The sequence below is a fragment of the Halosolutus sp. DAT137 genome, from assembly GCF_059736405.1.
Map to the genome: position 1 here is coordinate 392,381 of NZ_JCAQID010000001.1, position 54,951 is coordinate 447,331.

General features: G+C 64.7%; 59 protein-coding genes (2 of these 59 only partly in view). 33 read left to right on the forward strand and 26 right to left on the reverse strand.

The features are described from left to right. On the reverse strand, positions 1-700 hold the 5' portion of the coding sequence (gene thsA, locus AC6I6L_RS01975) for a thermosome subunit alpha (protein WP_497916829.1). The gene continues 845 nt to the left of window position 1, outside the view; 700 of the gene's 1,545 nt are visible here — the first part of the coding sequence; it begins with the start codon at positions 698-700; the stop codon falls past the left edge of the window. Positions 701-1,040: 340 nt separating this feature from the next. On the opposite strand from thsA, the gene AC6I6L_RS01980 reads away from it, so the two are divergent. Beyond that, positions 1,041-1,862, forward strand: coding sequence for an amidohydrolase family protein (locus tag AC6I6L_RS01980; protein ID WP_497916036.1), 822 nt, complete (start codon positions 1,041-1,043; stop codon positions 1,860-1,862). Positions 1,863-1,910: 48 nt separating this feature from the next. Here AC6I6L_RS01980 and AC6I6L_RS01985 read toward each other — a convergent pair whose 3' ends face one another. Further along, the gene (locus AC6I6L_RS01985) at positions 1,911-2,810 is read right to left on the reverse strand and encodes a glycosyltransferase family 2 protein (protein ID WP_497916037.1); all 900 of its coding nucleotides are present in this window, start codon (positions 2,808-2,810) and stop codon (positions 1,911-1,913) included. A 182-nt stretch (positions 2,811-2,992) separates the two neighbouring features. Then, positions 2,993-3,712, reverse strand: a complete 720-nt coding sequence (locus AC6I6L_RS01990) for a class I SAM-dependent methyltransferase (protein WP_497916038.1) — start codon at positions 3,710-3,712, stop codon at positions 2,993-2,995. 282 nt (positions 3,713-3,994) lie between these two features. Between AC6I6L_RS01990 and AC6I6L_RS01995 the strand changes: the two genes are divergently transcribed. Next, positions 3,995-4,276, forward strand: a complete 282-nt coding sequence (locus AC6I6L_RS01995) for an ArsR family transcriptional regulator (RefSeq protein WP_497916039.1) — start codon at positions 3,995-3,997, stop codon at positions 4,274-4,276. Positions 4,277-4,404: 128 nt separating this feature from the next. Then, a complete protein-coding gene (locus AC6I6L_RS02000; protein ID WP_497916040.1) occupies positions 4,405-5,190 on the forward strand; it encodes an MBL fold metallo-hydrolase in 786 nt (261 codons plus the stop codon). Between the two features lie 27 nt (positions 5,191-5,217). On the opposite strand, the gene AC6I6L_RS02005 is transcribed toward AC6I6L_RS02000, so the two are convergent. Then, the gene (locus tag AC6I6L_RS02005; protein WP_497916041.1) at positions 5,218-5,490 is read right to left on the reverse strand and encodes a hypothetical protein; all 273 of its coding nucleotides are present in this window, start codon (positions 5,488-5,490) and stop codon (positions 5,218-5,220) included. Positions 5,491-5,587: 97 nt separating this feature from the next. On the opposite strand from AC6I6L_RS02005, the gene AC6I6L_RS02010 reads away from it, so the two are divergent. After that, on the forward strand, positions 5,588-6,337 hold the full coding sequence (locus AC6I6L_RS02010; protein ID WP_497916042.1) for a YkgJ family cysteine cluster protein: 750 nt from the start codon (positions 5,588-5,590) through the stop codon (positions 6,335-6,337). Positions 6,338-6,529: 192 nt separating this feature from the next. Here the strand turns inward: AC6I6L_RS02010 and AC6I6L_RS02015 are convergent, their stop codons facing one another. Further along, positions 6,530-6,934 carry a TRAM domain-containing protein gene (locus AC6I6L_RS02015; RefSeq protein ID WP_497916043.1) on the reverse strand — a complete coding sequence of 135 codons (405 nt, stop codon included), beginning with the start codon at positions 6,932-6,934 and terminating at the stop codon, positions 6,530-6,532. Positions 6,935-7,115: 181 nt separating this feature from the next. Beyond that, complete coding sequence (locus tag AC6I6L_RS02020) at positions 7,116-8,843, reverse strand: radical SAM protein (protein WP_497916044.1); 1,728 nt, start codon at positions 8,841-8,843, stop codon at positions 7,116-7,118. A 116-nt stretch (positions 8,844-8,959) separates the two neighbouring features. On the opposite strand from AC6I6L_RS02020, the gene AC6I6L_RS02025 reads away from it, so the two are divergent. Together AC6I6L_RS02025 and AC6I6L_RS02030 are read left to right on the forward strand one after the other, a co-directional pair. Next, a complete protein-coding gene (locus AC6I6L_RS02025; RefSeq protein WP_497916045.1) occupies positions 8,960-9,118 on the forward strand; it encodes a DUF7559 family protein in 159 nt (52 codons plus the stop codon). 169 nt (positions 9,119-9,287) lie between these two features. Continuing rightward, positions 9,288-9,806 carry an Hsp20/alpha crystallin family protein gene (locus AC6I6L_RS02030; protein ID WP_497916046.1) on the forward strand — a complete coding sequence of 173 codons (519 nt, stop codon included), beginning with the start codon at positions 9,288-9,290 and terminating at the stop codon, positions 9,804-9,806. Positions 9,807-9,821: 15 nt separating this feature from the next. Here the strand turns inward: AC6I6L_RS02030 and AC6I6L_RS02035 are convergent, their stop codons facing one another. The 4 genes from AC6I6L_RS02035 to AC6I6L_RS02050 form a co-directional block, all read right to left on the reverse strand. Continuing rightward, the gene (locus AC6I6L_RS02035) at positions 9,822-11,033 is read right to left on the reverse strand and encodes an NAD(P)/FAD-dependent oxidoreductase (RefSeq protein ID WP_497916047.1); all 1,212 of its coding nucleotides are present in this window, start codon (positions 11,031-11,033) and stop codon (positions 9,822-9,824) included. Between the two features lie 174 nt (positions 11,034-11,207). Next, positions 11,208-11,801, reverse strand: coding sequence for an NUDIX hydrolase (locus AC6I6L_RS02040; protein WP_497916048.1), 594 nt, complete (start codon positions 11,799-11,801; stop codon positions 11,208-11,210). 4 nt (positions 11,802-11,805) lie between these two features. Continuing rightward, a complete protein-coding gene (locus AC6I6L_RS02045; protein WP_497916049.1) occupies positions 11,806-12,315 on the reverse strand; it encodes a DUF7109 family protein in 510 nt (169 codons plus the stop codon). 106 nt (positions 12,316-12,421) lie between these two features. Continuing rightward, entirely contained in the window at positions 12,422-13,564 is a 1,143-nt protein-coding gene (locus tag AC6I6L_RS02050; protein ID WP_497916050.1) for a glycosyltransferase family protein, read from the reverse strand. A 153-nt stretch (positions 13,565-13,717) separates the two neighbouring features. Here AC6I6L_RS02050 and AC6I6L_RS02055 point away from each other — a divergent pair, with 153 nt between their 5' ends. Then, positions 13,718-13,888, forward strand: a complete 171-nt coding sequence (locus tag AC6I6L_RS02055; protein ID WP_497916051.1) for an HVO_0758 family zinc finger protein — start codon at positions 13,718-13,720, stop codon at positions 13,886-13,888. A 62-nt stretch (positions 13,889-13,950) separates the two neighbouring features. Here AC6I6L_RS02055 and AC6I6L_RS02060 read toward each other — a convergent pair whose 3' ends face one another. From AC6I6L_RS02060 to AC6I6L_RS02070, 3 genes are all read right to left on the reverse strand, one after another. Further along, positions 13,951-15,141: a DHH family phosphoesterase gene (locus AC6I6L_RS02060; RefSeq protein WP_497916052.1), complete on the reverse strand. Its 1,191-nt coding sequence runs from the start codon at positions 15,139-15,141 to the stop codon at positions 13,951-13,953. Positions 15,142-15,212: 71 nt separating this feature from the next. Then, positions 15,213-16,094, reverse strand: a complete 882-nt coding sequence (locus tag AC6I6L_RS02065) for an SDR family oxidoreductase (protein ID WP_497916053.1) — start codon at positions 16,092-16,094, stop codon at positions 15,213-15,215. Between the two features lie 143 nt (positions 16,095-16,237). Further along, positions 16,238-16,663, reverse strand: a complete 426-nt coding sequence (locus AC6I6L_RS02070) for a DUF5791 family protein (protein ID WP_497916054.1) — start codon at positions 16,661-16,663, stop codon at positions 16,238-16,240. Positions 16,664-16,839: 176 nt separating this feature from the next. Here AC6I6L_RS02070 and AC6I6L_RS02075 point away from each other — a divergent pair, with 176 nt between their 5' ends. From AC6I6L_RS02075 to AC6I6L_RS02100, 6 genes are all read left to right on the forward strand, one after another. Next, positions 16,840-17,922 (forward strand): tubulin/FtsZ family protein, encoded by a 1,083-nt coding sequence (locus tag AC6I6L_RS02075; protein WP_497916055.1) that lies wholly within the window; start codon positions 16,840-16,842, stop codon positions 17,920-17,922. Between the two features lie 356 nt (positions 17,923-18,278). Beyond that, positions 18,279-19,160, forward strand: a complete 882-nt coding sequence (locus tag AC6I6L_RS02080; protein ID WP_497916056.1) for a coiled-coil protein — start codon at positions 18,279-18,281, stop codon at positions 19,158-19,160. Positions 19,161-19,525: 365 nt separating this feature from the next. Beyond that, positions 19,526-20,815: a carboxylate--amine ligase gene (locus tag AC6I6L_RS02085; protein WP_497916057.1), complete on the forward strand. Its 1,290-nt coding sequence runs from the start codon at positions 19,526-19,528 to the stop codon at positions 20,813-20,815. Positions 20,816-20,906: 91 nt separating this feature from the next. After that, positions 20,907-21,914 (forward strand): signal peptide peptidase SppA, encoded by a 1,008-nt coding sequence (sppA, locus tag AC6I6L_RS02090; protein WP_497916058.1) that lies wholly within the window; start codon positions 20,907-20,909, stop codon positions 21,912-21,914. 43 nt (positions 21,915-21,957) lie between these two features. Further along, positions 21,958-23,379, forward strand: a complete 1,422-nt coding sequence (locus AC6I6L_RS02095) for a DUF373 family protein (protein WP_497916059.1) — start codon at positions 21,958-21,960, stop codon at positions 23,377-23,379. Positions 23,380-23,434: 55 nt separating this feature from the next. Next, on the forward strand, positions 23,435-24,160 hold the full coding sequence (locus tag AC6I6L_RS02100; protein ID WP_497916060.1) for a diphthine--ammonia ligase: 726 nt from the start codon (positions 23,435-23,437) through the stop codon (positions 24,158-24,160). Between the two features lie 155 nt (positions 24,161-24,315). Here AC6I6L_RS02100 and AC6I6L_RS02105 read toward each other — a convergent pair whose 3' ends face one another. Continuing rightward, complete coding sequence (locus AC6I6L_RS02105) at positions 24,316-25,035, reverse strand: hypothetical protein (RefSeq protein WP_497916061.1); 720 nt, start codon at positions 25,033-25,035, stop codon at positions 24,316-24,318. 95 nt (positions 25,036-25,130) lie between these two features. Further along, entirely contained in the window at positions 25,131-26,105 is a 975-nt protein-coding gene (locus AC6I6L_RS02110; RefSeq protein ID WP_497916062.1) for a nucleotidyltransferase family protein, read from the reverse strand. A gap of 128 nt (positions 26,106-26,233) precedes the next feature. Here AC6I6L_RS02110 and AC6I6L_RS02115 point away from each other — a divergent pair, with 128 nt between their 5' ends. From AC6I6L_RS02115 to AC6I6L_RS02125, 3 genes are read left to right on the forward strand one after another with little or no spacing between them, the layout of a single operon-like run. After that, positions 26,234-26,524 (forward strand): transcriptional regulator, encoded by a 291-nt coding sequence (locus tag AC6I6L_RS02115; RefSeq protein WP_497916063.1) that lies wholly within the window; start codon positions 26,234-26,236, stop codon positions 26,522-26,524. Then, entirely contained in the window at positions 26,521-26,784 is a 264-nt protein-coding gene (locus tag AC6I6L_RS02120; protein WP_497916064.1) for a hypothetical protein, read from the forward strand. Before AC6I6L_RS02115 ends, AC6I6L_RS02120 begins: the two co-directional genes overlap by 4 nt. Continuing rightward, positions 26,781-27,143, forward strand: coding sequence for a DUF7344 domain-containing protein (locus AC6I6L_RS02125; protein WP_497916065.1), 363 nt, complete (start codon positions 26,781-26,783; stop codon positions 27,141-27,143). Before AC6I6L_RS02120 ends, AC6I6L_RS02125 begins: the two co-directional genes overlap by 4 nt. A gap of 91 nt (positions 27,144-27,234) precedes the next feature. Here the strand turns inward: AC6I6L_RS02125 and AC6I6L_RS02130 are convergent, their stop codons facing one another. Beyond that, the gene (locus tag AC6I6L_RS02130) at positions 27,235-27,660 is read right to left on the reverse strand and encodes a Rieske (2Fe-2S) protein (protein ID WP_497916066.1); all 426 of its coding nucleotides are present in this window, start codon (positions 27,658-27,660) and stop codon (positions 27,235-27,237) included. 169 nt (positions 27,661-27,829) lie between these two features. On the opposite strand from AC6I6L_RS02130, the gene AC6I6L_RS02135 reads away from it, so the two are divergent. Both AC6I6L_RS02135 and AC6I6L_RS02140 read left to right on the forward strand, forming a co-directional pair. Further along, positions 27,830-28,936, forward strand: coding sequence for a saccharopine dehydrogenase family protein (locus tag AC6I6L_RS02135; protein ID WP_497916067.1), 1,107 nt, complete (start codon positions 27,830-27,832; stop codon positions 28,934-28,936). Positions 28,937-29,137: 201 nt separating this feature from the next. Continuing rightward, positions 29,138-29,539 (forward strand): hypothetical protein, encoded by a 402-nt coding sequence (locus tag AC6I6L_RS02140; RefSeq protein WP_497916068.1) that lies wholly within the window; start codon positions 29,138-29,140, stop codon positions 29,537-29,539. 96 nt (positions 29,540-29,635) lie between these two features. Here AC6I6L_RS02140 and AC6I6L_RS02145 read toward each other — a convergent pair whose 3' ends face one another. After that, a complete protein-coding gene (locus AC6I6L_RS02145) occupies positions 29,636-30,949 on the reverse strand; it encodes an MATE family efflux transporter (RefSeq protein WP_497916830.1) in 1,314 nt (437 codons plus the stop codon). 262 nt (positions 30,950-31,211) lie between these two features. Between AC6I6L_RS02145 and AC6I6L_RS02150 the strand changes: the two genes are divergently transcribed. Next, positions 31,212-31,397, forward strand: coding sequence for a hypothetical protein (locus AC6I6L_RS02150; protein WP_497916069.1), 186 nt, complete (start codon positions 31,212-31,214; stop codon positions 31,395-31,397). A gap of 27 nt (positions 31,398-31,424) precedes the next feature. Here the strand turns inward: AC6I6L_RS02150 and AC6I6L_RS02155 are convergent, their stop codons facing one another. The 5 genes from AC6I6L_RS02155 to AC6I6L_RS02175 form a co-directional block, all read right to left on the reverse strand. Beyond that, positions 31,425-32,297, reverse strand: a complete 873-nt coding sequence (locus AC6I6L_RS02155) for an aminotransferase class IV (RefSeq protein WP_497916070.1) — start codon at positions 32,295-32,297, stop codon at positions 31,425-31,427. A 7-nt stretch (positions 32,298-32,304) separates the two neighbouring features. Continuing rightward, positions 32,305-33,081, reverse strand: coding sequence for an anthranilate synthase component II (locus tag AC6I6L_RS02160; protein ID WP_497916071.1), 777 nt, complete (start codon positions 33,079-33,081; stop codon positions 32,305-32,307). Next, positions 33,078-34,676, reverse strand: coding sequence for an aminodeoxychorismate synthase, component I (gene pabB, locus AC6I6L_RS02165; protein WP_497916072.1), 1,599 nt, complete (start codon positions 34,674-34,676; stop codon positions 33,078-33,080). Before pabB ends, AC6I6L_RS02160 begins: the two co-directional genes overlap by 4 nt. A 103-nt stretch (positions 34,677-34,779) precedes the next feature. Beyond that, positions 34,780-35,562, reverse strand: coding sequence for a helix-hairpin-helix domain-containing protein (locus AC6I6L_RS02170; protein WP_497916073.1), 783 nt, complete (start codon positions 35,560-35,562; stop codon positions 34,780-34,782). Between the two features lie 79 nt (positions 35,563-35,641). Further along, the gene (locus tag AC6I6L_RS02175) at positions 35,642-36,442 is read right to left on the reverse strand and encodes a shikimate dehydrogenase (protein ID WP_497916831.1); all 801 of its coding nucleotides are present in this window, start codon (positions 36,440-36,442) and stop codon (positions 35,642-35,644) included. A gap of 497 nt (positions 36,443-36,939) precedes the next feature. Between AC6I6L_RS02175 and AC6I6L_RS02180 the strand changes: the two genes are divergently transcribed. The 3 genes from AC6I6L_RS02180 to ftsZ all read left to right on the forward strand — a co-directional run bounded on the left by AC6I6L_RS02180 (position 36,940) and on the right by ftsZ (position 40,955). Beyond that, complete coding sequence (locus AC6I6L_RS02180; RefSeq protein ID WP_497916074.1) at positions 36,940-37,884, forward strand: calcium/sodium antiporter; 945 nt, start codon at positions 36,940-36,942, stop codon at positions 37,882-37,884. Positions 37,885-38,261: 377 nt separating this feature from the next. Next, positions 38,262-39,635, forward strand: a complete 1,374-nt coding sequence (locus AC6I6L_RS02185; RefSeq protein WP_497916075.1) for a D-aminoacyl-tRNA deacylase — start codon at positions 38,262-38,264, stop codon at positions 39,633-39,635. Positions 39,636-39,794: 159 nt separating this feature from the next. Then, positions 39,795-40,955 carry a cell division protein FtsZ gene (ftsZ, locus tag AC6I6L_RS02190; protein WP_497916076.1) on the forward strand — a complete coding sequence of 387 codons (1,161 nt, stop codon included), beginning with the start codon at positions 39,795-39,797 and terminating at the stop codon, positions 40,953-40,955. A gap of 767 nt (positions 40,956-41,722) precedes the next feature. Here the strand turns inward: ftsZ and AC6I6L_RS02195 are convergent. Next, entirely contained in the window at positions 41,723-42,241 is a 519-nt protein-coding gene (locus tag AC6I6L_RS02195; RefSeq protein ID WP_497916077.1) for a nicotinamide-nucleotide adenylyltransferase, read from the reverse strand. A 337-nt stretch (positions 42,242-42,578) separates the two neighbouring features. Between AC6I6L_RS02195 and lonB the strand changes: the two genes are divergently transcribed. The 3 genes from lonB to AC6I6L_RS02210 are packed head-to-tail and all read left to right on the forward strand — an operon-like array spanning position 42,579 to position 46,227. Further along, positions 42,579-44,783 carry an ATP-dependent protease LonB gene (gene lonB / locus AC6I6L_RS02200; RefSeq protein WP_497916078.1) on the forward strand — a complete coding sequence of 735 codons (2,205 nt, stop codon included), beginning with the start codon at positions 42,579-42,581 and terminating at the stop codon, positions 44,781-44,783. Continuing rightward, positions 44,784-45,857 (forward strand): CPBP family intramembrane glutamic endopeptidase, encoded by a 1,074-nt coding sequence (locus tag AC6I6L_RS02205; protein ID WP_497916079.1) that lies wholly within the window; start codon positions 44,784-44,786, stop codon positions 45,855-45,857. A 25-nt stretch (positions 45,858-45,882) separates the two neighbouring features. Beyond that, positions 45,883-46,227 carry a hypothetical protein gene (locus AC6I6L_RS02210; protein WP_497916080.1) on the forward strand — a complete coding sequence of 115 codons (345 nt, stop codon included), beginning with the start codon at positions 45,883-45,885 and terminating at the stop codon, positions 46,225-46,227. A gap of 77 nt (positions 46,228-46,304) precedes the next feature. Here the strand turns inward: AC6I6L_RS02210 and AC6I6L_RS02215 are convergent, their stop codons facing one another. Beyond that, the gene (locus AC6I6L_RS02215) at positions 46,305-46,775 is read right to left on the reverse strand and encodes a methylated-DNA--[protein]-cysteine S-methyltransferase (protein ID WP_497916081.1); all 471 of its coding nucleotides are present in this window, start codon (positions 46,773-46,775) and stop codon (positions 46,305-46,307) included. 114 nt (positions 46,776-46,889) lie between these two features. Between AC6I6L_RS02215 and trpC the strand changes: the two genes are divergently transcribed. The 5 genes from trpC (at position 46,890) to AC6I6L_RS02240 (ending at position 51,603) form a co-directional block, all read left to right on the forward strand. Continuing rightward, entirely contained in the window at positions 46,890-47,708 is an 819-nt protein-coding gene (gene trpC / locus AC6I6L_RS02220; protein WP_497916082.1) for an indole-3-glycerol phosphate synthase, read from the forward strand. Then, a complete protein-coding gene (gene trpB, locus AC6I6L_RS02225) occupies positions 47,705-48,964 on the forward strand; it encodes a tryptophan synthase subunit beta (RefSeq protein ID WP_497916083.1) in 1,260 nt (419 codons plus the stop codon). Before trpC ends, trpB begins: the two co-directional genes overlap by 4 nt. After that, on the forward strand, positions 48,961-49,980 hold the full coding sequence (gene trpA, locus AC6I6L_RS02230; protein ID WP_497916084.1) for a tryptophan synthase subunit alpha: 1,020 nt from the start codon (positions 48,961-48,963) through the stop codon (positions 49,978-49,980). Before trpB ends, trpA begins: the two co-directional genes overlap by 4 nt. Positions 49,981-50,004: 24 nt before the next feature. Then, positions 50,005-50,805 carry a 2-amino-3,7-dideoxy-D-threo-hept-6-ulosonate synthase gene (locus AC6I6L_RS02235; protein ID WP_497916085.1) on the forward strand — a complete coding sequence of 267 codons (801 nt, stop codon included), beginning with the start codon at positions 50,005-50,007 and terminating at the stop codon, positions 50,803-50,805. 180 nt (positions 50,806-50,985) lie between these two features. Continuing rightward, positions 50,986-51,603, forward strand: coding sequence for a poly-gamma-glutamate hydrolase family protein (locus AC6I6L_RS02240; protein ID WP_497916086.1), 618 nt, complete (start codon positions 50,986-50,988; stop codon positions 51,601-51,603). On the opposite strand, the gene AC6I6L_RS02245 is transcribed toward AC6I6L_RS02240, so the two are convergent. After that, entirely contained in the window at positions 51,593-52,582 is a 990-nt protein-coding gene (locus AC6I6L_RS02245; RefSeq protein ID WP_497916087.1) for a phosphorylase family protein, read from the reverse strand. The genes AC6I6L_RS02240 and AC6I6L_RS02245 overlap by 11 nt on opposite strands. Positions 52,583-52,692: 110 nt before the next feature. Between AC6I6L_RS02245 and AC6I6L_RS02250 the strand changes: the two genes are divergently transcribed. Both AC6I6L_RS02250 and AC6I6L_RS02255 read left to right on the forward strand, forming a co-directional pair. Continuing rightward, positions 52,693-53,262 carry a SprT family zinc-dependent metalloprotease gene (locus AC6I6L_RS02250; RefSeq protein ID WP_497916088.1) on the forward strand — a complete coding sequence of 190 codons (570 nt, stop codon included), beginning with the start codon at positions 52,693-52,695 and terminating at the stop codon, positions 53,260-53,262. A gap of 149 nt (positions 53,263-53,411) precedes the next feature. Beyond that, positions 53,412-53,954 carry a hypothetical protein gene (locus AC6I6L_RS02255; RefSeq protein ID WP_497916089.1) on the forward strand — a complete coding sequence of 181 codons (543 nt, stop codon included), beginning with the start codon at positions 53,412-53,414 and terminating at the stop codon, positions 53,952-53,954. A 15-nt stretch (positions 53,955-53,969) separates the two neighbouring features. Here the strand turns inward: AC6I6L_RS02255 and AC6I6L_RS02260 are convergent, their stop codons facing one another. Beyond that, positions 53,970-54,641 carry an HAD family hydrolase gene (locus AC6I6L_RS02260; protein WP_497916090.1) on the reverse strand — a complete coding sequence of 224 codons (672 nt, stop codon included), beginning with the start codon at positions 54,639-54,641 and terminating at the stop codon, positions 53,970-53,972. Positions 54,642-54,812: 171 nt separating this feature from the next. Between AC6I6L_RS02260 and AC6I6L_RS02265 the strand changes: the two genes are divergently transcribed. After that, on the forward strand, positions 54,813-54,951 hold the 5' portion of the coding sequence (locus AC6I6L_RS02265) for a 3-dehydroquinate synthase II (RefSeq protein WP_497916091.1). Its footprint extends 1,058 nt past the window's final position; only the first 139 of its 1,197 coding nucleotides appear in the window; it begins with the start codon at positions 54,813-54,815; its stop codon lies off the right edge, out of view.

The window sequence follows — 54,951 nt, forward strand, 5'->3', positions numbered from 1 at the left end:
GTTCGACGTCGAGGACGGCGATCGAGGCGTCTTCGACTTCCGCGGGCATCGCGTCGTGAGCGGGCGACTCGTCGATGACGATGCCGGGGACGAGTTCGGTCGCGTTCGAGGACGCGCCGACCTGGGTGTGGACGGAGACGTTGTCCTGCTGGACGCCGTCGTCCGTCTCGACGTGGCGGACGGCCTCGACGACCGTCTCGGCGAGGGATTCGGCGGTCAGTCCGCCAGTTCCCTTGCCGGTCATGCTCGACTCAGCGACCTGTTTGAGGACCTCGTCGTCGACGTCGGCCTCGCTAACCTGGTCGTCGATCGCCTCGCGGGCGATCCGTGCCGCTTCGTGATAGCCCTCGACGATCGTCGTCGCGTGGACGTCCTGTTCGATGAGGTCCTCGGCTTCGGCAAGCAGGTTGCCGGCGACGACGGCGGCCGTCGTCGTTCCGTCACCGACTTCCTCCTCCTGGGAGTCGGCAACTTCGACGATCATCTGGGCCGCAGGGTGCTCGATATCCATCTCGTTGAGGATGGTTGCACCGTCGTTCGTGATGACGACTTCGCCGCTCGAATCGACGAGCATCTTGTCCATTCCCCGCGGACCGAGTGTCGTCCGTACGGCTTCGGCAACGGCTTTGCCGGCCATAATGTTGGACGACTGGGCGTCGCGGCCCTGCGTTCGTTGGCTATCCTCGCTCATGATGAACATAGGCTGTCCGCCCATGCGTCGCTGTTGTGCCATTGGTGTACTCACTAACAATGTCGTCAGCACTTCTATATAAAAGTTTCCCTACCGACACCGCTCCCTCTGGCGATTACGTGTGTGGGTTGTCGGCACACCTCATCGATTTCGTCGGGATCACCGACGCTCGGGCCAGCCTCGGTCCCGACCAAAACCGACACCCGGCAACGCATCCTCATCCGTCGCCGGCCCAACCAGCGCCCGGTACGATCGCGATTCGACCGGGAGCGAACTGACGGCCCGGCCACGAGACTCGTTCGCACGGATTCGATAGCACGATATGGGTCGACCGGCAATGAATTGCTGAATGCTGGAGCTGGAACACGGGTTTCGGATCGTCGACGTCTATACGCAGTTTCCCGCGACGAGAGCCGGCGACGACGCGCTCACGCCCGATCGACTGGAGCGAGAGATGCACCAGGCCGGAATCACGAAAGCCGTCGTTTTCCCGTCTGCGCGTGCGGAAACGAGCTACGTTGCGCCGAATAACGGCGTCGCCCGTCACAGCGTCGATCGCCCCTTCGTCGCCGCCGCCCGGATCAACGGCAGCCAGGGATCCGACGGGAGCGCGACGGGCCGCCTTCGAAACGCCGTCCGTCGGCGGAAAGACCACCACACGACGCCCGAAGACATCGAGAGGTACGCCTACGACGATCGGTTTCACGGGTTCGTCCTCGATCCCGCCGTCGACGGCTACCCCGACGAGGAGGTCCTCGCCGTCCTCGACGGGGTCGACATGCCGGTTCTCGTTCACGGCGGGACCGACGCCCCGCCTGCGGTGCTGGCGAACCGGCTGCTCGGTCACGATTTCCCCGTCATCGTCGCCCACTTCGGCGGCCACCCCCTCGATCGGTCGCTGATGAACGAGATGATCGACCTGTTAGACGAGTACGACGACTGCTACATCGAGACGAGTTTCGTCAGATACCGCAGAGAACTCGAACGCGCGCTGCTCGAACACCCCGATCGAGTCCTGTTCGGCAGCGGAACCCCCGCCTGTCACCCGGACGTCGCCGTCATGGAAATCCTCACGTTAGACATCTCCGAGGACAAACTCTGGCGGTGCTTCTCGAAGAACGCGTGTCGGGTAATCAAGGCGCTCAGGCCCGAGGCCGAGCGTCGTCGCTGATCCGTGCACGGATCACAAGTTACCGTCGGTACCGTCGATGGGCCACAGTCAGCGTCGATCGTAGATTCGCACGGCTCGGTCGTGGCGCGTCGAGACGCCGTTGGGGTTGCGCCGCATCGATCGATCGGCGTACCGTGCGCGGAGGCCGTCACGGAACCCGCGACCGGCGTTCCTGACGACGTCGACGCCGTCGCCCAACCAGCCCGTCGGGGTTACCTCGCCCGCAATGAGTTCGCGGACGCCGAGGATGCCGTCTCGAACGGCGCTGCCGATCGTGCGAGCAAGGACGGTCGGTCGCGGTCCGTAGTTTTTCGTGAGTCGGTACGCCAGCGATCGATAGGTGCCACTCCAGTCCGGGTCGGTGCGGCCGCCGTCGGCCCCGACGTCGGTCCGGACGGCCATCTCCGGGGTCCATGCGACGTCGAAGCCGAGGCCGGCAACGCGGTGGGCGCAGTCGCGGGCCCCGCCTGCGGTGAGATACTCATCGAAGCCGTCGAGGGCCTCGAGTGCGGTGCGGTCGAACGCAACGTTGCTCCCCTCGATGTAGGCCACGCCACGGCCGGCGACGCGGTGTGAGGGCTCCTCCTCGATGGCACCGTCGGCACCCGTGACCGGGCCGGTCACGACGTCCGCCCCGGTCTCGATCGCACCGGTCAGCGTCTCGAACCAGCCGTCGTCGACGACGTACTCGCCGCCGAGGAACGCGATCACGTCGCCCGTGGCGCTCTCGAAGCCCGCGTTCCGGGAGACGTTTGGGTTTCGTTCGGATATTTCGACGAGCACGTCGACGTCGGATCGATCGCGAATGACTCCCGTGGTTCCGTCAGAAGAGGGACCGTTGACGACGATAATCTCGGTCTCCGGCAGCGTTTGTCCCTGGAGGGCGTCGAGACAGGACAGCAACTGCTCCCGGTTGTTGAGCGTCGAGACCACGACCGAGAGCTCCATACTATGTGGTAGAATTGCCCGAGAGTAAAATAGGGAGGGGTTCACGCCGTCCGGAGTGTTCTCGTATCGGCAGTCGCTCTCCCGAGCCTCGCTCCCGGCTTCGATCGCGACGGCTGGATCACCGCTCACTATCAGGATCGGCGGAGGTGGATCACCAGCTGCCGCCGGAATCGGTCCCGGCGTTACTCCTCGGCCGATCGAACGCGCGTGTTCCAGTACGACACCGAGGCGAAGTGATCGGTGATGGGACGGCCGCCGATCGCCGTATCGAGTCGTCTGATTGGCGACGCGAGTCCGTTCGGGATCGATCGATACAGCCCGTAGGGTGCGAGGAAGTCGTCTTCGACGTCGACGAGCGTCAGGTCGGTTTTTGCCAGCAGCGTCGCGACTTCGCTCTTCGAGTAGAGCCGCGACCCCATCGGGAGCGCCCAGTTGTAGACGCTGCGGGCGCTAAACCGATTGAACGTATCGAAGACGATCTGGTCGCTCGACACCCGGCGCATCTCGCTCAAGAACGCCTCCGGATCGTCTGCAAGGTGGAAAAACCGCATCGCGATGACGGTATCGAAGTGATCGTCCGGAAACGGCAACCGTCCCGCATCACCGCGGAGGAAATCGAGCGTTCCCGCGAGCGCCGTGTTCTGGGCCTTCTGGCGGCCCTGCTGGAGCATTGCCGCCGAAATGTCGAGTCCGACGACGTCGGCTCCTCGCTCTGCGAGCATCACGGTAAATCGGCCGGTGCCACAGGCGATTTCGAGGATTGACCGATCCTCGACGGGCATGATCGCCTCGAGGACCGCCGCTTTCTCTCGACGATCGATCAGCTCTCCACCGCGGGAAAATCGTTTGTCGTCGTACTCCTCGGCGACATCGTCGGCCTGGTACCACTCCTGTCCTTTCACACTGGATGCAACTACAGTAGTCGTGGGATAAAACGATATTGGAGTCTCTTCGCGAACGATTGGTCCCAAGCGTACCGTCGATGACCGTTCTGCCACCCGACAGGCGAACGCCGAACAGCCGTCAGGACGTTCCTGAGACGGGCTATTTATAAAACAAATCGGAAGATGACGGACGAATACTCGTTATTGTGGTAATACAGCATAAGTATGCCTTATACAAACTGGATTATTCGTATCCACATATAGGGAAGCTTTACCATTGGCGGTTCCCCTGGAACAGGTATGAGCATGAGTACCGCCGAGGAGCGTACCAGGGCCGCCGAGGAGACGCTATCCAAAGACGAATACCGCGATCGACTCCGCGAACTCCCCCCGAGTGCGAAACTCGTCGCCAAAGTTCTCGAAACCGACTCGCCGCTTTCCCAGGGCCAACTCGCCGACGAATCGCTGCTCCCAGACCGGACCGTCCGCTACGCCCTCAACCGCCTGGAAGACGTCGACCTCATCGGTTCTCGATACAGCTTCCGAGACGCGCGCAAGCAGGTCTACTACCTGAAACGCTGAGGCGAACCCACCTGAAACGCTGCATCGAAGCGCGTTTTCCATCGAATCGAATCCGTTTTGTCGGATCTCGTCGCGCCGTACTTGACACCGGTCGATAGCGTCTTTTGGCCCGAGTCTGCAGAACGCGTATGGAACTCACTCGCTGTGTCGTCCCGACGCCAACGCGCGCCCCGGATGGGACGACGAACGCCTATCTCCTCGGCCGCGGTCGCGCGATCCTCGTCGATCCTGCCGCGCGAACCGACGACCTCGATCGACTCGTGGCCGAGCGCACCGTCGACCACATCGTCCTCACGCACACCCATCCGGACCACGTCGGCGGGGTGGCGGCGTACGCAGCAGAGACCGGAGCGACCGTCTGGGCCCGGTACGGTCGACACGATCGGTTCCGTGAGGCCACAAACTGCGAACCCGATCGATCCTTCTTCCCCGGAGCGACGATACCGATCGGTGACGAGTTCGTGACACTCTTGGACGCCCCCGGCCACGCACCTGACCACATCGTACTCGAAGCCGGAGACGGCGGGCCGATCGTGTGTGGGGACTGTGCGATCCAGGCGGGAAGCGTCGTGGTCGGTGCTCCTGAGGGTGATATGCGTGCGTACCTCGGTACGCTGCGACGACTCCGAGCGATCGACCCGCCGAAGCTGTATCCCGGCCACGGGCCCGCGATCGACGTCCCTCGAGAGACGATCGACCGACTACTCGCCCACCGGCGCGATCGGGAACGGAACGTGCTCGACGCGGTCGAGGCGGGGGCGGAAACCGTCGACGAGATCCTCGCCGAAGCGTACGAGAAGGACCTCACGGGCGTTGCGGACCTCGCACGGGCGACCGTTCGCGCACATCTCGATAAACTCGCCGTTGAAGACCGCATCGACTGGGACGGCGATCGCGCGACTGTTCCGGCCTGAAACGCGTCCGTCGCCGTCACGCCGCTACTATTCGGCCCGATCGACCGACGTTAACTGAAACTGGAACGTCAACTGATCTTCGATCATCACCTTTACGCCGCCGAACCGATCGGCCAGTTGTTCTCGCGCGTCGGCGCTTGGCTCGACGGTGATCGTGACGGTGTTGTTGTTCGCGTTGTACTCGATGCCGCCGACGATCACGTCGAACTCGAACAACTTCGGAATCTCCGTTCTGAGATGGTCTCTGACGTCGTCGACCTGTGATTGTGCATCGGCCATCTCCTCGTTGAGAGACGACATTAGCGACCGTTCGCCGCGGGAAATCTTAACACCGCGGCCGGCGGTACCGTGGTCGGGCACCGACTCGCTTTTCCGGTTCCCCGCGGTAGACCCACCCGTGCAATCGCTCGAAGCCGAACTCGAAACCGCTCGTGCGCTAGCAGTCGGCGACCTCGCGGACGCGATCGAGTCGATCGGGTTCGAATGCACCCGCTGTGGGGCCTGTTGTACGGCCGACGGCGAGGACAACCACACGGCGACGGTGTTTCCGGACGAAGTGCGCGATCTCGTCGGAAGCGAGGGGGACGACTCCGCGAACGGAGCGGAAGACACCGGGCGCGACGATCGCGACCACGAGTACGACTGGCGCGATGTCGCTCGCCCGATGCCGTACGGACTCGACGATCGCGACGGGACGCTCGAGGGTGAGACCTTCGAGTGGGCCCTCCAGACCGACGGCTGTGGCGACTGTACCTTCTACGACGAAGACGAGTCCGGGATGGGAACCTGTACCGCCCACGACGATCGCCCCCTCATCTGTCAGACGTACCCGTTCAGCGTCGCCCTCGCCGGCACCAGCCAGCCCATGGGCGAGGCCGTCGACAGCGTTGTGCTCCCAGCGCAACGGGAAGCCGGCGACGAGGAGGTAGTGGTTCGCGCCCACGAGTGTGAGGGGCTCGGGCGAGACATTTCGCGCACGGACGCCGAAGAACTGGCCGCCGCACTCAAAGAACGCGCGGTGCGGGAACTCGAGGAAGCGATCGGCGTCCGAGACACCTACGAACCCGCCGACCCGGACCCGGGCGAGGTCGTCGTCCACGACTCAGAGGGAGCAAAACGGATCGACGGGGCGCCGATCGAGAAATAACTGCGGCACCGATCGAGAAATACTGCGGGAGAGTTGCACACAGCAACGGGAGACAAACGAAGGTGGAAATTGCTGTACTGTACCGAGAGCGAGGCCGCTGTGCGGCCGAGTGAGCGGCCTTTTTGATCCAGGTTTTTTGGCCGGGTTCGAGTGCGACCATCGGTCGCGGAGGACCCGTCCAAAAAGGTGGTTTTAGAACGTTTCCTCGATGATCTCGCCGACGGCGAAGTTGGATTTGACCTCGGTGACCTCGACTTTGACCCGCTCTCCGACGTCGGCACCGGGGACGATGATGACGTAGCCCCGCTCGACGCGGGCGATCCCGTCGCCTTGCTTGCCGATGTCTTCGATCTCGACGTACCGCGTTTCGCCGACGTCGACGGGTGGCTGTGGCTCCGAGGGCACACTTTCGGGCGTGGTCGTGGTCGTCTCGGAAGAGACCGACTCGTCACGCGAAATGAGTGCGACACGGTAGACCTCACCGGGGTCGATGTCGCCGGTTTCGACCTCCTGTTTCGGTACTTCGATAACGTATCGATCCTCCTCGGCCGAGACCTCCGTACTGAACAAACACAGTAATTTTTCAGATATTTCCACAGGCAGACCCTCAATTTTCACTCTGCGGCCGCTCCATAATAGAACTACCGACCGAGAGACGCTGATCGACGCGGATTGCTCGGAGAACTCACCCGACTACGCCCGCCAGCCAGGACTGTCGTTGTGTCCAACCCTCAACCGTCGCTGTACCCGAAAAGCGGAGCGGCGGTGGCCCAACCACTTACTCCGCGCGACCGCGCGATCGAGCCGTCACGAACCCGTCGAGATCGACTTCGGTGCCCAGATCCGCGTCGGTGATCGAGTCGTACGGTCGATTGATCACGATGTCGCCGGCCGTGCGATCGCCGATACCCGGAATCGCGGTGAGTTCGTCCATCGAGGCGTCGTTCAGGTCGAGCGGGTGGGGAACGCCGGTGACGGAGCGATAGCCGTGGTCGACGACCGCAACATCGATCGTCTGGCCGAGTTCGCGCTCGCCCGGGATCCCGACGAGCAGCGGGTACGTACCGAGTTGCCGGCCGAACGTCGTACCATCTTGGTGGTACTCGAGGTGGATGTCGGGAAGGACGGTTCCCGCCGGGGCGACGCGTTCGAGCATCGGCCGATCGATCTCCTCACGAACCTGCCGTTTGTACCGTTTGAACAGCGTCTTGTGCTCGTTGGCGATTTCGGCACCCGTCTCGCTCATATCGGTTCCGTCGAAGGCCATCACCTGCCGGATGTTGATCCGCCGGAGCATGTACCCCTCGTCGTAGACCCGCTCTAAGAACTCGCGGTTCAACTCGTAGGTCTCTTCTCGCTCGCCCTTGAGCCCGTGCAAGAGATTGATTCCCGGCAGGAGTTTCGGGAGTCGTCGGGGGGCGTCGTCGCCGAAGGTGGGACCGTCTCCCGGCTGCTCACCCGGACGCCACCCACCTTCCTCGTTGACGATCCTGACCGCCTCGAAACACTCCTCGGCGCTGACGTTCAGGTTGTTTTCGTCCTGAACGATCGGGTCCGCGGATTCGAGACCGAACGCCGCCGTGTCGCCGGGCGTGTTGTGTTCGGCGATGATCCGAATCCCCTCCCGACTCTGTTCGGGCCAGTTGACGATCGTGATGGGGTTCATGTTGTCCAGGTGGAGCGTCTCGAGATCCGGTGCGACCTCGCGAATACCGCCGTAGAGCTGTCTCAGGGCGTCCGGGTTCGGTGCCTCGCCGTCGCCGCCGTAGGCGAGGATGTCGGCCTGCCGGCCGATCCGGAAGTGCGAAACGCCGTAATTCGAGAGGGCGTCGACCTCGCCGACGACCGACGGCGGCGGGCGGAACGTCGGATTGCCGTACAGCGGTTCGGTACAGAACGAACACCGGTAGGCACAGCCCCGAGACGTTTCGAGTTCGGCAATGAGGTGGTCGGGATGGTTCGGGTGCTGCTCGACCACAAACGCCCCCTCCCGGGACCACCGAGACACTTCCTCGACGTCGCGCATCCGGTTGTTGAATCCTTCGAGACCGCTCTCGACGAGGTCGTAGACGGCGGCCTCGACGTCGCCTTTCGCGACGAAGTCGAAATCGAGATCCTGCCGCTCCGTTTCTGTCGCACCTTCGTTTGCGTCGCCCACGCCGAACTTGACGGGGCCGCCCATCAGACTCGTTCCGCTGGCGGTCCAGGCGAGTTTTCGTACCTCGTCGGGTTCGGCGGGCGTGCCGCCGACGTACTTTCCGGGAACGGTCATCCCTCCGAGATAGACCAGAAGGTCGGCCTCGTCGACGTTACGCCAGCGATCGGACTCGTCGCGAAGCCCGTCGATCGTGTGATACGTAATCTGCTCGCGAGGAACGCCCGCGTCGACGAGCGCACCGGCGGCGTACCGCGGGTACGTCGAGATGTACGGCGGCACCCCGAAGTGTGCGGGTTCGTCGACGTAGCCGTCGACGATCGTCACGGACAGCGTCTCGGGGTCGGTCATACCCCCGCGTAACGTCTCGAGAGTCAAAACGGTGACTACAGCGCGATCGAATCGACGACCCGGCGCGTGCCGCCGCTACCACGGCGTTGATAGTGCTGGTCGCAAAACGGTGACGTATGCCACCGACTGAAGAGATCCTCTGTACTGACGACGACTGTTTCCTCGATCTGTTCGAAAATCACTACACATACGACGTCCCGGAGGATCGGTCGATTACCGACCTCGCCTGTCCGGTCTGTGGCGGGTCCGACTGTCTAGAACTAGTCGATCTGTGACAGATAGTTCCGAAAGAATACCGTATCCGTCAGCCATATCCGAAAATTATAGCAAAACCAATAAGGAGACGCCGATCGAAACGATACACCCGGACATGTCCACGACGCAGTCTCGGGTCCCTGATGTGGTCCCCGCCACTTCCATACCCTCCACGAGAGGTGAACCGCCGTGAGCCTCAAAGATATCGGCTCGTCCGTCAGCAACGCGATTTACCGACAGATCGGGCGAGCGAGCGGTCACCTCCAGGTACAGCGATCGCTGCCCGTCGATGTCCTCGAAGACGATCGGTCTTATCTCGTCGTCTTCGACGCCCCCGGCGCGGAGCCGGAGGACGTGCAGGTGCGGTATCTCGAGGGAAGCGTTCGAATTCAGCTCGATCGCTTTCGCCAGTTCCACGAGGGCTACGAGACACGGTTTCCCGGTCGCGGAATGACGCTCACCGGCGACGCCGAGTTGCCGGCGGATGCGATCGTCGCCCCCGACGCGGGAACCGCCAGACTCTCCGAAACCGGCACGGTCAGTATCGAGATTCCGAAACGATCTGCGGTCGACGACGCGACGGCGACGTCCGGCAGTTCCGGCAGCGACACCGCGGAACGCAGTAGCGACCCCGAGGAGGGCAGGGACGAGACCACAGCTACCGAAACCCCGGATCCCGAAGCCGACGGCGTCACGATCGACGACTAGTCCCCTCCCAGGCCGCTATCGCTCGCGATCGATCGTCATCCCGGTCTCGATTTCGAACGATTCGTCACCGTCGAACCGGGTCGGGTCGAAGCGATCGATCCCGTCGCCGCCACAGATTTCGGTCGCGATTCGCTGCCCGATCGCCGGAGCGCGCATGAAGCCCTCCCCCTGAAATCCCGTCGCGACGTAGAGTCCGTCGGCGAGTCGCCCGACGAGCGGATCCCGATCCGGCGTCGCCGTACAGAGGCCCGCCCACGCCCGATCGACCTCGAGCACGATGTCCGTGAGCCGACTTTCGATTCGGCCAGTGAGCGTCTCCGCGAAACCGGGAGAAGCGTCGCGATCGTACGTTTCAGGATCGGCCGCAGCGCGTTCCGTGCCGTCGCCTGCGAGCAAGCCGTCCGCGTGTGGGCGAAAGTAGTAATCCGCCGTCGCGTCGTAGACCATCGGCTCGGTGAACTGAACGGGCGTGGCATCCGCGAGCATCGTGTCCGCGACCAGCGCCTGAACGCGGTAGGGCTTCATCGCGATCGGGTGGCCGGCCGCTCTCAGCAGTTCCGCGGTGTGAGCGCCGGCGACGACGAGCACCGCGTCGACCTCGTGGATCGTGCCGTCTTCGTCGTGAACGACGCGGGGTGGATCAGTTCGGACGGCGACGGGGGTCTCGGGTTCCAGCGTCGCCCCGGAACCGTTCGCCGCTGCGGCGAGACACGCCGTGTACCTCGCGGGGTCCGTATAGCCCGCTGCGCCGGCGACGCCGGCGATCGCAACGTCGTCGGACCGGAGCGCCGGGAAGTGATCGGAAAGGTCGTCGCCGCCGGTCTCGAGCGCGACGATCCCCCGTTCTTGCATCTGTCGGATTCCCTCGTGGATCGCGTCAGTTCGGACGTCGTCACCCTCGCGAGCGAGCCAGACGTACGGACACTCCACGAACGGGAACGTCTCGTCGCCCGAGAGCGATCGGAACCGCTCGATCGCGTCGCCGGCGATCTCGGCGTCGATCCGGTCTGCGAAGGCGTCGTAACAGATCCCCGCCGCACGGCCGCTCGCACCGCTGGCGATCGAGCCGCGATCGTACAGCGTCACGTCGGCACCGGCGCGCGCCAAGTCGTAGGCTGCCGTCGCGCCGACCGCTCCGCCGCCGACGACGGCAACCTCGAGACCGATCCCTTCCCGAGTGAAGGCGTCCGCACCGACCGCGAGTTCGGAACCGTCGGTCTCAGTCATCAAAACTCACCCGACCGAACTGGTCAGCGAATCGATCGACAGCCGTCGCATCGTCACGAGCGTTTCGCATGCCACATGCTGTGCTCGGCGGATACTTACCTCTGGGTGGTTCAGAAGCCATGACCGGTAGCAGACGGGACGATTCGCGCGTACTCGAGTATCGACGTGGTGCGGTCAGACGGTCGATCGATCGATCCGTTCGGGGGCCTCGAACTCGGTCGCCAACTCGAGCAACTGAACGAGAATCCGACCGGTGGCCCCCCAGACGGTGTAGCCGTCGACGTGGAAGTAGTGGATGACGATGTCGCCGTAGTAGGGGTGGTCCCGGCGTTCGTACTCGTAGTTCTCGGGGTCGAGCAGCCCCGAGAGCGGCAGGACGACGATTTCGGCCACCTCGCGACCGTCGCGTTCGTACTCTCGGTCCGGGACGCGGGCGACGAACGGGGTGACGGCGTACTCCGTAATCGTCCGGATGTCGTCCAGTTGGCCGACGATCTCGGATTCGTGCGGTTCGAGTCCGATCTCCTCGTGGGCCTCTCGGAGCGCCGTCTCGAGGATCGACTCGTCTTCGGGTTCGGCACCGCCGCCGGGAAAACTCATCTGACCGGGGTGTTCCCCGAGGTGGTCGGCCCGCCGGGTAAACAGCAGGTAATCGTCCCCGTCGCGTTCGATCACCGGCGCGAGAACGGCGGCGTCGTGTTCCTGATCCGCGATCTCGATCGGTCGGTGGCGTGCGATCGGGTCGAGGTTCAGCGTCGGGTCTGGCATACGGTTAGTCGAGTGTCTCCGCTATGCGTCGGCGGTCGGCGGCGACATCTACGGGTGCCCATGCCTCGATATCGTAGCTGACGTCCAGCAGTCGGTGCAGTCGGTCGGCGTCGTCCGCCTCGATCGCTCGATCGACCGCCTCGGCAAAGCGCTCTCGGGCACGGTCTCCGAGCGCGTCGCGATCGAGCCGTCGGGATTCGACGTCGAGAATGTGGGGCAGGTCTTCGGCGTGTTCCGGCACCGTCGGGAACGCCGTCGGTCCCGCGACGAACAGCGAGCGGGGAGCGTCGTCGGCCGCGCCCTCGACCGCGCCGCCCTCGATGACCCCCGGTTCGCATCCGACGAGTGCGAACGATTCGCAGGCGCGCTCGATCGTCTCCGCGAGCGCGTCCTCGTCGATCGACCGGCCGTCGGCTCGAAAGGCGGCCTCCGCCAAGGCGCGCTCGAGTTCCGCGCGGGTCAGCCCGCCAAAGAGGTCGACCACGCCAGCGAGTTCGTCGACGGTCGCATCCATAGGGTGCACAACGGGTGGCGATTTGATAAAGACTGTGAGGTGGGGGTCCGCGTCAGTCGTCGCGAGCTGTGGCTCCGTGTCAGTGCTCGGCGTGGGGCCGAGGGAGTCAGTCTCCCGCAGTGGACTCTATCTGGTCGACGGCCCAGGGCTGGGCCGCCTCACGAACGGCGGTCGGCGTGATCGGCGCGTCCCGCCACGGTGGGAGCCGGTGGTCTGGCCCCGGCGGCGTGATCGCTCCGGCGTACCGATCGAGCTGGTCCCGCTCGGCGGCGCGATCGTAGGCGAGGTCGTTGAACGCGGCGTCGGCACCGTACTGGTCGATCAGCCGGCGGCCGGCCTCGCGGTACCCGTCTGGAAGCGTCTCGTAGTCGGGATCGACGCCGTGGGACTCGAGCAGTCTCAAGAGCGTCGCGGCGACTTCGTGGCTCATCCTCTCGAGTCCGGCGTCGCCGGCGACCGCGCGGTGGTCGTGTTCGTGGCGGCCGAGATCGACCTGTGCGCTGCCCTCGAATCCCGCGTGGGCGAACGCGTCGCCGAGCGTCCCGATCTCGAGGCCCCACGCGCGAGGCGCTCGGAGTCGTTCGGTGAGGTCGGCGGTTGCGGCGAACTCGCCGGCGAGTGCATATCGGAACGACGCGAGGTAGTCGAGAACCGGCGCATCGTGGCGCGCCGACAACGTCCGGATCAGTGGTTCGTAGAACAGGCGGACGAGCCGGCCGTAGAGCCGACCGCTCTCGACGCGCGCGTAGTACGCTTTCGAGAAGTCAAACTCCATCGTCAGCGGGGCGAGTAGCCGTCGAACGTGCTCGGCATCGTAGCTTCGAGCGTCAGCGTCGTGGACGACTACGTACTCGCCGGCGGCGGCGGCAGGACCGAGCGCGAGCCAGACGTCCCGCCCCTTGCCGAACTCACCGTCGAGTCCCGCATTCGCGAGCAGCGCGTCGACGCCAGGCGCGTTACACCAGAGCACACGAGTCGGGAGGGTAAACGAGTCGAGCCACTCCCGGAAGGCGTCGACTCGATCGGGGGCCGCACGAACCGGGACGTAGACGGCGGCGGGATCGAGGCGCTCGAGTTCGGTGAGCACGCGCGCCGCGGCGGGGCTTTCGTGCTCCCGATCGGTCATCGGGACGACGACGGCCGCCTCGTCGACGGCCGCCTCGACTCTCGTCCCAGAGGCGACGTCGCCCGGCGCTTCTGACCGACCGAAATCGTGGAGCGTCGCGATCCGCTCCTGGACGTACTCCATCGGTACATTCTTCGGCCGGACCGGTAAAACGGCCACGGCTCCGGCGAATCGCGTTCGGCCGCGTGGGTCCCAACGGTGTGCCAGGGTATCAGCCGGCGTGACGCCAAAAAAAAGCACCGGTCTTTTTCTCCCCCACCTTCGTAGGACGCCAACATGAAATCAGTCCGGAAGGCACTCCGCGACGGCGAACTCGAGAAAGACACGTACGATCGACTCGTCTGTGGCGAGTGCGAAAAGCCACTAAAGACGGAGAACGACCCGGACGACATCAAAACCGTCCGGATTTGTCCGGATTGTACCGCCGAGTGGAAGGAGATTCGCTGACCGATCGCTTCCCAGCGATCAGTGGGGCGTACGCAAGCCATTGGTTCCCGCTCGCAACCGAGCTACGACCGCTCGCCAGCTAGCGCCGAAAAGAGCCGTTCTTCGAACTCCGATTTGCTGATGCCGTCGGAGGGTCCGATCCCTTCCATGTGATCGATCGAGACCTGGCCCCCGCCCATGCGGGCGTGACCGCCCGCATTCGCCATCGGAATGTCGCTGACGGCGTGGCGGAGGGTTTCGCCCATGTGGACGCGATCGTCCCGCGATCGGCCGGAGAGGTGGAGCGTGCCGTCGTGTTCGCCGTAGACGACGACGGCCGTTACCCCCTCCAGATGCATGAGTTCGTCCGCGGCCTGTGGAATCGCGTCGACGTTGCCGATCTCGCCCACGTCACAGAGTGCGAACGGCCCTTCGACGCGCTTGTCGGTGATCGCCCTCGCCTTGATCCGTAACACGTCGTCGCTGACCTGCGGGTTGGCGATGCGATCGAGCAGATCTTCGTCGATGCCGTCGTAGAGGTACGCACAGGCGTCGAACTCGGCGTTCGAACAGCCGTTCGTCAGGTGGTTCGTATCCGACTGGATGCCGTAGAGCAAGCCGGTGGCGAGTTCCGCCGGAATCGCGGGCCCCTCCTCGTCGTCGTCCAGTTCGATCGTTCCGCCCATCTGGTCGAGATACTCGACGAAGATGGTCGAGGCCGCACCGTATCCCGTCCGAACGTCCGTAAACTCCGTTCCGGCACCGTTACCCGGATGGTGGTCGACCACCGCGATCGGTTCGATCATCTGAGAGCCGGTAAACCCTCGCGGGGTGTTGTGGTCGACGAGAACGACCGCGTCGGCGGCCAGATCGGAACTCGACTCGACGCGGTCCAGGTCGAGATCCAGCACCGTCCGGAACGCCCGGTTTTCCTGATGACGAATCTCGCCGGGGAACTGCAATGTAGCGTCCGTCCCGACCGTTTCGGCGATCGCAGCGACCGCCATCGCACACGACATCGCGTCGGGATCGGGGTTGGGGTGCATCAGGACCGCGACGTCGTCGTGAGACCGAAGTACGCGCTGAAGCCGGACGCCCGGCGCTCGGCGGAACCACCGGATGACCCACCAGCCGCCCACGCCGACGCCGACGATCGCAAGCACCAGCAGGGACAGAACCAGCGGCTCGAGCGATCGTACCGACTCGACGACGGACTCGATCGCCAACGGGTCGACCCCGGACGCAGCACTCGAAGGGGCGCTCCGGGTAGCCATACCGGCATATCAAACGGCACCCCTAAGAAATTTCCCCCAGTTCGCACGAGTTCTGGAAACCCCGAAATCGGTCAGTAGGAGTCGATTGCCGCCCGATATCCCTCTCGGAACGTCGGATACGCGAATTCGTAGTCCAGTTCGCGCAGTTTCTCGTTGGAACAGCGTTTACTCGTCAGAATACGTCGGCGGGCGGCCTCCGAGAGGTCCGGGTCCGCCAGTCGCTCGGGCTTCGTCCGCTTCGGCGGGCGATCGACCCCGCACTCGTCGGCCAGCCAGTCCGCGAAGGTCCACTTGTCGACCGGTTCGTCGTCGACGACCTGGACGACCTCGCCGCGTGCCAGATCCTCCTCGAGAAGGTACCGAACCGCCCCCGCGGCGTCGTCCCGGTGGACCATGTTCAGGTACCCTTCCGTCACCGGTCCCTGCAGGTAGCGTTCGAGCCGGTACCGATCGGGACCGTAGAGGCCGGCGTACCGCGCCACGGTGCCATCGAACCCGTATTCGGCGGGGAGTTCGAGGGCGATCCGCTCGGCCGCAGCGAGTACTTCGGTCTTCTCGGTCGTCGGCTTCAGTGGTGTCTCCTCGTCGACCCAGTCGCCGTCGTGGTCGCCGTGGACGCCCGTCGAGGAGGTGTAGACCAACCGCTTCGGCGGGTCGTCGCGGCCGCCGAAGTGGTCGATCGCCGTTCGCAGCCCTTCGACGTACACCTCGCGGGCAACGTCGGCACCGCGACCGCCGCTGCTGGCTGCGAACACGATCGCGTCGACGTTCGGCACCGCCGCGAGCGCGTCCGGGTCCGTCACGTCGGCCCGAACCGCCTCGAAGCCTGCGTCCTCGATCGCCTCGATGCCGTCGGTCGAGCGGCGGACGCCGATCGCTTCGTGTCCGCGCGCCGTAAGCTGTCGGCCCAGTTCCAGGCCGACATGCCCGCAGCCGAGAATTGCAACGTTCATACCGGGGTTCGTGTACGGATCCTCATAACCACACTGCACCCGGCGTATCTTTCGGCGGGTTGTGAGCGATTTTTGGGCGATCGTCTGGATGTTCCACCAGCGATGTGACCGAGCGACAGTACCCACACGGGCACGACCTGACGTTAGCGCGCGCCGTCCGCGATCGCGTACTGGATGTGGACGAACTCGTCGAAGGTCATGGGGGCACGGCGTTCGATCTTCTGTTGAATTTCCTTCGCGTCGAGATCGATCGCGAGTTTGCTCTCGACGGCATCCACATCGAGCACCGCGGTCGTCATCCCCAACAGCAGGTGTTCACAGGCTATCATCTCGATCGTCTCCGGGTCGGGTTCGCCGTCGGCCAGCGACTGGATCTGGGCGGCGTCCGGAAGCGTAAGAACCGGCGCGTTCCCGTCGGTCAGTGCCTCGAGTCGATCGCGATCGACGTCGGTCTCAGCCTCGACGGCGTCGATTCCGCGGGCCTCGACGACGGCCTGGAGGTCCCGATCGTACTCCTTGCGGAGGGCCGACGGAGAGTCCGGAACGCTCATCCGCTGGTCGTAGAACATACTGGACAGGACAGGCGGCGGAAACAAGTGAATTGCCATTATCGGCGGTGCCACCGCCGTCGGCGGCGTCACCGAATGTCGAGCGTCGCCGTACTGGTCGTGGCACTGATCGGTGATGAAAAACGGACCCTCTGTAAACCCCAAACGTTCAACAGGGTTCCCACGTACTACCTGATATGAAAGTCGCCTTGATTGGGGTTGGACAGGCCGGTGGGAAGGTCACCGAACGGCTCACCCGATTCGATGCGGAGATGGGCTTCGGTGCCGTCCAGGGTGCACTGGCGATCAACTCCGCAACGCAGGACCTCCAGTCGCTCGAGTTCGCCGATACGCAACTGATCGGGGCCGATCGCGTCAACGGCCAGGGCGTCGGCGGCGACAACGAACTCGGGACCGAAATCATGCAGTCGGACATCGACGAGGTGCTCGGCGCGCTCGACGGCCGCGTCACCTCGAGCGCCGAGGCGGTGTTCGTCGTCGCCGGCCTCGGCGGCGGCACGGGTAGCGGCGGCGCACCCGTCCTCGTCCACCACCTCCAGCAGGTCTACGACATCCCCGTCTACGCCCTCGGCGTGCTCCCCGGACGCAACGAGGGGTCGCTCTATCAGGCCAACGCCGGTCGATCGCTGAAGACGCTCGTCCGGGAAGCCGACGCAACGTTGTTGATCGACAACGACGCATGGCACGAACAGGGCGAGAGCGTCGAAGGTGCATTCGAGACGATCAACGGCAAGATCGCCCAGCGAGTCGGCCTGCTGTTCGCCTCGGGCGAAGCGACGGACGGCGTCGGGGAAAGCGTGGTGGATTCGAGTGAAGTGATCAATACGCTCAGATCCGGCGGCGTCGCCACGCTCGGTTACGCTAGCGCGGTCGCAGCCGAAGACAGCGGCGAAAACATCACGACCGTCATGAGCGTCGCGCGTCAGGCGCTGCTGACCGGGACCAGCCTTCCGGACGCGACGACGGCGGATTCGGCGCTGCTCGTCATCGCCGGCACCCCCGATCGAATCCCCCGCAAGGGCGTCGAAAAAGCCCGTCACTGGCTCGAAGACGAAACCGGAAGCATGCAGGTCCGGGGCGGCGACTTCCCGCTCGATAGCGACCGACTGGGCGCGCTCGTCTTACTCGGCGGGGCCGAACGCTCCGATCGGATCGAGGAGTTCATGCAACGCGCTCGCGAGGCAAAACGCGCGCAGGAGAAACGAGAGGAGGATCCGGCCGAACAGTTCGCGGACGATCGCCTCGAGAACCTGTTTTAGCGATCCGGATCGATCGGGCCGGAACCGCCACCGTTTATAACCTCCTGCGGGTCCGTGGTATTGTCCAACACGGGGGAACGAGGCCCCTGCTAACGGTTTTCACGGGAATAGGGACCGGTACATTTAAATTACAGGCGACAGTAGTTGGCAGTACCAGAACGCCACCGGGGCGCGTATCGCTCGACGATCGATGACAGGAAATCTTATTCACCGAGGTTTCGCAGATCGCAAGCGTACGCTCTACACGGCAGCTTATCTTCCGGCGACGGACCTGAACCCGACCGACGGGTACAGCTCTCGAGGAGACGGGCGGCCACCATCCCGGTGCGGGTATGGCACAGAGGTTTGACTAACACATGGTAGACGAATCGAAAAACATCGAACTGACAGACGACGACTTAGAAAACAAATCGAAAGGACAGCTCATCAAGATGGCCGGTCAACTGCGAGACCGGCGAAACGAGCTGAACCAGATGGCTTCTGAGCGGGCTTCCAAACGCGACGATCTCAACGCGAAGACTCGCGAGAAAGTCGACGAAGCCCAGGAGCACCGCGAGAAACGCGACGAACTCAACGAACAGGTCCAAGAGCACAAAGAAAGCCGCAACAAGCTCAACGCCGATGCCAACGAGCTCTTCGACAAGGTCGAGAAGCTCAAGTCGGACATGGAACTCGACGAGGGCAAGGACCTAGAAAAGCTCGAAGAGGAAATCGAGCAACTCGAGTTCAAACAGCAGACGGAAGTGCTCTCGAGCGAGGACGAGAAGGAACTGATCGAGAAAATCGAGAGCAAGCGCGAGGAGTACGAAGAGCGCAAGCAGAAACTCGACCAGAACGAGGATCTCGAGGGACTCGTCGAGGAAGCCGAGGAAGTCCGTTCTGAAGCCTCAAAACACCACCAGAAGGTGACGGAACTCGCGGACAAGGCCCAGGAACACCACAACGAGATGATCGAGGCCTACCGCGAGGCCGACGACATCCGTGACGAAGCCGACGAGATGCACGAATCCTTCGTCGAGGCCCAGGAAGCCGCAGACCAGCACCACGAGGACTTCGTCCGCGTCCAGAAGCGCCTGCGCGAACTGGACAAACAGGAAGAAGAGCAGCGGAAATCCGCTCGCGACAAGAAGAAAGAAGCGGCCAAAGAGGAGGCCGAAGAGATCTATCAGAAGTTCAAGGAAGGCGAAACCCTCGACACCGAGGACCTGATGAAACTCCAGAAGACGGGACTCCTCTAACTCGGTTCGTCAACCTGTGTCTCCGCGGTTTTTCTCTTTACTCCTGCGATGAGCCACGGCCACGGCTACGGCCGCCCGGCTGATTCGGCTTTCCGCGGTTCCGGCAGTGTGGAGTCTCGGTCGCAAGCGGCGATCCCACCGGCGGTGACCCTCAGTAGCAGTCACTTACACGAAGAAGCGGTGGCCTACCGTGGACGGATGGGCCGCGTCCGATCGCGGTGATCGGCGGATTCGTCCGCTCTCCGGGTCGGAGGGTGCACGCGGCGGGCGTCGCAGTCGCCCGATTCCGGGTGGAGTCAGAAAGCGGGTCGTCGCCGTCCGTTAGCTCGAGTATAATAATGCCGACACAGTTGCTCCTGTGAACCATGGACCGAGAGAGGGACGGCGCGAGCGTCCTCGTTCCGGGGATCGACGCCCCGAGTACCGTCGCCTGCCTGCGCTCGCTTCGTCCGCGGGGGATCCGAACGATCGTCGGCTCGGAGCGACGGACGACGCCAGCGGCCACCTCGAGATACTGTGACGAGTTCGTCGACCTTCCCGACCCGGTTTCGGATCTGGACGCGTACGGCGAGGCGTTGCTCGCGGCCGCCGATCGGGCGGACGTTCGAACGATCGTTCCGGTTCGAGAGGAAGACGTCTTCGTTCTCGCGGCGAACAGGGAGCGGTTTGCCGAGCGAGTGGCAACGCCGTGGCCGACGATGGAGACCCTAACACGGGTTCAGGATCGCGTCGAACTCTTCGCGGCCGCCGAGTCGGCCGGCGTGGCGACTCCCAGAACCGAATCGCTGGACGAGTGGGACGAGTGGGATCGCGAGACGATTATCAAACCCCGGTACACCGTCGCTGCACCCGGGTACCTCGGGACGGACCTCGACGGTGAAATCGGATCGACGGCGTACCAGACGCCGGGTGAGCCGCCGGATGTCGCGGCCTGCGTCGAACGACGAGGCCACGTCCCGCTGGTTCAGGAGCGCATTCCGGACTCCCGCGAGTACGGCTTTTTCGCACTGTACGATCGCGGGGAGGCGGTCGCGACGTTCCAGCACTGCCAGCATCGCGGCTGGAAGTACTGCGGGGGACCGAGTGCGTACCGCGAATCGGTCGCCATTCCGGAACTCGAGACGGCCGGGCGATCGCTGCTGGACGAACTCGAGTGGCACGGCCTCGCGATGGTCGAGTTCCTGCGCGATCCGCGCACGGACGAGTTCAAACTGATGGAAATCAACCCCCGGTTCTGGTCGTCGCTGCCGTTTTCGGTGCGCGTCGGGGCCGATTTCCCGTACTACTACTGGCGACAGGCGATGGGCGAACCGATGCCCGCGGGCCAGCACTACGAGGTCGGCGTCGGCGGCCACCTTCTCCGGGGCGAGATCAGCTACCTCCACAGTATCGTCACCGAGACGTATCCGATGGTCGAGCGCCCCTCGCTCGGGACCGCCCTCCGCGAGGTGGCGACCGACGTCGTTCGCGAACCGCGATTCGACTACGCCGTCGCCGCCGATCCGCTCCCGTTTTTCAGGGACGGATTGAACGTCTTGCAAGACTGGTGGGACGGAACCGATCGACAGCAACCGGTCGACGGCTCCCGAACGCGCACGTCGACGGCACCGATCGAGGACGAACCCGATGCCGTCGACGCCAACCGGCTATCGTGAGGGCGGTGAGTCGAGGTGACGGTGGCTCTCCGAACGTGAACACTTAACGGGGACGCACTCACAGCCATCGGTATGAATCGAGGTGCCTCCCGTGGCTAGTAGCGAGGGAATCGCCAGGCTGGGAATCGTACTCGTCGGGACCGTCGCGTTCGCCGTGATCGGCGTCGTGCTATTCGTCCAGTACCCGACGACGCTCGCGGATCTGTTCGGCGTGTTCGCCGCGCTCGTTCTCGTCGGCGTCGGCATCAGGTTCACCGGCTCGGTCGCCGAGTCGGTGCTTCCGGGCTACGATATCGCGAAAGTCGCCGTCGAGGGACCGATCACTCGCGACGGCGGGAGCGGGCCGCTCCCGTCGAGTCCAGGATCGACGCCCGCGGACGACATCGTCGACCAGATCGATCGCGCCGACGAGGACGACAACGTGCGGGCGCTGCTGTTGAAACTCAACACGCCGGGCGGCGAGGTCGTTCCGAGCGACGACATTCGCCTTGCCGCCGAGCGATTCGACGGGCCGACGATCGCGTACACGACCGACGTCTGTGCCAGCGGCGGCTACTGGATCGCAAGCGGCTGTGACGAACTCTGGGCGCGCGAGGCGAGCATCGTCGGCTCGATCGGCGTCATCGGTTCGCGAGTCAACGCGAGCGGCCTCGCCGAGAAGGTGGGCCTCTCCTACGAGCGCTTCGCCGCGGGGGAGTACAAGGACGCCGGAACGCCGCTGAAAGAACTCGAGGAGAACGAACGCGAGTACCTGCAGGGAATCATCGACGACTACTACGAGACCTTCGTCGAGCGAGTCAGCGACGGGCGCGATCTCGATGCCGACTCGATACGGGAGACCGAAGCCCGAATCTACCTCGGCGAAACCGCACACGACATGGGACTCGTCGATCACCTCGGCACCCGCCGCGAGATCGAGATCGAACTGGCCGATCGATTCGACACCGACGAGGTGAGCGTCGAGGAGTTCGAGCCCGAACGACCACTGATGGCCCGTGTCGGCCGCGGCGCGCAGTCGATCGCGTACGCGCTGGGTGCCGGAATCGCCGGCGCGGTCGTCGGCGAGGACGGCGACCGCGGTTTCCGCCTGCGGTCTTGAACAAGTACGTGGTTTTATCGTCGCACGGAATGCATCGCGTACTGTGACAACGCTGGTCGTCTGTCTCGACCGGACCGACGACGTGGGGCGCAAAACCGGGCTCAGATCCCCCGTCGTCGGCTGGGAGGCAGTCCGCGCGCTCGTGACCGACGTCGGCCTCGCAGACCCGGAAGACTCGGGAGTCAATACGCTTCTCGAGACGCTTCGCGTCGCCCAGAGCCTCCGCGACGAGAACGAAGAGGTCGTCGTCGCGGTGGTGTCGGGGGACCGCGAGTCGATGGTGTCGGCCGACCGCGCCGTCGCACGCCAGCTCGACGACCTCATCGACGACTACGACCCCGACTCCGCGGTCGTCGTCATCGACAGCGCCGAAGACGAACGTCTCGTCCCGATCGTCGAGAGTCGGGTTCAGGTCGATTCCGTCGATCGCGTCGTCGTCCGGCAGGCACGAGACATCGAATCGACGTACTACTTGCTCAAACAGTTTCTCGCGGACGAAGAACTCCGCCAGACGGTGCTTGTCCCGATCGGACTGACGCTGCTGGTCTTCCCGATACTCGCGACGGTCGTCGGGCCGGCGGAGGGGGCAGCCGCGATCACGGCGGTTATCGGTCTCTTCTTGCTCTACAAGGGGTTCAACGTCGACGAGGTCCTGACCGGCTTCGCCCATCAGGCCCGAGAATCGCTGTACTCCGGTCAGGTGTCGGTCGTCACTTATGTCGTCGCTGCCGGGCTAACGCTCGTCGGGCTGTTCGCAGGTGGACTCGGCGTCTCGAGCCTCGAGAACCGCCCTGGTGTCGTCGTCCCCGCGATGCAGTTCGCCTTCGACAGCGTGCCGTGGCTCGCCATGGCGGCCCTGACTGCCAGTGCCGGCCGGCTCCTCGACGAAGCCATCGGCGACGACCCCATCCGGAGTTCGTACCTCAACCTCCCCTTTATCGTCGTCGCCGTCAGTCTGGTCGTCCGCGGGTTCTCGGCGTACTTCCTCGAGCAACAGGACGTGATCGAACCGTTCGTCGTGCCGGCGATCGAACAGGGCGTGCTCTCGGTCGATAGCTTCGCGGTAACTGCCGGCGAGCGACTGGCGCTGTTCGTCGTCACCGCGATCGTCATCAGCCTCGTCGGCGCGCGGGTCGCCGCACACTTCAGCCGGAGCGTCGATCGCGCAGAGACGACCGACGGCGGTGACGTCGATTCCGAACTTACCGACGGGGGGTCGACGGCCGCCACGCAGGTGGTCGACTCGGACCCGGACCCTGACGGCGCACACGACGCCGATCACGAGCCGATCGGTCCACACATCGAGGATCTCACATCCACCGAGTACATCGCCGGTGAGGACCCCAACAGCGAAGGTGCGGACGAAGATGGGACGAGCCCCGGTGACGGGAATAGCAAGCCCGACGACGGGGATGCGACGCCTGACAGCGAGGATGCGAACGCGGACTCAGAATCAGCCGGCTAGCCGACCGATCGATCGGACTCGCCACTGCTTTATCGCTGAGCGCCAACTGGCCACCATGAGCGAGACAGAGGGCGCGTGGGTCAGTCTCTTTTCGGGCGGAAAGGACTCGAGTTGGGCGCTGTATCGGGCACTCGAGCAGGGTCTCGACGTCCAGCGGCTGGTCACCGTCCATCCGACCGGTGACTCCTACATGTACCACGTTCCGGCGACCGAACTGGCGACGCTGGCCGCCGAGAGCGTCGGAATCCCACTGGTCGAGGTCGAACCCGAGGATTTCGAGGCCGACGCGGCGACGGACTCCGCCACGCAGGGTGACGACGAACTCGAACCGCTCGAAGCCGCCCTCGTCGAACTCGACGAGGAACTGCCGGGGGGCATCGCCGGCGTCACCGCGGGTGCCGTCGAAAGCGAGTACCAGACGAGCCGAATTCAGGCGATGTGCGATCGCCTCGACTGCGAGCTATTCGCGCCGCTGTGGCAGAAAGACCCCCGCGAACTCGCCGACGCGATGCTCGAAGCGGGCTTCGACATTCGAGTTATCCGCGTCGCAGCCTACGGGCTGGACGAGTCGTGGCTCGGGCGCTCCCTCGATCGCGAGGCGCTTCCGGACCTCGAAGCGCTCAACACGGAGTACGGCGTCCACATTCTGGGCGAAGGGGGCGAGTTTGAAACCCTGGTAGTCGATGGTCCCCACATGGATCGATCGATCCATCTCGAGTACGAAACAGAGTGGGAAGGGACCCACGGGACGATCCGGATTACGGAGGCCAGCCTCGAATAGCGGTACGCTACCGCGAGGTGAACTCGTCCGTGGAATCGAACTGTTATCGTAGTCACTGAACGTCACTGCACACCCGGTCGCAGAGCCGTCTTGCGATCGGTGTGTAAATCGTTTTGTCGGAGTTGAATTACAGCGATCCGTCCGAGAGCGTCAGGTTACGGTGGCGTCGACGCCGAGAGGTCGATCCCGCTGGCGGCGAGCACCGCTTCGCGGTCGGCGGGCTCGGTCCCGACCCACCACGCGAGTCGATCGATCTCGAGCGGGCTGTAGCTGGTCCGAGCGGCGAGCCACTCACAGGAGGCGATCGTCCGCAACGGCGTCGCCGTCGACAGCGGCGACGAGTCGAGGTCGTCGTCGACGGTCTCGACGAACCTCCTGACTTCCGGGTCCGGCCTGACCGTGTCACTGCCCGCGAGCTGTCTGCAGTACTGGTAACTCGCGGGGCCGACGCCGGCGATCGAGCCGATCGGATCCTCACCGTACCGGTAGTGGTCGGCCGAGGCCGCCCAGGCGCTAAGCGCCGCGAGATCGTCGCCTTCCGGACGATCAGCGAGGACCGCTGCAGCCTCGACGAGGACGCGGCGCTTGCGTTCTGCGCCGAACGCGGCGACGAGATCGGCGTCTTCGAGGTCGATCGCAGCGAGATCCTCGAAGCAGGTCACGCGGTCGGTGGCGACGAGGGCGTCGTGAAATCGCTCGACGCAGGGTTTGATTCCGCCGACGAACCGCTGTCCGGTCGTCGACGCAGCGGCTTCCGCGACCAGCAACAGCGGCTCCTCGCCGGTCCACCGATCGAGCGATCGATAGGCGTCCGCGAGCGGTCGGACCGGCACGGCGTCCGCGTGGCCGTCGAGAACCGTCTGTGGTGTGGACATCCCCGATCGTCCGACACCTCACGCGGAGAACATAAAACTGTAGTGACCGATTCGAGAGCGTGAACCGGGGACGACTGTCGTCACCGCGGCCAGCCTCACTCCGGCGAGCCGTTCGTGATCGTCGTGTGCGCGCCGATGAGCGCGCCAGCGAGGTCGAGATCCTCGAGATGAGTTTCCTCGTCGATGATCGATCGGCGGATGTCGGCGTTTTTGACCGTCGCGTTCGGGAAGATCACCGCGTGGTCGAGACTCGTATTTTCGAGCGTGACGCCGGCCATCACGTGGACGTTCTCCCCGATCGTCGCCGCGTCGACGGTCGCGGAGTCGTCGACGACCGACTCCCCGTCGAGGTGCCAGGCGACGGCGTCGAGATAGCTCTCGGGAGTTCCGATGTCGAACCACGCGCCCTCGAACGTGTACGCGTAGGTCGGCTCCCGGTTCTGGAGCCACTGGACGAACCAGCCGGGTTCGTCTGGATTGTTGCCGTCTTCGAGGTACGTCGAGAGCAAGGAGAGGGACTCCGCCGGGAACGCATAGCAGGCGATCGAGACGAGCGTGCTGTTTGGTTCCTCGGGTTTCTCCTGGAAGTCGACGACGCGATCGCCCTCGATATCGACGAGTCCGTACGATTTGGCCTTCTCGCGGGAGCCGACGTCGTAGGCGGCGAGCGCTGGCGCGTTCCGGGATTCGAAGTAGTCGAGGAAGTCGGCCACGTCGAAACTGATCAGGTTGTCGCCGGCGATCACGAGCAGGTCGTCGTCGACGTTCTCGCGATCGATCAACTGGGCGAGTGCGCCGACGACGCCGAACTTGTCGTCCTCTTCGGTCGTGTCCTCGACCGAGAGGCGCGGTTTCTCGAACTCGCCGCTGGCGAGGTGCGCCTCGAAGTCGGGGGCAAAGCGCTCGTTCGTGCTCACGTACACGTCGTCAATCCGTTCGTCGGCCTCGAGTTCGGCAAAGATTCGATCGACGACGGTCGAGTCGCCGATCGGAAGGAACATCTTGGGGCGATGTTTCGTAATCGGCCACATTCGGGTTGCGTACCCGCCGGCAAGGACCACGGCCTTCATGGCCGGCGGTTCAGCGGCTGGATGTAAGTCACTTACCCTTTCTAGAGATCGTCCGCCAGAACGCCCAATCGCGCTCGCACTCACCCGCCTGGCCCAAGAGCTAACACGATCGAGGCGAACCGCTAGGTATGCGAGAAGCCGAGGAAACCACCCGACAGCGACTCGCCGATGCACTCCGTACGGCGCCTGCGACGCCGAGCGAACTGGCCATCACGCTCGATCTGACGCCGGAGGCGGTGATGAGCCACGCCGAGCACGTCTCCCGATCGGTCGACGGATACGGCGAGCAGTTCCTCGTCGCTCCGCCGGCCTGTCAGGACTGTGGCTTCGACGGGTTCGACGAGTTACTGAACCGCCCGTCGCGGTGTCCCGACTGCAAGAGCGAAGCCGTCACCGAACCCACGTTCACGATCGAATGACACCACATCGACTGCTGGTCGAGAGTGGATCACACAACCCTACGGACGCGAAACGCGGGATCCCGACCCGGCCGATGCTCGAACCGATCGAGCGCCGCACCCGGGCAGATCCGTTTCGACACTACTATTTAGCGCCGAAGCGAGACCCTGATACGAACCCCCGACCGACGGCGATCGGCCACCCGACCGACGCTGTGCCGTGGCTCTCGTTTCCGCTCGCGATCGCCGGTCGCCGGAGGACCCACGGAGTGTACGCATGACTGCCACGCCCCATTCCGAGTCCGATTGTGTCGATTTCGTGCTGGCGGTCCTCGATTGGCTCGACGGACGCGAACCGACACCGGAAGCCGCCGACCAGGCGTTTTCGATTCTCGCCAGCCAGCGCCGACGACTGTTGCTCGAGGTGATGGCAGCCTACGGTGAGGAACTGACCCTTCCGGACGCCGCCGAAGAGGTCGCCGTCCGGGAGACCGGCCGACCGGTGACCGAACTGTCGGCCGAAACCGTCGCCGATATCTACATTTCGCTGTACCACGACCATCTCCCGCGGCTGATCGACGTCGGGCTGTTGCGGTACGATCAGGAACGCGACCTCGTCTCCCCCGCAGCGGTTCGCTAGCGGGTTTCCAGATGCCCGCCGCGGTTCGCTAGCAGTTCATCTCGGTTCACCGGACGACCACAACGGTTCCCCAGACACCCCACTGAGCCGGTCAGAACTCCACGTTCGATGTCGAGGTCCGATCGTGATCCTCGTCCTCGATCGGTCCGGGACCGACGAGATCGTACTCGTCGTCGGTGAGATAGACGTCGCCGTCGGTGACAGTCACGTCGAGTCCCGCGAGATACGCGCCTTCGCAGGGACCGAACGTGCACTCACCGGATTCCGCCTCGAAATACGCGCCGTGGTTGGCACAGATGACCTCGCCGTTGCGCATCGGCGCACCGGACCCCTTATCGAGTTTGATGTGCGTGAAGTGCTGGCAGTAGTTGAGCCAGCATGCGACCTCGCCGCTGTCTTCGGGTTCTCGGACAAGGATCGCTTCGCGCGTCTCGTCCGACTCGTCGGTGATGCGAAAAACGAACGTCGATTCGTCGGGGACGTCCGCGAGCGATGTGATTCGAGCCGGGGTCGCCATTAACCGTCGATTACTGGCCGTCAGCCGTGAACATTTCGATCGCAGTTCCGTCTTCGATTCCCGTCGAACGGACCCACCACTCGAGCGCCCACGCCGTCTGCGGGGACGACTCGACGCGAGGGACCGGCGTCTGACGACATTTTAACACCCCCTGTGACTTACGGGAGGTATGGACTCCCTCCTTATTTACGGCTCGTACGGCTACACCGGACAGCTGGTGGCGCGCGAAGCCGTGTCGCGAGGAGGCTCACCCGCGATCGCCGGCCGAAATAGCGCGAACGTTCGTCGACAGGCTGACGACCTCGGCGTCGAGGGCCGAACCTTCGACCTGTCTGGCGATGTCGCTACCCGAATCGAACGGTTCGACGCGGTGTTGAACTGTGCCGGGCCGTTCTCGGAGACGGCAACCCCGCTCGTCGAAGCCTGTCTGGAAACCGAGACGAACTACCTCGATATCACCGGCGAATTTCCCGTTTTCGAACGACTCCGTCAACGCGACGCCGATGCTCGCGAAGCCGGAATCACGCTGCTTCCCGGCGTCGGATTCGACGTCGTCCCCTCGGACTGTCTGGCGGCGTTTCTTTCCGAACAGTTGCCGTCGGCCGACGAACTCACGCTCGCCATTAGCGGCACTCCAACCGTTTCCCGTGGCACCGCCCGAACGATTCTCGACCTGCTCGGCCAGGGCGGCGTCATCCGACGAAACGGCCGGCTGGTCCAGGTTCCGACCGCATACCGGAGCCGCGAGATCGATTTCGGGACGGGGCCCGAACGGGCCGTCACGGCTCCGTGGGCGGACGTCGTCACCGCCGCCCACAGCACGGGCGTCGACTCGATCGAGGTGTACGTCGCCGTCCCGCCGGTCGCGACGCGGGCGCTCTCGCTGGCTGGCCCGGCCGCCTGGCTGGCCGATCGACGCCCGATCAAACGCGCCCTCGAGTGGGGAATCGACGCCTACGTCGACGGACCGGACGAAGCGCAACTGGCGATCGACAGCGCCGTCGTCTGGGGCGAGGTTCGCGACCGCGAAACCGGTCGAACGGCCCGCGGGCGGATGCGAACCCCGAACCCGTACGCGCTGACCGCCGAATCCGCGGTGAGCGCGGCCGAACGCGTCCTCGCCGGTGACGGAGACGTTCCGACGGGATTCCAGACCCCGGCGAGCGCCCTCGGGACCGACTTCGCGATCGAACTCCGAAGGACGGACCGAGAACTGCTCGACGCGCCTGCCAAGAGTGATGAAATCGGCCGATCGACCATCGAATCCGACGACTGAGACAGTCAGATAGAACGATCGTAGCCACTGAACGTCACTGCACACCCGATCGCAGAGCCATCTTGCGATCGGTGTGTGAATCGTTTCGGTTGGTACGATATTTGAAGACCGACCGCTCAGCTGCAGCCGTTTTCCGTGGAGCCGAAATCGAACTTATTTGATCGTCGAACAGACTTTTGTCCAGAGAATTCCTTCGCGTACATGCGCATGTCCCCGAATCAGCAACGTCTTCGCGATCGATACATCGACGACCTTCGATCCGGATCCCTTCCGGTCTTGGTTACGGCAGTGCCGATCGCGATGGTGGTCGGACTTGGCAGTCAGTGGTACTGGTCCGAGTTCGCAGGCGGCTTCTATCTGCTCATGACGATCGGAGCGCTCGTCCCCTACGCCCACGAACGCCATCAGCGACAGGATCGATCGTGGTTGCAGGACGTGTTATGGACCATCGCCGCGTCCATCGTCGCCATCGCCCTGTTTGGGGCCGGCTACCTGCTCGCTGGGAGCCTGCTCACCGATTCGACTCACAGGGCGACGATCGCGTTCGTCGCAACCGTCATTTGTGGTGAAGGACTGGGACGACTGCGCTGGCGGGGACGCTGATCGAGACGCTCCCGACTGAGACGGTCTGTTGTACCGATGTACCGGTGAACCGCAGGACCGTCGCTTGCTCCGTAACGTACCTTCGCACCCACTCGGTCAGTCCCCGTCGGACGTACTGCCGCGGTCGTCCATCATCGTTTTCGTTCGCTCGATCCAGCCACCGCGGTAGAAGCCGATGGCGACGTAGACCGTCGCCCACAGATAGTAGATTACGATCGACGCGTAGATCGCCGGAACGCCGTATCCGAAATAGATACCACCGACGGCCGAAACGCCGAGCATGCCGACGAACATTCCCGAAACGCGGGCGACAAACGGCGTCTTCGTATCGCTCCCGCTGGTTAGCGCACCGGCGAGCACGATGTACAGCACGGTCACCGGTGCCGCGACGGCGTAAGCGCGGGCGAAGCCGGCGGCGTAGGAGCGCGTCTCCGGGTCGTCGGTGAACAGAGAGACCAGTGGGTCGGCGGCCGCGAAGAGGAAGACGCCGAGGGAGCCGACGGTGACCACGCCGAGAGCGGCCGCGGCCCAGCCGTTGTACCGCGCCCCGGCCGGGTCCCCATCCCCGAGCGTCTGGCCCACGACGATGCTCGTCCCGGTACGGTACCCGCGGGACAGGGGACCGGTTAATTGCTGGTACACGCGTCGTCCGATCTGGTAGGCAGCGTTGACCTCGGTTCCGAAGACCAGCAGGATCGAATTGAACGGGAACTCCATCACGGTCGTCACCAGTCCCTCCGCGATCCGCGGCGCGCTGATCGCGAGCAACTGCCTGGTGATCGTCCACTGGCGCGGTCGGGTGAAATTCGCGGGCGTCCACGGACCTCGAATGGCGGCGACGAGGAGGATCGCGGAGAAGACGTTCCCGAACGCTGTCGCGATGCCAACGCCGACGATGTGTAGTTGCGGGGCTGGACCAAGCCCCAGCCCCAGAACGAGTGTGCCGACGATGTTGAGGACGTTCGAGACGGCGTTGACGTACATCGGCGTTCGCGTGTCCCCGGCCCCCTGGACCGAACTCGCGGCCACCAGCGCGACGTGTCTGGCGGGGGTCGTCGCGAAGATGATCGCGAGATAGAGTCCGCCCATCCGAGCGACCTCAGATTCTGCACCGAGGACGTCGATCGCCAATCGCCCGAATACCAGGCCGAACAGGACGAATGGAACGCCGATCGCCGCGCCGAGCAGGACCGCCTGCGTGATCGCTTCGTCGCGGTTTGCCGTCGCCCCGCTGCCGGTATCCTGACTCGAGAGGGCGATCACGCCGCTGCCGAGACCGAGGCCGATGCGAAGCGGGAGTCGCGCGTACAGATCCGCCAACCCGACCGCCGCGACCGCCGCGGGCGAGAACAGTCCGGTAACGATGATGTCCGTCGTCCGCATCAGCGTCCGGAGGAAATGCTCGACCATCACCGGCCACGAGAGGTCGAACACCCGTCGCCAGACGGCCACCAGTCGTTTTCGCCCGGAAAACACGACGAACAGTCGAACGCTGCGACGCTTGAACCTGTTGGAGGCGGCACGCGAGGCGGTCGATCGTGATCGTACCCCCGACTGCTCGCCCGGTGATCGTACCCCCGACTGCTCGCCCCGGACCGGGACGGGCGAACGGCTGTCCGGGCGTGTTCGAGCGCCTCAATACTTATCATGCGGCGGCCGAAACCGCCGGGCGATGGCCGCTGCCCTCGTTCGCTCGTTCGTGCTGTGGACGCTCTTCGCGTATTTTTCCATTACCGTCTTCGAGGTACTCGTCTTCGGCCGGTTGGAGTGGACGAGGTACGTTCCGGGCGCGATCGGTGCCGGAGTCGGCATCGCCGTCGCGGATCGGGTGGGTCTGATTCGCTTTCCGTGGCCGTGAGACGCATCGTGGTGGCCGACGAACGGATCAGTAACACTCCCGCTCGACGCGCTCGTCGTACAGCCGCGACAGTCGATTTGTGATCGGGCCGCCACCGATCGCGGTTCCGTCGAGCGAAGCGATCGGGCGCAGTTCCCACGTCCGGTTCGTGAGAAACGCCTCGTCGGCCGCCCGAACGTCGGCCACCTCGTACGCGCCCTCGTGAACCGGAACGTCGGCCTCAGCAGCCAGTTCGCGGACGATCGTGCGGGTGATGCCGGGGAGGACGGGGCCGTCGGTCGACGGGGTGTAGAGCGCGCCGTCGCGGACGAACCACACGTTGCTCGTCGCACCCTCAGCGACGGTTCCGTCGAGATCGCACACGAGCGCCTCGTCTGCGCCCGTCCCGCGGAGTTCGGCCCGCGCGAGGATCCCGTTCAGGTAGTTGTGGGTCTTGGCGGCTGCCGGTATCGCCGTGTCGGGGATCCGACGGGTTTCGACGGTTCGGACGATGGCCGGCCCGTCCCAGACCGGTTCGCCAGCGGTGCCGCCACGGGGGAGCGGTTTGACGACGATTACGACGGTCGGATCGACCGCGGACTGTGGCGTCAGCTTCCCCGGCTGGACCCCGCGCGTAACCGAGAGTCGGACGTAGGCGTCTGCAAGATCGTTCGCCGCGAGCGTCTCGTCGATCCGTCCGCGCAACTCCGCGGCCGAAAGTCCGTGCTCGAGCGAGAGCGCCTCGCAGGTGCGATCGAGTCGATCGGCGTGGGCGTCCCAGGCGAAGATCGTGCCGCCGTAGGCCCGGCAGGTCTCGAAGGCGGCGTCGCCGTACTGAAACCCGCGGTCTTCGACGCTGACCGTTGCCTCGCTCGCGGGCACGAGGTCGCCGTCGACGTGGTAGTGCAGTTCGTCGGGCATCGATGGGTCACGTACCTCCAGCCGTCCCGGTTCCGCCCGCCGTCGCGGCGAATCGACAGAAGTTCGCGATCATTCGTTTCCCGATCGCGAGGGAGATTCCATCCTCGGTCGTGGCTTCCTCGGGATCGCGCGTGAGGATGCTCTCGGGGTGGAACTGGACGCCGACGTGCGGTCGATCGCGGTGGCGAACCGCCATCAACACGCCGCGTTCGTCGATCGTCCGGGCGGTCTCGACGAGGGAGTCGGGGAGATCCTCGCGATCGACGGCCAGCGAGTGATACCGTCCTACCTGGAACCCGTCCGGAAGACCCGCGAAAACCCCGTTCCCGTCGTGGCTCACCACCGACGGTTTGCCGTGGACCACGTGGGGTGCGTGGACGACCGGTGCCCCGTTGGCCGCACAGAGTGCCTGGTGGCCGAGACAGACGCCGAGAATCGGGTACTCGGTGTCGGCAAACAGCGGGATCGAAATCCCCGCCTCCTGTGGCGTCCCCGGTCCCGGCGAGACGACGATGCCGGTCGGGTCGAGCGCGCGAACCCCCGCGAGGTCGATTTCGTCGTTGCGCCTGACGATAACGTCGTCCGCAACCTCACCGACGTACTGGACGAGGTTGTACGCGAACGAATCGTAGTTGTCGATGACGAGCAACCTTTTGCTGCGGTCACTCGCGGGCGCTCGTTCCCTGTCAAAACGTTGATGGAAACCCCTCCTTCCTCCCGTCGGTCGGTCGTCGGGTCGCTCGCTCGTGTCCACTCGCTCGCGGCTGCTATCGGTGTCCGTCATCGCGGCTCACCCCCGTCGGTCTCGATCGCCATCTCTGCGCGCTCGCCCAGCGCCTCGTCGACGGCGGTAATCAGCGCGCGGGCTTTGTCCAGCGTCTCGTCGTACTCGCGATCGGGATCGGAGTCGTGGACGATGCCCGCACCGACCCGGAGGTGGTAGGTCTCGGCTTGGCGGACGAGCGTCCGGATGACGATGTTGAGCGTCGCGCGACCGTCGAAGCCGAAGATCCCGACGCTCCCCGTGTACGGTCCGCGACGGGTCGCCTCGAGTTCGTCGATTATCTCCATCGTCCGCGGCTTCGGGGCACCCGTGATCGTCCCGCCCGGAAAGACCGCCGCGATCGCGTCTGCAAGCGAGTTCGCGGGGTCGAGTTCGCCCGTGACGTCCGAGACGAGGTGCATCACCTCGGAGTAGCGATCGATCCGGCGGTACTCCTCGACGGTCACGGAGCCGTACGTACAGACCTTCCCGAGGTCGTTTCGCTCGAGGTCGACCAGCATCGCGTGTTCGGCACGCTCTTTCTCGTCGGCCAGGAGATCCGCCTCGAGCGCGGCGTCCGCGTCGGGCGTATCGCCGCGGGGTCGCGTGCCCGCGATCGGTTCCGTGCGGACGAACGATCCGTCGCGTTCGAGCAGCAGTTCGGGGCTCGCGCTGACGAGGTCGGCCGACCGAAACTCGAGCAGACAGGAGTACGGTGCCGGGTTGACCCGTCGCAGGGCGTCGTAGGCGGCGACTGGATGCACCGCGGCGGGAGCGGTCAGCCGCTGGGAGATGTTCGCCTGAAAGGTGTCGCCGTCCCGGATGTAGGCTTTGGCCTCCCGGACGCGATCGGCAAACGCCTCGCGCCCGCAATCGCTCTCGAACGTCGCCTCCGGAGTCGCGACTGGCGGGTCGGCAGCGTCCGGGTCGTCCTCGATAGCGGCCCGTGCGAGGTCGAGCGCCCGCTTGCGCCCGTGTTCGTAGGCGGCCGCGATCGCGTCCCTCTCGCCGTCGCTGGTCGATTTTTCGTCGGTCGAATTCTCGCCGATCGAGTCCTCGTCAACCCGCGGACAGGCGGTGATCCGCAGCGTTACGTCGCCGTCGGTCGGTTCCTCCCAGGCCGCGAGCCGATCGAAGACGCCAACTTCGAGTCGCGGGAGGCCGCGGTCGTCGACGGCCGACTCGGGGAGAGCTTCGAGTTCGCGGGCGACGTCGTAAGAGAGCCAGCCGATCACGCCGCAGGGGTAGGGAACGTCACAGTCGCCGCGAACGAGGCTGTCGCCGTCGAGGAGTCCTTCAAGGGCCGACAGCGTTGGCGAGGTGGTGCCCTCGGACCGCGAGACGGCCGCCGACCCGACCGTGAGTCGATCGATCGGATCGACGCCGAAGTATCCCCAGCCGGGTTGCCCACCCGTCGTTTCGAGAAAAACGCCGCCGTCGCCCGATCGCGCCCGCCGGTAGGCGAGAAACGGCTCCGGAACGGTGACCTGTACTTCCACCGGGACTCGAACGTCGCCTCGCGTCGTCGATCGATCAGTCTCGTCGCCGCGCTTGCGACCCTCGCGAACGGCGGCGTGAAACGCGTCCAGCGTGGTGACGACGCGGGGTTCGCTCATACAGGCCCAGAGGATACGAAGGACTAATCCTCTTGTGGTCTCGGTGTGGTCTCGAACGCAAACGGCGGGAAAAATGCAGAGAATCGACGCGAGTCTCGGCTGATTATCTAACTTTCGCCCTGTCGATCCAGCCCTGGATTCGCGTTGCGGAAATATCGGTCTCGCTCTCGAGAGTGGCCGCGTCGGCCGCCGCGAGATCGGCAACGGTTTCGATGCCGGCCGAGGCGAGCCTGTCGGCGTAGGCAGGGCCGATTCCCTTGATTACGTCGACCGGTTCGCTCTCGGTTTTCGTCGCGGGTTGGGACGCCGGATCAGCATCGGTCTCGTCGGTCTCGTCGGTCTCGTCGGTTTCGTCGGTCTCGTCGGTCTCGTCGGTCTCTTCCGAGGAGACATCCGGCGTTTCAAACTCCGAATCGGCTTCGTCCGGGCCGGCGGCTTTCTTGATCGTCTCCGCGTCGACTTCGTCGTCTGCGGCGGACTCCGTTCCGGTCGAATCGGTCCGATTCGAGAGATCGGGTGTCTTCTCTTCGGTCGGTGTTGCATCCGTCTCTGTGGGACCCGTCGCTTCTGCCGGTTCGGCTGCCGCCTCCGGCACGTCAGGCGTATCAACGATCGAACTGGTCGATCCGGAAGCCGTCGAGTCGGCGGCGGCCGGTTCGGCCTCGTCAGTGTCCGTCTCCGGCTCCGCTTTTGGGTCAGGGCTGGAGTCGTCGCTCTCGTCGGTTACAGAAGAGGGTGCCGGCGTCGCGTCGCGCTCCGTGACTCCATTACCCTCCTGCTCGGACTGCTCGCGTTCGACCGTGACGCCGACGTCACGGTCGTCCCCTCGCTCCGAACCCGAGTCGTCGAAGCCCAACAGCGACTTCAGCTTTTGGAGGATTGCCATTATCGCGATATAGTTTGCTCCGGCACTTAAATTCGGCTGATACCCGTCCGACACGCGGCTGACAGGGAGAAATCGCCGCCTACAAATGCGATCGAAGCGCCGCGTTCATCGCCTCGACCGGCGCGTCCCGGCCGGTCCACAGCTCGAACGCCTCGACGCCCTGGTAGAGCAACATCCACGCGCCGTCGACGGTCCTCGCGCCGACGGCGGCCGCGTCCCGAAGCAGTCGCGTCTCGAGCGGGCGGTAGACGGCATCCAACACCGCGAGGTCGCCGTGGAGGGCGTCTGCTGAGACGGGCGTCGCATCCTCTTCCATCCCGACGCTGGTCGCGTTGACGAGCACGTCGGCGTCCGCAAGCAACGCCTCGAGTCCGTCCAGTCCGTACCCGGTCGCGTTCGGCACCTCACTCGCGAGTGCGTGGGCTGTCGACTCGGTCCGGTTCGCGATCGAGACGGTCGCACCCGCGTCGGCCAGCCCGAACGAGATCGCTCGCCCGGCCCCGCCAGCGCCGACGACGACCGCGTCCGCGCCGTCGATCATCACGCCGTGATCGCGAAGCGCGCGCAACGCGCCCGCCGCATCGGTGTTGTGCCCCGTCGGCGTCTCGCCGGCGAAATCGATCGTGTTCACCGCGCCGATCCGCCGCGCCATCTCGTCGGCCTCGACGAGGTCGAGAACGTCTTGCTTGAACGGAATCGTCACGTTCAGCCCAGCGACGCCGAGCGCCTCGGCTCCGTCGATCGCGCCCGCGATCGCGTCCCGATCAGGTTCGAAGGTCACGTAGCGTGCGTCGAGTCCGCGTTCGTCGTAGGCGGCCTCGTGCATCGGCGGCGACAGCGAGTGGCCGACCGGATTGCCCAGAAGCCCGTAGACGTCCATAGCCATATCCCATCTCACCTCGGAGGGATCATAATCGATGTGGCTTCGACACGCGAACTCGGCGGAGTGACGAAGGCCACGCGGCAGACTCGAGGGCTGCGACGACGACCCGACGCGAATCGATCGCGCGTCGGTTCACGTACTCGACCGAGTAATCGAATACTGGCGGCCCCGAGTGGGCGCGATAATCTCCAGTTTCGACGCTACGACCTGCGAAAGGGATATGTCCGTCGACACTGTCCGTGCCGGCAATGGCTGGACCCCAGTACAACTGCACCAACTGCGGCAGTACGGTATCGTACCGAACGACCAAACACAACGGGTGCCCGAACTGCGGCGCGGTGCCACTGCACAGTTCCGACTGATCGACGATCGCGCCGAACTACGGCGTTCTCTGCGCTACGAACCGTTGCCCGCCGACTGGGCTAGACAGGACGCCGTCCTGACCGTTGGCCCGCTTCGAGATTCTTATACGTCGTACGCGAATACCGGACGGTATGCTCTCGGGGGTATCGATCGCGATTCTCACGCTCGTTGTCGGGATCGTCGCGCTGTACGCCGGCGCGGAGTTACTCGTCGCGGGTGCCGGTCGCCTCGCGATCGGTATCGGGCTTCGGGCCGCCACCGTCGGCGTGACGGTCATCGCCTTCGCGACCACGGCCCCCGAACTGTTCGTCGCGACGATCGGCGCGCTCGACGTGTCGACCGACATCGGACTCGGTGCGGTCGTCGGCTCGAACATCGCGAACATCGGGCTGGTGCTTGGTCTCGCCGCGCTCATCAGTCCCCTCTCGGTCTCGGGAATCGTCATGCGACGACACGTCCCGTTCATGATTCTCGCGGCGCTCCTGCTCGTTGCCCTCGGCGCGAACGGGACGATCGGTCGCCTCGAAGGTGCGGTCCTCCTGCTCGTCCTCGCGAGTTTTACGGGCTACCTGCTATACTTCGTCAGCGCCGATCCGGCTCCGATGGTCGACGAACCCGACGCGGGAGAGGGAATTACACTCCGGGACGCCGGACTGGTCGTCGGCGGCCTCCTCGCACTCCTCCTCGGTTCGCGGTGGCTCGTCTCCGGGGGAACGACGCTCCTCTCGGCGTTTGGCTTCTCCGATCTGTTTATCGGTCTCACGGTTCTCGCACTCGGGACCTCGCTTCCGGAACTCGCGGCCTCGGTAGTCGGGGCAATTCGGGGGGAAACCGCGTTCGCGATCGGTAACGTGGTCGGCTCGAACATCTACAACATTCTGGCAGTGATCGGACTCGTCGCCCTGATTACGCCGATCGAGATCGCGCCCTCGACGCTCCGGTTCGAGTTTCCGATCATGATCGCCTTTACCGTCTTGCTAGTCGGGATGATGGGGTACGGCGGTCGACTGACGCGACGCGACGGCCTTGGACTGGTGGTGGGCTACGCAGTGTTCGTGTACCTGCTGCTCCCCTGATCGAAAACGGCGGATGACCGGAGTCGCGGCGATCGGAATCGTCTCGAACGCGCGTCGGTGGCCGAGTCGCCCCCTAGAACAGTCCCGTTCGCAGCGGACCGCCACACTCCGGACAGGTCGCCCGATAGGTGTGCGGGGAGACGGTTTCGGCACACTCGTCGCACTCGTATCCGCGCCTACGCTTCGTACTCATCGAGGATCACGTACCGTGGTAACAGACCACACTAATATAAACCTTGTGCGGACGCGGCGTCTCACCTCTTCGAGACAACCGAGGACCGTCTGGTACGGCCGGACGCCGAACCAACGATCGATACCCGTCCTCTCGATCCGTCGAGAGCGGAGCGTATTCAAACGCACCACACCAACACACGGGTGTGATTGCGATCGTCGAGAGCCAGGCCGATCGCGCGTCGGTCCACATCTGTGACCGCCTCCGCGAGCGCGCTACCTGGACGGAACGCACCGACGGCACCCGCCCCGAGGCCCAGGGCGGAGGAACGTACTACCGGACCGACGGGGCGGAACTCCGATCGTTCGCGGACCTCCACCTCGACCTCGAATCGCCTCTCGAGGCGTTCGAGTGCGATCCCGACCTCCTCGTGTTCGCCTCGCGCCACGCTGGGGACACCGGCGCGCTCCTGACGGGCCACTTCACCGGCAACCTCGGCCCCGCGGAGTACGGCGGCGAGGACGAATCGCTCGCGAAAGCGTGTCCGAACGCGCTGGCTCGACTCCTCGAGGCCTTCGACGAGTACGCGCCCGAGACGTACGACGTGGGCATGGAATGTACCCACCACGGTCCCACCGACATCGGCTGTCCGTCGCTGTTTGCCGAACTGGGAAGCGACGACGAACAGTGGGACGACCCGTCGGGTGCCGACGCCGTCGCACGGGCCATCCTCGATCTTCGTGGCGTCGACCCCCACCGAGAGCGACTCGAAAGCGACGCGCCCGCGAGCCGTCGGAACCACGATGCGGTTCCGAGACGACAGGTCGTCGGCTTCGGCGGCACCCACTACGTTCCGCGATTCGAGCGGATCGTCCGCGAGACGCCGTGGGCCGTCGGCCACGTCGCCGCCGACTGGGCGCTCGAGGCGATGGGACGGCCGGAGAGCCACCCGGACGTCGTCGACCAGATCTTTACCGCCAGTGACGCAGAGATCGCGGTCCTCGACGGCGACCATCCCGCACTCGAAGCGACGATCGAGGAGCTGGGCTACCGCGTCGTTAGTGAGACCTGGCTCCGCGAGGTCGGTGATCGATCGCTCGACCTCATCGAGGCGGTCGAAGCGGAACTCGGCCCCGTCGACGACGGCATTCGGTTCGGTCAGCGACGCGACGCCCCGCTCGCCATCGTCGATCTCCCCGCGGACCTGGTCGACGCCGCGGGGGCGATCGATCCCGATCGGACCTGGTCGATCGTCGAAGTGCACACCGTCGCGTTCGCGACCGAAAACGGCGGGAGCCGCGTCGGCTCGACCGCAGCGGTTCGATCGTCGGCCGACCGCGAGTCGATCGTCGAAGAACTCGCAGCGCTTCTCGAGTCTAAATACGAGACGGTGGCGATCACGGACGATGCCGTCGTCGCCGAGGAGACGGGGTTCGATCCGGCTCTCGCCCGCGAACTCGGCGTTCCCGAGGGACCAAAGTTCGGCACACTCGCCTCGGGAGAGCCGGTGACGATCGACGGCGAACAGGTCACTCCCGAGAGCGTTTCGCGCCGACGAACGGACGAGTTCCCGATCTGACGGGGAAGAAAGGAGAGACTAGGTGTTGAAAACCCAAATACTGCGGCGCAGTTCTACAATATCTGATAGCAAATATGTAAGGGACGATTACCGCGTCAGACACGCGTCTGACGTGTAGGGGAAAGGTAATTATGCTCCATCTTTTAGTGAGTGCCAAGAATGGACTCACTCATCGACGACGCCATCGACGAGGCCGAAGGCGGGGAGTCGTCGGCGGTTCCTGACGACGGCCAGTCACCGACCGACGGCTCTGCCGACGGCGGTCGAAACACGGGGACGATGACCGACGACGAACTGGAAGACGTCCTTCAGGACCTCCAGACCGACATCACCGTCGTCGGCTGTGGCGGTGCCGGCGGCAACACCGTCAACCGCATGCACGAGGAGGGAATCCACGGCGCGAAACTCGTCGCCGCGAACACCGACGTCCAGCACCTCGTCGAGATCGACGCCGACACGAAAATCCTGATGGGCGAGCAGAAAACCGGCGGCCGCGGTGCCGGATCGCTCCCGCAAGTTGGCGAGGAGGCCGCTCTCGAGAGCCAACAGGACATCTACGACGCGATCGACGGCTCGGACATGGTGTTCGTCACCGCCGGTCTCGGCGGCGGAACGGGGACCGGTTCGGCCCCCGTGGTCGCCAAAGCCGCCCGCGAAGCCGGCGCGCTGACGATCTCGATCGTCACGACGCCCTTTACGGCCGAAGGCGAGGTTCGCCGGACGAACGCCGAGGCCGGTCTCGAGCGCCTGCGCGACGTGAGCGATACCGTCATCGTCGTCCCGAACGATCGGCTGCTCGACTCCGTTGGGAAACTCCCCGTCCGACAGGCCTTCAAGGTGAGCGACGAGGTGCTGATGCGCAGCGTCAAGGGCATCACCGAACTGATCACGAAACCCGGCCTCGTCAATCTGGACTTCGCGGACGTCCGTACCGTCATGGAACGCGGCGGCGTCGCCATGATCGGACTGGGCGAATCCGACTCGGAGGCCAAAGCCGAAGACTCGGTCAAGACGGCCCTGCGATCGCCGCTGCTGGACGTCGACATCTCCGGGGCGAACTCCGCGCTGGTCAACGTCACCGGCGGCAACGACATGGCGATCGAGGAAGCCGAAGGCGTCGTCGAGGAGATCTACGATCGGATCGATCCTGACGCCCGCATCATCTGGGGGACCTCGATCGACGAAACCCTCGAAGGCAGCATGCGAACGATGATCGTCGTGACGGGCGTCGAGTCGCCACAGATCTACGGCCGACCCGACGGTGAGGCCGTCCAGCCTAAAACGGCGAGTCAGGGTGACGACATCGATTTCGTCGACTAGCGTCGATCGATGCTCGATCGGTCGGAACGGCGCTGCGCTGGATAATTTACGTCAACCGGTAGTACCGTGTCTCCTCTCGTCCGGTGCTATGTTGCCAATTTCGAGTCCATTCGTAACATCGTCCTGGATGAGGGTCGGCACTACGATTCGACCGACGACGCGTTACTCGGGCGACGACCCGATCGTGAGCGGCGACGCCACAGACGGACTGTCAGAATAAGGGAACCGACCGGTAGGCAGCAGTGAAGTATCTCGGGGACAGGCCCCGAGGCTTCACCGTTTTGACCGCGCGTCCCAAAACGGGCCGTGCCGTCGCAGGCGAATGTAATTCCCCTCCCGACCTTCCTACGACGAGTCGGCTGGAATTACCACCCGAACGCTCGCTGCGTCAGTGAGGGTCGGTCGCTCCACCACGACCCGACAACACCGGTCTCACCACGCCAAAGACATGGGTTTCGAGAGGCGTCGATTCCTTGCAACTGCGAGCAGTTGCTTCGAATGGATGTCTTCAATCCACGTCGCAACTGTACTCACCAATACGGTGGAAAATATCATATATATTACAATATTCGGCCTCGGGGTCGAGTGGTTCAAGAATCGAAGATTCTCGTCATCACGGAAGACACAGTCTTCCGAACGATCCCGAGGCACTCTCGCTGTCTCTCTGTAGGTTTTCCTCAGCAATGCGTTGGTGTAGATTTGGCCCAGCAATGCGTGACGAGAACGTCGAAACCCGAGAGTATCGGGACCGATCGCGGGAGGGTAGTTTACTCGCCGTTCGAATCCGACTCGTTGACCATCTGGATGCGCTCGATCCCGCCAGTTTCCTCGACCACGTTGGCGACGGGTTCGGGGACGAGTGACTCCCAGTCGCCGTCGTGGATCATCCGCTCACGGACCTCCGATCCCTCGAGGACTTCCCGGTTGAACATCGGTGACTGACGCACGTCGATGTCGGCTTCGCGAAACAGCTGAATCACCAGCGGGTTATTCGAGTACGCAGTGTCGAAATCGGGACTCATACTCTGGACGTGGCTCACCCACACCGAGTTTCGCTCTAAATCTTCGATCGGGACGGCGTACGTGACGAGGTCGTAGTCGACGAGCGACTTCGTGATCATCATAATCCGTTCGCCCGCCGTGAACGGATTCTTGGTCGTGTGCGAGTCGTCGGCGCTGCCGATCCCCAGAACGAGCTCGTCAACCTCGTCGGCGATCTGCTCGACCATTCGCAGGTGGCCGTTGTGGAAGGGCTGAAATCGACCAATATAGAACCCCCGTGTCATGGCTCATACTGCTCGCGGCGTTCGCTTAAGCGTGACGTTACGGTCTCTGGGCCACGGACGACGTGGGATCGCCGTCGATCGTCCGTCGACGGTCGGATATTTCGAGCGCCGCTGACTCGCGGTCCACCGATCGACGATGCGGACGGCAGGTGGTCCCGGTGAGCGGCGCGGTCGATCCATCATTCGCGCAAAAACGTTCTGTAGAGAAAACCAATCTGTCGAGCTGTATCCGTCCTGCGGGCGCTGTACCTGTCGGTATCAGCCATTGACACCATCCTCCGCATGGAGAAAGTATATCAGTGGCAATCCCTTCGAATCAGGTACTGAACAGAGTTCTATGAGCAACGATACGAACGTTGACGACCCTCCCGAAGACGCCGCTGACGCTGCTTCGAGCGAGGAGCAATCCTCCGAGCAGTCCCACGACCAGCGGAGTCAGGGAGATCGGTCGCCATCCGAGACGGCGGGCGACCATCACGACGACGCCGGTGACTCGATCGGGCAGTTCGATCCAGACGGGGTGTCGGACGCAGACGAAGACGTCGATGCCGACGCTGATCGGGACGAGGCCGACGAGATCGAAACTGTCGAGGACCTCGGCAGCGAGGTCGAGGTCGATCCGGGCGTCGAGGTCGACGATGAACACGCCGAGGACGACTTGCTCGGTGGGCTTCAGATCGAGACGACCGAAGATATCGAGGTCCCCGACCGGCTCGTCGACCAGGTTATCGGACAGGACGAGGCTCGTGACATCATCATCAAAGCCGCAAAGCAACGGCGGCACGTGATGATGATCGGCTCTCCGGGCACCGGGAAATCGATGCTGGCGAAAGCGATGAGCCAGCTGCTGCCCCAGGAGGACCTTCAGGACGTCCTCGTCTATCACAACCCGGACGACGGGAACGCGCCGAAGGTGCGGACCGTTCCCGCAGGCAAGGGCGAACAGATCATCGACGCTCACAAGGAAGAAGCCCGCAAGCGCAACCAGATGCGATCGATCCTGATGTGGATCATCATCGCGATCATCATCGGGTACGCGATTCTCACGACCAACATCTTGCTGGGGATCCTCGCGGCCGGTATCGTCTGGCTGATCTTCCGCTACACCTCCCGCGGCACGGACGCGATGGTGCCGAACATGATCGTCGACAACGGCGAGCAGCGCACCGCGCCATTCGAGGACGCGACCGGTGCCCACGCCGGCGCACTGCTGGGCGACGTCCGCCACGACCCGTTCCAGTCCGGCGGCATGGAGACGCCGAGTCACGATCGGGTCGAACCCGGTTCGATCCACAAATCGAACAAGGGCGTGCTGTTCGTCGACGAGATCAACACGCTCGACGTCCGCACCCAACAGAAGCTGATGACGGCGATTCAGGAAGGCGAGTTCGCCATCACCGGCCAGTCCGAGCGCTCCTCGGGCGCGATGGTCCAGACCGAACCCGTCCCCTGTGACTTCATCATGATCGCTGCGGGGAACTTGGACGCGATGGAGAACATGCACCCCGCACTCCGGAACCGCGTCAAGGGATACGGGTACGAGGTCTACATGGAGGACACCATCGAGGACACCGCCGAGATGCGCCGGAAGTACGCTCGGTTCGTCTCCCAGGAGGTCGAACGCGACGGCCGACTCCCCCACTTCACGCGCGACGCCGTCGAGGAACTCATCCTCGAGGCCAAGCGTCGATCGGGTCGGAAGAACCACCTGACGCTGCACTTCCGTACCCTCGGCGGACTCGTCCGCGTCGCCGGCGACATCGCTCGCTCTGAAGACCGCGAGACCACGACCCGCGAGGACGTTCTCGAAGCGAAAGGTCGATCGCGATCGATCGAGCAGCAACTGGCCGACGACTACATCGAACGGCGCAAGGACTACGAGCTCCAGATCGCAGAAGGCGGCGTCGAGGGCCGCGTCAACGGTCTCGCCGTCATGGGCGAAGACAGCGGGATTATGCTGCCCGTGATGGCCGAAATCGCGCCCGCGCAGGGTCAAGGACAGGTCATCGCCACGGGCCAACTCAAAGAGATGGCCGAGGAGTCCGTCCAGAACGTCTCCGCGATCATCAAGAAGTTCTCCGACGTGAACCTCTCGGAGAAGGACATTCACATCCAGTTCGTTCAGGCAGGCGAGGGTGGCGTCGACGGGGACTCCGCCTCCATTACGGTCGCGACGGCCGTTATTTCGGCGCTCGAGGACATCCCGGTCGACCAGACCGTCGCCATGACCGGCTCGCTCTCCGTTCGCGGGGACGTGCTCCCGGTCGGCGGCGTCACTCACAAGATCGAAGCCGCCGCCAAGGCCGGCTGCGAACGGGTCATCATCCCCAAAGCCAACGAGCAGGACGTGATGATCGAAGACGAGTACGAGGAGATGATCGAGATCATCCCCTGTGCGAACATCAGTGAAGTGCTCGACGTGGCGCTGATGGGCGAACCGAAGAAGGATTCGCTCGTCGATCGACTCAAGCAGATCACCGGCTCGGCGCTCGATCAGAGCGCCGTCGGCTCGGCAGGCGGGTCGAACCCGAGTCCACAATAAATGCCCCAGTGGGCGACGTTCGCCGGGATTACGGGCGTCGTCCTCGTGCTGTTACTCGTTTTATCGCATCTCACGGAGTCAGCGTTTACCGACGAGACCGACGACGATCCTTCACCGGCTGATACGTCTGACGACGATTCTCACTCGCGAGACAGGACGTACGGCGACCCGGTCGACGACGCTGAGGACCCCGATGACCCTGTAGACCCCGACGACTCCGGCAGGCCTGACAAGCCGATCGACGGCGACCCCGATTCGCGGCGCGACCAGACCGGCGGGTCGCGGATCGATTCCGAGATCCGCTCACCGTTCCCAGCGCAGTCTCCACGATCGGAGGGCGCAGACCGATCGACCGAGACAGACCGAGTCGCACCTGCAGAGACGTACTCGTCCGAGACCGCTCGGGAGCGGCTCCCGTCTGACCCGGCAGGGCCTCTCACCCGCGATCGAGGGATGGATCCGGAATCGCTGTCGACGGGGATGGTGCTCGCGAACGTCGCGGCGTCACAGGGGCTGTTCGCCTTCGTCTTGATCGGTGCGGTGATCTACACCGGCATCCCTGCGGATGCGCTCGGAATCGAGTTCTCGCGATCGTACGTAGAGACTGGCTTGCTCTGGGGGACGGCGTTCGGAATCGTGCTCTACGCTGCAAACGAGATCGGTGCGGCCGCGGCGACCCGGCTCGGGTTCGAGCACGACGAGGGCCTGCGGGAACTGCTGGCTCCGGACTCGGTTCGGGGCTGGCTGGTGTTGCTAATCGGTGTCTTACCACTCATCGCGTTCTTCGAGGAACTCCTCTTTCGGGCGGCGCTGATCGGTGTCCTGTCGGCCGGTTTCGGCATTGATCCGTGGCTGCTCGCGGTCGCCTCTTCGTTCGCGTTCGCGCTGGGCCACGGGATACAGGGGACGGTCGGAATCGTCGTCACGGGGCTGCTCGGGTTCGTCCTCGCGGCGGGCTACATTCTCACGGGGAGTTTCCTCGTGGTGGTCGTCGCCCACTACTGGATCAACGCTCTCGAGTTCGTCGTCCACGAGGGATTCGAATTCGACTGGGCAGAAATCATAGAAAGCTAAGAGTCGGGCGTTCCTCCTGAGCGATATGACAACCCTCGAGGACGCGCCCCCGCTGGTGTATCGAACGATCGTCTCCGGTGTCGTCGCCTACTTTCTGGTACTCGCGTACGCCACGTTCTCCGGCGATATGCTCGCCTGGGCCGTCGCTGACGCGATGTTCGGCCTGATCGCTCTCGGCGTCGGCGCAGCCCTCTATTATCAGTCGTCTCGAACGCTCGACCCGATCACTGCCGCGGCAACCTGTCTGATGGTCGGCGGCTTTACGCAACTGTTCGCGGTGGTTGCTGGTGCGCCGGAGATGGATCTGGTTGCGTCGGTAACCGTGTTCCTCGGGATCGGACTCTACGTCTACGCAATCTACGTCCAGTAACCCGAAAACGCGATTTCCGTTCAGTAACTCGAGACGCAGCGGGTCGACAGCATCCGTTTTTCGACCGATACGTCCGGTCACAGCCCCTCGATCGATCGAAGCTTCTGTTCGACCGTTGGCGGTGCGGCACTCGGCCCGTCCCGCACGCGGTGGTCCGGGAGCACGATCGGGGCCGGATTTTCGTCGAGGGCGGTGCGGACGAGCGTGAGGTCGTCGCGGTCCTCGGGATCGAGTTCGGGCGTCATCCGGGCGAGCGTTTTGACGTCGACCTGTTCGCCGTAGGGAATCCCGCGAAGCTGTTCGAGGATGGCGCGCTGGTCCGTCGGCACGGTCAGTGCAACCTGCACGTCGTCGAAGGCGACCGCCTCGAGTCCGTCGAGATACTCGAAAATTCGATCGAGTACGGGATGGTCGGACTCGGCGTCTGCCGTCGGGGTCGCAGGGAACGAAACGCGCAGGACGCGCCCGCTTGCCGCCCCAACCTGTACGTACCGATCGAGATACGTCGATTCCCGTTCGTAGATACCCGCGTCGGTAACCTCCTCCATGGCTACCCGAAGGAAGGGAGTCCTTGAATATCCGCCGGTCCAAGCGTCAGTTCAGCTCGCTGGCACGTCGATGGCGCAAGCCTTATGTACATATGAGTACGTCGATGTACAATAATGAACTCTAAAACGGAGGTCGCGCCCGCCGTGGCGTCGATTCTCGCGGCCGCGCGGGAACGATCGGCCGCGGGCCACGATCGCGTTGCGGTGACGGCGCGATCGCTCCCGGACGCGCTCGAACGCGCCGAATCGACCGGTCGCGTTCCGGTGGTCGCGGAAGTGAAACCGACGAGTCCGACCGCTGCGGGAACGCGCGACGACGATCCCGTCGAGTTGGCCGAGGCGATGATCGACGGCGGCGCGGCGGCGATCTCGGTACTCACCGAGCCGTCGCACTTTGGCGGTTCGCCCGAGGCGCTGACTCGCGTTCGCGATGCCGTCGACGTGCCGGTGCTCCGGAAGGATTTCATCCTTCGCGAGGAGCAACTGGACGTCGTCGAGGCCGATCTCGTCTTGCTCATCGTACGCTTCGTGGACGATCTCGAGGAACTGCTCGCCGCCGCGCACGATCGCGGCTTTCAGCCCCTCGTCGAGGTCCACGATCGCGAGGAACTCGAGACGGCGATCGAGGCGGGAGCCGAGATCATCGGCGTGAACAATCGCGACTTGGCCAGACTCGAGGTCGATCTCGGGACGTTCGAGGGAGTCTCACCCCATGCGCCGGACGACGTGACCCTGATCGCCGAAAGCGGCGTCTCGACGCCCGCGGACGTCCGGCGGATGCGCGAAGCCGGTGCCGACGCCCTGCTGGTCGGCAGCGCGATCATGGACCACGGCGAGGCAGACAGCGACGTACGCGAGAACACGCGGCGACTGACGCAGGCGGAGTCGAACGGCGACAGAGAGACGAACACAGAAACCGAGGACGACACATGAGCACGAGTGAACACGACCGAGAGCGAGACAGTGAGAGTACGTTCGGTGAGTACGGCGGTCAGTACGTTCCTGAAGCGCTGATGCCCGCGGTACAGGAACTCGAAGACGCCTACGAACGGTACGTTCTCGCCAACGAGGACGGCTTCATGGACGACTTTCGCGGTCGAATGCGGGATTTCGGCGGCCGCCCGACGCCTCTGCAGCGCGCCGATCGACTGAGCGATCGGTACGATCGCGAAATCTACCTCAAACGCGAGGACCTGCTCCACGGCGGGGCCCATAAGCTGAACAACGCGCTCGGACAGGTGCTGCTCGCGAAGTACATGGGCAAAGAGCGCATCATCGCCGAAACCGGGGCTGGCCAGCACGGGACCGCGACGGCGATGGCCGCGGCCCATCTCGATATGCCCTGTGAGATCTACATGGGCCGGACGGACATCAACCGCCAGCGGCCGAACGTCTACCGGATGCGGATGAATGGAGCCGAGGTGAACCCAGTTACGGCGGGGTCGGGAACGCTGAAAGAGGCGATCAACGAGACGATGCGCGACTGGGCGACGACCGTCGAGACGACCCACTACGTGATCGGGAGCATCGTCGGCCCGCATCCATTCCCGAAACTGGTCCGGGACTTCCAGGCGGTAATCGGGAAGGAAGCTCGCGACCAAATTCGGGAGAAGGCGGGACGGCTCCCGGACAGTGTCGTCGCCTGTGCGGGCGGCGGCTCGAATACGATGGGGACGTTCCACGCCTTCGTGCCGGACACCGACGTCGATCTCGTCGCTGTCGAAGCCGGCGGCTCGAGTCTCGAGATCGACGAGGAAAACGCGATCGCGCCGAACTCCGCGACGCTCTCGACGGGGACCGACGGCGTGCTCCACGGCGCGATGACGAAACTCCTCCAGAGCGGCGACGGCCAGATCATGGAATCACACAGCGTCAGCGCGGGCCTCGACTACGCCGGCGTCGGCCCGGAACTCTCCCACCTCGTCGCGACGGACCGCGTGCGGCCGGTTAGCGTCGACGACGACGCCGCACTCAACGGCTTTCACCGACTCTCGAACCTCGAGGGGATCATCCCGGCACTGGAGTCGAGTCACGCGTTGGGATTCCTCGAGAACGCACACGAGGAGCTGGGAGATCTCGTCGTCGTCAACGTCTCCGGACGCGGGGATAAGGACCTCGAGACGGTCTTAGAGGAGACCGAGAAACGCGATCTCGAGGCCGCGCCGGACGTGGAGGTGTTCGACCAGTGAGTCCCGAACCCGACGCCAGTTCGGCGGTCGACAGCGAGATCGAGGCCGCAATCCGCGAGAATCACCCCGCGCTCATCACGTACATCACCGCGGGCGATCCATCGCTCGAAGACACGAAAGCGTACGTCGAGGCGCTCGATCGCGGCGGCTCTGACCTGATCGAACTCGGCCTGCCGTTCTCGGAGCCGATCGCGGAGGGACCGACGATCCAGGCGGCGATCAACCGTGCACTCGACGCCGGGACGACCCCCGAGGGATTCTTCGAACTCGTCGACGACCTCGAGACCGAGGCACCGCTGCTGGTGATGACGTACTACAATATGATCTTGCAGTATGGGGGAAGCGAGGCGCCACGCGCCTCGGACAGTCGAGTAGCGAGGGACTCGGAGAGTCCCTCGAACCGTGCGAGCGGGCCGGAAACCCGCGAGCAGACCGTGAAACCGCGAGACAAGCCGGACGTACGGCCGTTCGTCGAACGGGCCGCCGAGGCCGGCCTCTCGGGGATTATCGTCCCCGATTTGCCCGCAGAGGAGTCTGAACCACTGCGCGAGGCCTGTGACGAGCACGGCCTCGATCTCGTCTTCATCGTCGCGCCGACGACCGAGGGCGATCGACTCGACCAGATTATGTCGCAGGTCTCCGGCTTCGCCTACGTCCAGGCCAGACTCGGAACGACCGGTGCGCGATCGAACGTCTCCGGGGCGACCCACGAGAGTCTCGCACGGCTCTCGGCGTACGACGTGCCGAAAGCGGTCGGGTTCGGCGTCAGTACCGGCGAACAGGCCGCAGAGATCATCGAGGCGGGAGCCGACGGTGTGATCGTCGGTAGCGCGCTCGTCGACATCATCGCTGAGCACAGCTCAGCGGGCTCTGAGTCGGACTCCCAGAACAAAGCCGAACACGGCGAGGGCGACGCCCCCGCGGCCGCCGATCTGGAGGCCAAGGCGGCCGAACTCAAACGCGGCGCGGTTCGCGGTGGCGGTCGCGAAGAGACGCCGGAACCGGAACATCAATAACGGCAAGCTTGCTAGACATCCGCAATGACTACATCCACAGGAATCGACGCACGACTCGATCGGATCGGTACAGACGGCTCGTACATGATCATCCCGATGGACCACGGGATCACGATGGGTGCCGTCAAGGGACTCAAAGACATCGAAGCGACCATCGACGGGGTCACCCGCGGCGGGGCCGACGCCGTCCTCACACAGAAAGGAATCGCCCCCCGCGTCCACGACAACAAGAATGGCAAGGGCTACATCGTCCATCTCAACGCCTCGACGACGATCGGTCCGGACGAACAGGACAAGCGAATGACTGGCACCGTCGAGGAGGCGATCGCGGTCGGCGCTGACGCGGTCTCCTTCCACATCAACGTCGGCTCGAACTACGAACCCGACCAGATTACGCAGCTCTCGGAAGTCACCGCAACTGCGAGCCGCTTCGGGATGCCGGTGCTGGCGATGGCCTACGCCCGCGGCCCGGGCGTCGACTCGGCGGACTCGGAGGCGCTCGGCCACGCGGTCCGCTTGGCCGAAGAGGTCGGGGCCGACATCGTCAAAACGGGCTACAGCGGCGACGCGGAGAGCTTCCAGCACGTCATCGAATCGACGCGGCTGCCGGTCGTCATCGCCGGTGGCTCGCGCGGAACCGATCGAGAAACCGTCGAAATGGTCCGCGGCGCGGTCGACGCCGGCGGCGCGGGAATCTCCATGGGGCGATCGATCTTCCAGCACGACGACCCAGAGGCGATCGCAACGGCGGTCTCCGGCGTCATCCACGACGATCTCGATACCGAGGAAGCGCTGACGAAGGCAGGCCTGGCGATCGAGGCCTGAACTCCGAAGCCACTCGCGGCGTCGTACGCTTTGCTGGTCGCGTTCTCTCGACGGGCGACGCGACCTCCCCGGGTTCGCGTGGAACCTCCGCCTCGTCGTCGCGTCTTCCGAGAGTCGCCGGCACGGCCTCTGTCTCGCGCCGACCAAGGGTTATTCTGACGGAGTACCTACCCTCTCGACGTGACGCGATCGTATCGAACGCGAGTTCTGGAGCGAACCGAGACGGGACAGCTTACGGAGTTGCTGTACGACGATGGCGCTACCGACGAGATCCTCGTCTGTGCGGCCCACGGCGGGCGGATCGAACCGGGAACCGCCGAACAGGCCGTTTCCCTCACCGCCCGCCTGCCGACGGCCAGTTGCTGGGCCTGTCTCGGCTACGACGAGGTCCACAGCGAGTTCGACCTGTGGCATCCGCCCTCGTCGGCGTTCTCGCCCGAAGAGTACCCCCTGCTCGATGAGATTGCCGACCGCGGCTTCGAGACCGTCATCAGCGTCCACGGACTGGCCGACGATCGGGTTCTCGTCGGCGGCGCGATCGACGGGGAGATCAAGCGACAGGTGGTCGATCGACTCGCAGGCGAGGTTTCAGACCCCGTCGAGGCGGTCGACGGCGGTCCCTACGGCGGCGTCAGTCCGGACAACTTCGTCAACTGGCTCGCCGCCGCCAATCGAGGCGGCCTGCAACTCGAACTGAGTGCCCGCGCCCGGAGCAGTGAGACCGACGCCGTGGTCTCCGCGATCGAATCGCTGGTTCGCGACGGTGTTTTGCAACCTCCTGCCGGGGCTACCGGCTGATCCCGAGCGGGTCCGTCTCTATCAGTCCCTCGACGACGGCCGACCCGACCCGCTCGGCGTTGTCGATCGCCAGCGCGAGACTCGCCTCGGTGCCGTCGAAACTCTCTTCGACTGACTCGCCGGGTGCCGACCGATCGTAGTTCGCGATCGCTCGGACGCTCAGGTAGCGACCTACCAGCCCGAAGCGTTCGAGGGCAGTCACCGTCGCGGCATCTTCCATCTGGGTCGTCGCGTAGGGTGCAACCCCGTACTGCTCGCAGAGCCACTCGACCTCGCGTGCGTACCGGGGACCGTGCCAGAACTCGTCGCCCGTCACCGTCGTCCCCGAGGTGACGACCGGTCCCGATACCGGCGCGTCGGGATACTCGGTCTGGTAGGCGCGCGCCGCCGGATCGTCTCCGAGATCGACCTCGCGGGCCGCCTCGGTGGCGGTCTCGACGATCCGTTCGTCAACGTGCCAGACGTAGTCTCTGGGGCGGTAATTGAGGAGGGCGATCGACCGGTCGACGCGAGACTCGTTCCTCTCTGGGTTATCGTTGCCCCCAGCCGCCTGCTGGCGATCCCAGCGGTGTTTCCGGTCCCAGTCGACGATCGCGTCCGCGAGAACCACCGAGCCGAGCGGGGCCGTAGTCGGCGCTGCGCCGCCGATTCCGGCCGAGACGACGTACGCGGATTCGAGATCGATTGCGGGCGATCCGAACAGTGCGGCCGTCGTCGTCGCGGCGTCGCTCTTGCCGATTCCGGTCGTCGTGATCGCGACGCGCTCGGCGGTGAGATACAGCGGGGTTTCGAGTCCCGGAACCGCGAGCGCGTCGACGATCTCGTGGCGATCGAGCCAGGGTCCGCGTTCGTCGAGCGGCGGTTCCGCGACGGCGGGGAGAACCAGCGCAGACGGGCGAATCGGCTCGTCGGGGTCGGGTTCGCGGGGTTCCGGAAGCGGAGAATCGGCCATGCCCGATCGATCGTTGCGGGCGCGCATATGGCCACCGGGATCGTCGCGGGCGTACAAATGGGCTATCGGAGTCGTCCGGCGCAGTTCGGCTCGAACGAACCGGAAGAATTTCGGGCGCAGTATTCGTTTCACGAATCGTGACGGACGGGACGTACACGATCGACGACGAGATCGTCGCGCGGGCTCGCATTCACGCCCGGGAGGTCGTTTCAGACGCCGACCTCGCTGTCGACCTGGACGCCGTCGAGTGGGCGGTCTCGTCACGAGCGCGTCGTCGTGCCGGCGCATGCCGATTTCACCGCGATCGTGAGATGGTTACGATCGTCCTCGCTCGACGGGCCTACGAGACCTACGACTGGCCGGAGTTCGCGGCGATCGTCAGACACGAACTCGTCCACGCCTGGGAGTTCCTGCGTTTTGGCGAGTCGGGCCACGGGCCGCGCTTTCGGGAGCGGGCAGCGGCCCTCGACGCCCCTCGGCACTGTCGATCCTTCGCGGAGCCGCGGTACGTGCTCAGGTGTCGAAACGAGGGGTGTGACTGGGAGGCGACGCGCCATCGCGCCTCGAAACCGGTGAAATCGCCCGATCGATACCGCTGTGGGATCTGTGGCGAGGGGTACGAAGTCCAACACACCGACAGCGGCCGGACGTGGACGACTGCGGGCGGCTACGGCGGAGCGAAGGCGGCGCTGGGCGAGGAGTGGTAGCGGGTCCGCGCCGGAGCCGCCACCTTTCGAATCGGCGGTTCGTCGATCGCCACCGTCCAACCGTCGACGGGAACACGGGCAGACAGGTCGGAGACGGGTCGACGAGTCGTGTACGGAACACTTATTCGGCCGTCGCTTACAGCCCCACTATGGGACTACTCGATCTGATGCTGGGGAACTCGTCGCCGGGAGACGGCGCATCGATGGCCGACTCGATCGTCCTCGCACAGGACACCCACGCGTTCGTCTACCCGGTCGCCGTCCGTCGATCGGAGATCGAGGCGCTCGAGGAGGCGCTCGCCGCCCTCGACTCCGCGCCGTCGATCGACGCGAATCGGGACCAACTGGCCGAGCTGGTTGCGGGCTTTGGCGACGACGTCGACGTCGACGTCGACGACCTCGTCGAACAGGGTCAGGCGGCACAGCGAGCGGTCGAGCGACTGGTCGACGCGTGGGGCGAACAGATTCCGGCCGATCGAGAGCTGGGCGTCGTCTACCTGCCGGTCGGTGCCGAGGAGGACGTTCGTGCGTTCCTCACGCGCTGTAAGCGTCGCAGCGACCACGACCACGACGAGTTCGAACTGCCCGAGAGCTTCGCCGCTGTCGTCTCGCTGCTGGCCCGTCTCGAGGACGCGACCGACAGCCAGTACCGTGCAGTCGTTCACACCGATCTCCTGCCCGCAACCCGGTGACGGCGGCGGGGCGACTCACAGTACCGTCTCGAACGCCTCCAGCGACTCGAGTTCGTACGTCGGCACGTGCTCGACCGATCGATCGCGGCCGGTATCGATCCAGGCTGAATCGAGACCGACGGCGTTCGCACCGGCGACGTCGGCCCGCAGCGAGTCGCCGACGTGGATCGCCTGATCGGGAGTGGCGTCGAGCGTCGAGAGGGCGCGCTCGAACGGTGCGGCGTCGGGTTTCGGAGCGATGCCGGCGCTCGGCTCGACGAACACGCGGGCGTCGAACGCGTCTTCGATCCCGAGTGCGCGTAGCTTTTTGCTCTGGGTCGGTCGTCCGCCGTTGGTGATGAGTCCCACCGGTCCGTTGTCGCGGGCGCGTTCGAGAGCCGCTCTGGCTCCGGGTTTGAACCGGACGGCGGTCGGGTCCTGCACGTCGAGATAGCTGGTCGCGAGGGGGGCGGAGACGTCGGTATCGACGGCGGCGCGTCTCGCGGCTTCAGTAAAGAGATTGTCGTAGAACTCCCGGGCCGTCTCGGCGACTGGAAGCGAGGGGACGACTGCCCGGAGGTCCCCCGGCGAACAGAACTGCTCGATTCCGGCGCTGTCGAACGTTCGCTCGAGGAGCGCTCCGGGGTCCTGAGTGGACTCACACAGCGTGCTGTCGAGGTCGAAACAGATCGCGTCGTAGGCGGCCATTCGATCGTCTTTGGCCGCCGATCCTTCTCAACGTTTCGTCGTCGGGCCTGCCGGTCGATCACCCCGAACGTGGTGGATCACGCGACTCGCTGCCGACTCGGTCTCGGTCTCGCGTCTGACGCTCCTGTGTGATTCGCCACGTTCAAGCCGGTCCCCTTCGATCGTCGAACTATGACGAGAGCTGTCTGGGTCAAAGCCGACGATACCGTCGGCGACTGGGATGACCGCCGGGCGCGGATCACCGCCGCGCTCGAGTCGGGAGCCGACTGGGTACTGGTCGACGAGGACGACGTCGAGCGCGTCCGCGAAC

What these genes read in the sequence shown, in the direction of transcription:
- AC6I6L_RS02245 (WP_497916087.1), bottom strand. Translation starts at nt 52,582, where the DNA reads ATGCGCGCCCGCAACGATCGATCGGGCATGGCCGATTCTCCGCTTCCG.
- AC6I6L_RS02020 (WP_497916044.1), bottom strand. Translation starts at nt 8,843, where the DNA reads ATGACCGACCCCGAGACGCTGTCCGTGACGATCGTCGACGGCTACGTC.
- AC6I6L_RS02180 (WP_497916074.1), top strand. Translation starts at nt 36,940, where the DNA reads ATGCTCTCGGGGGTATCGATCGCGATTCTCACGCTCGTTGTCGGGATC.
- AC6I6L_RS02170 (WP_497916073.1), bottom strand. Translation starts at nt 35,562, where the DNA reads ATGGCAATCCTCCAAAAGCTGAAGTCGCTGTTGGGCTTCGACGACTCG.
- AC6I6L_RS01980 (WP_497916036.1), top strand. Translation starts at nt 1,041, where the DNA reads ATGCTGGAGCTGGAACACGGGTTTCGGATCGTCGACGTCTATACGCAG.
- AC6I6L_RS02210 (WP_497916080.1), top strand. Translation starts at nt 45,883, where the DNA reads ATGACAACCCTCGAGGACGCGCCCCCGCTGGTGTATCGAACGATCGTC.
- AC6I6L_RS02235 (WP_497916085.1), top strand. Translation starts at nt 50,005, where the DNA reads ATGACTACATCCACAGGAATCGACGCACGACTCGATCGGATCGGTACA.
- AC6I6L_RS02150 (WP_497916069.1), top strand. Translation starts at nt 31,212, where the DNA reads ATGGCCGCTGCCCTCGTTCGCTCGTTCGTGCTGTGGACGCTCTTCGCG.
- AC6I6L_RS02050 (WP_497916050.1), bottom strand. Translation starts at nt 13,564, where the DNA reads ATGGAGTACGTCCAGGAGCGGATCGCGACGCTCCACGATTTCGGTCGG.
- AC6I6L_RS02005 (WP_497916041.1), bottom strand. Translation starts at nt 5,490, where the DNA reads ATGTCGTCTCTCAACGAGGAGATGGCCGATGCACAATCACAGGTCGAC.
- AC6I6L_RS02040 (WP_497916048.1), bottom strand. Translation starts at nt 11,801, where the DNA reads ATGCCAGACCCGACGCTGAACCTCGACCCGATCGCACGCCACCGACCG.
- AC6I6L_RS02145 (WP_497916830.1), bottom strand. Translation starts at nt 30,949, where the DNA reads ATGGTCGAGCATTTCCTCCGGACGCTGATGCGGACGACGGACATCATC.
- AC6I6L_RS01995 (WP_497916039.1), top strand. Translation starts at nt 3,995, where the DNA reads ATGAGCATGAGTACCGCCGAGGAGCGTACCAGGGCCGCCGAGGAGACG.
- AC6I6L_RS02155 (WP_497916070.1), bottom strand. Translation starts at nt 32,297, where the DNA reads ATGCCCGACGAACTGCACTACCACGTCGACGGCGACCTCGTGCCCGCG.
- AC6I6L_RS02255 (WP_497916089.1), top strand. Translation starts at nt 53,412, where the DNA reads ATGGGACTACTCGATCTGATGCTGGGGAACTCGTCGCCGGGAGACGGC.
- AC6I6L_RS02075 (WP_497916055.1), top strand. Translation starts at nt 16,840, where the DNA reads ATGAAAGTCGCCTTGATTGGGGTTGGACAGGCCGGTGGGAAGGTCACC.
- AC6I6L_RS02070 (WP_497916054.1), bottom strand. Translation starts at nt 16,663, where the DNA reads ATGTTCTACGACCAGCGGATGAGCGTTCCGGACTCTCCGTCGGCCCTC.
- AC6I6L_RS02100 (WP_497916060.1), top strand. Translation starts at nt 23,435, where the DNA reads ATGAGCGAGACAGAGGGCGCGTGGGTCAGTCTCTTTTCGGGCGGAAAG.
- AC6I6L_RS02000 (WP_497916040.1), top strand. Translation starts at nt 4,405, where the DNA reads ATGGAACTCACTCGCTGTGTCGTCCCGACGCCAACGCGCGCCCCGGAT.
- AC6I6L_RS02260 (WP_497916090.1), bottom strand. Translation starts at nt 54,641, where the DNA reads ATGGCCGCCTACGACGCGATCTGTTTCGACCTCGACAGCACGCTGTGT.
- pabB (WP_497916072.1), bottom strand. Translation starts at nt 34,676, where the DNA reads ATGAGCGAACCCCGCGTCGTCACCACGCTGGACGCGTTTCACGCCGCC.
- AC6I6L_RS02135 (WP_497916067.1), top strand. Translation starts at nt 27,830, where the DNA reads ATGGACTCCCTCCTTATTTACGGCTCGTACGGCTACACCGGACAGCTG.
- AC6I6L_RS02035 (WP_497916047.1), bottom strand. Translation starts at nt 11,033, where the DNA reads ATGACTGAGACCGACGGTTCCGAACTCGCGGTCGGTGCGGACGCCTTC.
- AC6I6L_RS02065 (WP_497916053.1), bottom strand. Translation starts at nt 16,094, where the DNA reads ATGAACGTTGCAATTCTCGGCTGCGGGCATGTCGGCCTGGAACTGGGC.
- ftsZ (WP_497916076.1), top strand. Translation starts at nt 39,795, where the DNA reads ATGGACTCACTCATCGACGACGCCATCGACGAGGCCGAAGGCGGGGAG.
- AC6I6L_RS02215 (WP_497916081.1), bottom strand. Translation starts at nt 46,775, where the DNA reads ATGGAGGAGGTTACCGACGCGGGTATCTACGAACGGGAATCGACGTAT.
- AC6I6L_RS02025 (WP_497916045.1), top strand. Translation starts at nt 8,960, where the DNA reads ATGCCACCGACTGAAGAGATCCTCTGTACTGACGACGACTGTTTCCTC.
- AC6I6L_RS02175 (WP_497916831.1), bottom strand. Translation starts at nt 36,442, where the DNA reads ATGGACGTCTACGGGCTTCTGGGCAATCCGGTCGGCCACTCGCTGTCG.
- AC6I6L_RS02055 (WP_497916051.1), top strand. Translation starts at nt 13,718, where the DNA reads ATGAAATCAGTCCGGAAGGCACTCCGCGACGGCGAACTCGAGAAAGAC.
- AC6I6L_RS02205 (WP_497916079.1), top strand. Translation starts at nt 44,784, where the DNA reads ATGCCCCAGTGGGCGACGTTCGCCGGGATTACGGGCGTCGTCCTCGTG.
- AC6I6L_RS02160 (WP_497916071.1), bottom strand. Translation starts at nt 33,081, where the DNA reads ATGACGGACACCGATAGCAGCCGCGAGCGAGTGGACACGAGCGAGCGA.
- AC6I6L_RS02105 (WP_497916061.1), bottom strand. Translation starts at nt 25,035, where the DNA reads ATGTCCACACCACAGACGGTTCTCGACGGCCACGCGGACGCCGTGCCG.
- AC6I6L_RS02125 (WP_497916065.1), top strand. Translation starts at nt 26,781, where the DNA reads ATGACTGCCACGCCCCATTCCGAGTCCGATTGTGTCGATTTCGTGCTG.
- AC6I6L_RS02110 (WP_497916062.1), bottom strand. Translation starts at nt 26,105, where the DNA reads ATGAAGGCCGTGGTCCTTGCCGGCGGGTACGCAACCCGAATGTGGCCG.
- AC6I6L_RS02045 (WP_497916049.1), bottom strand. Translation starts at nt 12,315, where the DNA reads ATGGATGCGACCGTCGACGAACTCGCTGGCGTGGTCGACCTCTTTGGC.
- AC6I6L_RS02060 (WP_497916052.1), bottom strand. Translation starts at nt 15,141, where the DNA reads ATGGCTACCCGGAGCGCCCCTTCGAGTGCTGCGTCCGGGGTCGACCCG.
- AC6I6L_RS02195 (WP_497916077.1), bottom strand. Translation starts at nt 42,241, where the DNA reads ATGACACGGGGGTTCTATATTGGTCGATTTCAGCCCTTCCACAACGGC.
- trpB (WP_497916083.1), top strand. Translation starts at nt 47,705, where the DNA reads ATGAGCACGAGTGAACACGACCGAGAGCGAGACAGTGAGAGTACGTTC.
- AC6I6L_RS02140 (WP_497916068.1), top strand. Translation starts at nt 29,138, where the DNA reads ATGCGCATGTCCCCGAATCAGCAACGTCTTCGCGATCGATACATCGAC.
- AC6I6L_RS02085 (WP_497916057.1), top strand. Translation starts at nt 19,526, where the DNA reads ATGGACCGAGAGAGGGACGGCGCGAGCGTCCTCGTTCCGGGGATCGAC.
- AC6I6L_RS02120 (WP_497916064.1), top strand. Translation starts at nt 26,521, where the DNA reads ATGACACCACATCGACTGCTGGTCGAGAGTGGATCACACAACCCTACG.
- AC6I6L_RS02080 (WP_497916056.1), top strand. Translation starts at nt 18,279, where the DNA reads ATGGTAGACGAATCGAAAAACATCGAACTGACAGACGACGACTTAGAA.
- AC6I6L_RS02115 (WP_497916063.1), top strand. Translation starts at nt 26,234, where the DNA reads ATGCGAGAAGCCGAGGAAACCACCCGACAGCGACTCGCCGATGCACTC.
- lonB (WP_497916078.1), top strand. Translation starts at nt 42,579, where the DNA reads ATGAGCAACGATACGAACGTTGACGACCCTCCCGAAGACGCCGCTGAC.
- AC6I6L_RS02130 (WP_497916066.1), bottom strand. Translation starts at nt 27,660, where the DNA reads ATGGCGACCCCGGCTCGAATCACATCGCTCGCGGACGTCCCCGACGAA.
- AC6I6L_RS01985 (WP_497916037.1), bottom strand. Translation starts at nt 2,810, where the DNA reads ATGGAGCTCTCGGTCGTGGTCTCGACGCTCAACAACCGGGAGCAGTTG.
- trpC (WP_497916082.1), top strand. Translation starts at nt 46,890, where the DNA reads ATGAACTCTAAAACGGAGGTCGCGCCCGCCGTGGCGTCGATTCTCGCG.